We start from the raw sequence: 56,458 nt of genomic DNA, 5'->3' as shown, positions 1-56,458 counted from the left end.
CCTCCTTGCGTTCCGGGACGGTCGCGGGCGGTATCAGGCCCTGGACGAGTGCCTGCGCCGTCTCCTTCAGGACGCCGGTGGGCTCCCCGGTGGCGTCGGTCTCGATGACACCGCCCGCCGGGGACCCGGTGCCGCGGGTGATCCCGGCGACCTCCAGCGCCCTGGAGGTCGCCCAGACCATGTGGCCGGAGAAGTCGGTCAGGCAGACTGGGTGAGCGGGGGGCGGCCCCGTCCAGGTCGCCCTGGTGCGGGCGGCGGGCCGGATCGGCCAGGCACTCCGCCAGGTAGCCGACGTCCCACCCGAGCCCGGTGATCCACTCGCCGTCGGGCGTGCCCGCGGCGGCCCGCCGTACCGCGTCGGCGATGTCGGCTATGACCGCACGGCCGGGTGGCCGATGTCCAGCGCGAACGGGGGCCGGGTCAGCGCCCAGGCCGCGGCGTGCAGGTGGGAGTCGTTGACACCCGGCAGCACCGTGCGGCCGGCCAGGTCGATTACATGGGTGTCCGGCCCGGCCGGCGCGGTGATCTCGGCGTCGCTGCCCACCGCGAGGATCCGGCCGGCGGCGACGGCGACCGCCTGTGCGACGGTGAATCCGTCGTCGATGGTCAGCACGTCGCCGCCGGTCGGGATGAGGTCGGCTCGGCGACGGTCCGGCCGCCGCCGGAGCGTGTCAGGTACACCTCACCGGTCCCGTCCGCCCCAGACGGACAAGAAGGCGGTACGGGCCGGCGTGTGACGGATCGTCTCCGCGTCCGGACCTCGCGCATGGCTGGTCCAGACCTTGACAGGTCCAGACCAGCAGGGATTGAGTGACCGGCACGTCACATGGGCCCGCCGAGGTGCTCGGTGCGCCGCGCCGAAGGAGTGAGCAGCGCTGAAACGCATCAAGAGGTTCCTGACCGTACTGGGCGCCGTCGTCGCCACGGCCGCCTTCCTCCCCGCCGCCGTCGGAGTCGCCACCGCCGTGCCTGCCGCGGCGGCCGGGGACACGCCCGCCTGCGCGCCGCCGTGGAGCGCCACCACCGCCTACCCGTCCGGGGGCACCGTCTCCCACCACGGGCGCAACTGGAGCGCCAAGTGGTGGACGCAGAACGAGAATCCGGGCGCCACCGGCGTGTGGGCGGACCGGGGCGCCTGTGCCGGAGGGGTGTCGGACTTCGTCATCAGCGAGGCGCAGTTCGACGCGATCTTCCCGGAGCGCAACCCCTTCTACACGTACCAGGGGCTGATCGACGCGCTCCACGCCTACCCGCGCTTCGCCAACACGGGTACGCCGCAGACCCGGGCGCGGGAGGCCGCCGCCTTCCTGACGCACGCGGACTTCGAGTCGGTCGGGCTGCGGTACGTCAAGGAGATCAACGAGGCCAACTACTGGCGCAAGTGCGACGACAGCCAGCCCTACGGCTGCCCGGCGGGGCGGGAGGCGTACTACGGCCGCGGCCCGATCATGTTCAGCTGGAACTTCAACTACAAGGCCGCCGGTGACGCGCTCGGCCTGGACCTGCTGCACGACCCGTGGATGGTGGAGCGCGACCCGTCGGTGGCCTGGCAGACCGCCCTCTGGTACTGGAACACCCAGAACGGTCCCGGCACGATGACCTCCCACGAGGCGATGGTCGGCGGCGCGGGCTTCGGCCAGACCATCCGCTCCCTCAACGGCGCGCTGGAGTGCGACGGCGGGAACCCGGAGTCGGTGGCGTCGAGGATCGCCCGGTACGAGCGGATCACCGCGATGATCGGTACGGCACCGGGGTCCGGACTCACCTGCTGACGCAGGCCGCTCCCGGGTCCTCCCTGGCCGAAGCCGGTGGGGACGGTGAGCTCGGCGGTGATCTTTTCGGCAAGTTCGAGGCCCGCCTACGCTGAACGGCGGACGGCATCGCCCCAGTTGACAGCGTGGCGGGCACGTGGCCGGCACTCCGGCGGAGCGTCCTCGCACGGCGGCGGGACCTGGACAACCTTTGGTCTAGACCTTGACAGGTTCAGGCCACCTGGCTTTGAGTGTGGTGGCCCCCCCATGGCGGTGTCGCCCGTCGGCTACACCGCGCGCCGAAGGAGCTGATCGCGTGATCAAACGTGTCATGAGCCTGCTCGCCGCCCTCGTGGCGGCCGTCGCGACGTTCGTCTTCCTCCCCGCCGCCACGGCCGCCGCGGCCACCTGCGCGCCTGCCTGGAACGCCTCGTCCGTCTACACAGGCGGCGGATCCGCCTCGTACAACGGGCACAACTGGACCGCGAAGTGGTGGACGCAGAACGAGCGTCCGGGCACCTCGGATGTCTGGGCCGACCAGGGTGTCTGCGGATCGGACGGCGGCGGCAACCAGCCCGACCCCTCGGGTTTCGTCGTCAGCGAGTCACAGTTCAACCAGATGTTCCCGAACCGGAACTCCTTCTACACCTACAGCGGCCTCAAGGCGGCGCTGAGCGCCTACCCGGCCTTCGCCAACACCGGCAGCGACACGGTGAAGAAGCAGGAGGCGGCGGCGTTCCTCGCCAACGTCAGCCACGAGACCGGCGGTCTCGTCTACATCGTGGAGCAGAACACCGCCAACTACCCGCACTACTGCGACACCAGCAAGTCCTACGGCTGCCCGGCCGGCCAGGCCGCCTACTACGGCCGCGGCCCCATCCAGCTCAGCTGGAACTTCAACTACAAGGCCGCCGGTGACGCCCTCGGCATCGACCTGCTGGGCAACCCCTGGCAGGTGGAGCAGAACGCCGCCGTGGCCTGGAAGACCGGCCTGTGGTACTGGAACACGCAGACCGGCCCCGGCACCATGACGGCCCACAACGCCATGGTCAACGGCGCCGGTTTCGGTGAGACCATCCGCTCCATCAACGGCAGCCTGGAGTGCAACGGCGGCAACCCCGCCCAGGTCCAGAGCCGTATCAGCAAGTACCAGGCGTTCGTCCAGATCCTCGGCACCACGCCCGGCTCGAACCTGAGCTGCTGAGCTCGGACCCACCCCGAGGAGGAGGGGGCGTGCCCGGCGGCGGCCGGGTACGCCCCCGATTCGTTCCTCGTGGGCGGCACGCACCCGGCGCCGGGGCGGACGCCGGTGGCCGACGACAGCGACCGACTCCGACTCCGCCGCCCACACCAGCGCGGGACACGAAGTGTCAGTGGATCACTAGGTGAGCAACTGGCCGCCGTCCACCGGCAGGCTGGTTCCGGTGATGTGTGCGGCGGTGACACCATCGCCCTCCACCTGCAACTGTGAGCGGCGCCGACCGGCCCCTCATCGCCGCGCCGGTGCGCTTCTCCGCCAGTGCGTCGGCCCTGCGTCATGAAGCCGAGGTCACCGCACGGGCGCTGGCCGAAGCGGTCTGGCGGGCGGGCGGGGAACCCGTCACCCTCCACCCGTATGCCCCCGTCGGCCTCTGCGACCCGGTACTGACCGCCACCCGCATCGCCCGTTTCGACGGCGTCACGCTCCCTGGCGGCGGGGACCTCTCACCGCACCTCTGCGGGGCCGACGGGACCCACGAGGCGGTCTACGACGTGGACCACGAACAGGACGCCCTCGACCTGGATGGAGGTGGCCCGCCAGGCGTTCACGCTCGGGCTGCCTCCGCTGGCGGTCTGCCGCGGCCTCCAGGCCGTCAACACCGTCCGGGGCGGCACCCTGCACCAGGACATGGGCGGGCCGGGCCGGGAACACCGGCACGTCCGGCACACGGTGTCCCTCACGCCCGACTCCGCCGTCGCGGCCGTCACCGGGGCCGGGCGGATCCGGGCGTCCTGCTACCACCACCAGCACGTCGACCGGCTCGGCGCGGGACTCGTCGTCACCGCCCGCGCCGCCGACGGCACGGTCGAGGCCGTGGAGGCCACCGGAACCGGCGGCTGGTTCCTGGCCGTGCAGTGGCACCCCGAGGACACCGCGGCGACGGACCCGGCCCAACAGCGCCTGTTCGACGCCCTCGTGCTCGCCGCGCGCGCGAGACCCGGCCGGACCGGCGGCGGTTCACCCCGTGCCGGGTCTCCGACTCATCCCACACCCATACCACCCACAGCACGGCGAACGAGTCCGACCCCGTGATACGACGACGGCCGCGCGGCTCGTGAGGCGTACCGATCAAGCGCGCGCGTCCCTGCTGCGGCACGCGCCGGCAGGCGTGCCGCCCGTCGACGGGACGCGAAACGCCACCCCGCCCGGCACAGCCGAACAGGCCGCCCACCAGGAGGGCTGCTCCGCCCCCGCCTGCCACGGGCCGTCGGCGCGGTCATTCCCTTCCGGGGCGTCCCGTCCGGCTCCGGCCGCGCCTCATCCTCCGGGCGCCCCGCTGCGCAAGCCGGACATGACCAGGTCGAGGAGCCTGGCGGCACGGGGGCGCCAGTCCTGGCGGGGATCGAGTTGCCACAGGCCCGCTATGGCGAGCAGGAAGTCGTCGGCGGTGACTCCGGGGCGTATGGTGCCGGCGTCCTCGTTGGCGCGGAGCAGGAGTTCCGCCGCGTGGGCCACCGGTGTGGGGGAGGGCTTGGCGGGGCCGCCGGGCACGCTGGTGACCTGCCTTATCGCGTCGGCCAGTCCGGCCTTGGCCATGGCGAACTCGGCGAGCCGGTCCATCCAGGCGCGCAGGGCCTCCTCGGGTGGCCGGGTGGCGAGCAGGTGTGCGGCGCTGTCGGCGACCTGCCGCATCTCGTGGCGGTAGATCTCCAGGACGAGTGATTCGCGGTTGGGGAAGTTGCGGTAGAAGGTGCCCTGCCCGACACCGGCCTTCTTGGCGATCTGGCTCAGCGGGGTGTCGGCGCAGCGCGACAGTTCGGTGAGTGCCACTTCCAGGATGCGCTCGCGGTTGCGCTGTGCGTCCGAGCGCTGGGGTGGGTCCTGCCGCGGCACGCGTCCTCCTCACGGCGTGGCCGGATGACGTGGCCGAACCTCGCCCTTGCTAAGCGGACAGCTGTCCGTTACGTTTCCCACAACCGGACAGCTGTCCGGTCGCATCCACCATAGCGGCGGGGGCGGCTCCACGGGAGTCGGTCACTTCCCCCGGCTCCTGCACCCTGCACCTGCGTTTCGCGCCGCCCTCGCGGTGCCCACCGTACGGCGTCCCACCCGCGCCGCACCCGGCAGCCGGTCCTCCGTTCGTCCCGAACATGCGAAAGAAGCAGCTCATGGTCCCATCGACGTCCAGTGTCATCACTTTGGACATCAACGGAGAGAAGCACACACTGCCCGTCGACCACCGCACCACCCTGCTCGACGCCCTGCGCGAGCGCCTCGATCTCACCGGTACCAAGAAGGGCTGCGACCAGGGGCAGTGCGGGGCCTGTACGGTCCTGCTGGACGGACGCCGGTCCGTCGCCTGCCTGCAACTGGCCGTGGCGGCCGAGGGCCGGGAGATCACCACCATCGAAGGCGTGGCCGACGGCGAACGGCTGCACCCCGTGCAGCAGGCCTTCCTCGAACTGGACGGTTTCCAGTGCGGCTACTGCACCCCGGGCCAGATCTGCTCGGCGATCGGGATGCTCGGGGAACACGCGGCGGGCTGGCCGAGCGCCGTCACCGAGGACGTCCGCCCCGAAGCGGGGCCCCCGGCCCTGACCGCCGAGGAGATACGCGAGCGGCTGAGCGGGAACCTGTGCCGTTGCGCCGCGTACGTGTCCATCGTCGACGCGGTGGCCCGCGCCGCCGGCGCCCGGCCGGACGGGAAACACGTGCACCCCGCGACGGGTGCCGAGGAGGCCGTGGCATGAGGGAGTTCGCCTACGAGCGCGCGCACGACGTCGCCGGGGCCGTCGCCCTGCTCGGCTCCGACCCGGACACCCGCTACCTCGGTGGCGGCACCAATCTGGTCGATCTGATGAAGACCGGTGTCGAGAGGCCGGCGCGCCTCGTCGACATCCGCGGCCTCCCGCTGGCCGGGATCGCGACCACACCGGACGGCGGTCTGCGCATCGGCGCCACCGTCACCAACGGCGACCTGGCCGCCCACCCCGAGGTCCGGCGCCGCTACCCGGCGCTCGCCCAGGCGGTGCTGGCCGGTGCCTCCGGCCAGCTGCGCAACATGGCGACGGTCGGCGGAAACCTGCTCCAGCGCACCCGCTGCGGCTACTTCACCGACGTCACCCAGCCCTGCAACAAGCGGGTCCCCGGCAGCGGCTGCCCCGCGATCGAGGGGGAGCACCGCAACCACGCGATCCTGGGCGCTTCCGGCCACTGTGCGGCCGTACACCCCTCGGACATGGCCGTGGCCCTGACCGCCTTCGACGCCGTCGTCCGGTACGAGACGGCGAACGGACCGGGGGAGGTGCCGCTCGCCGACTTCTACCTGCCCGTCGGGGACACCCCGCACCGGGAGACCGCCCTGCCGCCGGGCGCGCTGATCACCGGCCTCACGCTGCCGCCCGCCCCGGTCGCCGCCCGCTCCCGCTACCGCAAGGTCCGCGAGCGCGCCTCCTACGCCTTCGCCATCGGCTCCCTCGCCGCCGCGCTCGACGTCCGTGACGGCGTCGTCCACGACGCGCGCCTGGCCCTCGGCGCCGTGGCCTCCCGCCCGTGGCGGGCGTCCGCGGCCGAGCGGGTCCTGACCGGCGCACCGGCCACCGCGGAGACCTACGCCGTTGCGGCGGACGCCGAGCTGGCGGCGGCACGGCCGCTGCCGCACAACGGCTACAAGGTGACCCTCGTCCGCAACCTGGTGGTGGCCGTCCTGACCGAACTCGCCGAGGAGAGCGCACGATGACCGCCGTCACCACCGGAGCACCCGCGCAGGCGCCTTCCCTCGGCACCGGCCACACCCGTGTCGAGGGCAGGGACAAGGTCACCGGAGCGGCCCGCTACGCCGGCGAAGTGCCCTTCGCCGGCCTGGCCCACGGCTGGCTGGTCCTGTCCACGGTCGCCCGCGGCCGCATCCGGACCCTCGACACCGAGGCCGTCCTCGCCATGCCGGGCGTCCTCGCCGTGCTCGACCACACCAACGCCCCGTGCCTGGAGACCGACTACACCGGCCTGCTGGGCATGCGCCCCGACCCGACCTGCACGGTCTTCCAGCACGACCGCGTGCCGCACCGGGGCTGGCCGGTGGCGCTGGTCGTCGCGGAGACCTCCGAGCAGGCCCGGGAGGCCGCCGAAGCGCTCGTCGTGCACTACGAACAGGAGCCGCACGAGGTCGAGTTCACCGGTGAGCGGCCCGACGCGTACCCGCTGGACGGCCACATGCCGGCCGTGACGGAGAAGGGCGACCTCGACGCCGCGCTCGCCTCCTCGCCCGTCGTCGTGGACGCCGAGTACACCACCCCCGAAGAGCACCACAACCCGATGGAACCCCACGCGGCGACCGCCCGCTGGAACGGCGAACAGCTCGAGGTGATCGACTCCAACCAGGGCGTCACCTGGGTCGCCGGTGAACTCGCCAACCTCTTCTCCCTCGACCCGGCCTCCGTGCGCGTGCGCTCCGAACACGTCGGCGGCGGCTTCGGCAGCAAGGGCGTCCGCGCCCACCAGGTCGCGGCCGTGATGGCCGCGACCGTTCTGCGCCGCCCGGTACGCGTCGTCCTGACCCGGCGCCAGATGTTCTCACTGACCGGCTACCGCAGCCCCACCGCCCAGCGCGTCCGGCTCGGCGCCGGCACCGACGGACGCCTGCGCGCCCTGGAGCACCGAGCCGTCAGCGCCACCTCCACGGTGTACGAGTTCGTCGAACCGAGCGCCGGGGTGGCGCGGGTGATGTACGACGCCGACGCCCACCACACCGCCAACCGTCTCGTACGGCTCGACGTGCCGACCCCGACGTTCATGCGCGCCCCGGGCGAGGCACCGGGGTCGTTCGCACTGGAGTCGGCGCTCGACGAACTCGCCGAGAAGTGCGGGCTGGACCCGGTGGAGCTGCGGCTGCGCAACGAACCCGACCGGGGCCCGGTGTCGGGCCTGCCGTTCGCCGGCCGCCATCTCGTCGCCTGCTTCCGGGAGGGCGCGCGCCGGTTCGGCTGGGCGGACCGGGACCCGCGTCCCGGAGTGCGCCGGGACGGCCGCTGGCTGCTCGGCACCGGTACGGCCGCGGCCTTCTTCCCGGCGGGCGCCGCGCCCTCCACCGCCGCCGCGACCGCGCACCCCGACGGCACCTTCACCGTGCGGATCTCCGCGGCCGACATCGGCACCGGCGCCCGTACCGCGCTCACCCTGGTCGCCGCCGACGCCCTCCAGGTGCCGCCGGAACGCGTCCGGGTGCGCATCGGGGACAGCGCCTTCGGCCCCGCGATGGTCGCCGGCGGTTCCATGGGCACCCGCTCGTGGTCCTGGGCCGTTCGTGAGGCGGCCGGTGAGCTGCGCGAACGGCTGGCGTTCGGCACCGGCATCCCGCCGGAGGGCATCACCGTACGCTCCGACACCACCGCGGCCGTCGCGGCGCTGCCGCCCGCCGAACGCCACTCCTTCGGCGCGCAGTTCGCGGAGGTCGCCGTGGACGTCGGCACCGGCGAGGTACGGGTGCGGCGCATGCTCGGCATCTTCTCCGCGGGCCGGATCGTCAACCCGCTCACCGCCCGCAACCAGTTGCTCGGCGGCATGGTGTGGGGCATCTCCATGGCCCTGCACGAGGAGGCCGTACGGGACCGCGCCTCGGGCGGCCACGTCGGCGCCGACCTCGCGGGCTACCACGTGGCCACCCACGCCGACGTGCCCCGGATCGAGGCGGACTGGCTCGATGACACGGACCCCGACGACCCGGTCGGCATCAAGGGCATCGGAGAGGTCGGCGTCGTCGGCGCCGCGGCGGCGATCGCCAACGCGGTCTGGCACGCGACCGGCGTGCGCCACCGCAACCTGCCCATCCGGCCCGACCGGGTCCTGTCGGCCGTCGCGGGAGCACCGGATGCTTGATCTGGCCGGCCCACTGTGCCACTGGATCGAGGAGGGCCGCGACTTCGCCGTCGCCACGGTGGTGGCGGTCGGCGGCAGCGCACCGCGCGGTCCCGGCGCGGCCCTGGCCGTCGACGGCGCGGGCACGGTCATCGGCTCGGTCTCCGGCGGCTGTGTGGAGGGCGCGGTGTACGACCTGTGCCGCGAGGCGCTGCGCACCGGCCAGAGCGTGCTCGAACGGTTCGGCTACAGCGACGAGGACGCCTTCGCCGTGGGCCTGACCTGCGGCGGGACGATCGAGGTGCTGGTCACCCCGGTGGCCGACGGGGCTCCCGCGCGGACCGTCCTCAGCGCGGCGCTGTCGGCCGCCGCGCAGGGCGGACCGGCGGCCCTCGCCCGGGTCGTCCGGGGCCCCGCCGAGCTGCTCGGCCGGGCCTTGCTGGTCCGCCGCGACGGCACCTTCGAGGGCGGTCTGGGCGGCCGTCCGGAGCTGGACCGGGCGGCGGCGGCCGAAGCCCGCACCCTGCTGGAGGCGGGCCGCACCGGCACGGTGGAGCTGTCGGCGAGGGAAGCGGGACGGGAGCCCCTCCGCAGGGAGTCCGAGGAGGGCGCGCACTGTCCCGGTGGCCTCACCCTGCTCGTCGAGTCGAACGTGCCGCCCCCGCGCATGATCGTCTTCGGCGCGGTGGACTTCGCGTCGGCGCTGGCCCGGGCCGGCAAGTTCCTCGGCTACCACGTCACCGTCTGCGACGCCCGGTCCGTCTTCGCCACCCAGGACCGGTTCCCGGACGCCGACGAGGTCGTCGTGGACTGGCCGCACCGCTACCTGCGGCGCACCGCGACCGACGCCCGTACGGTCCTGTGCGTGCTCACCCACGACGCGAAGTTCGACGTACCCCTGCTGAAGGTGGCCCTGCGGTTGCCGGTCGCGTTCGTCGGGGCGATGGGCTCGCGCCGCACCCACGAGGACCGCAACCGGCGTCTGCGGTCGGAAGGCGTCACCGAACGGGAGCTTGCCCGGCTCCGCTCACCGATCGGCCTCGATCTCGGCGCCCGCACACCGGAGGAGACCGCGCTGTCCATCACGGCGGAGATCGTCGCCGCGCGACGGGGCGGGACGGGGGCCCCACTGACCGGGACGAACACACCGATCCACCACGAGGACGGGGAGGACGGACAGCCGGCGGTCGCCTGACGGACGTGGGCCGCCGGGCAGGCGGCGGGGGCCACGGCGCGCCGGCGGTCGCGCGTCAGCGAGGAGCCGTACGGGCCAGGACGAGCACGCATGGTGCCGCCTGAGGGGTCGGAAGCGGTCGGGCAGAACTCCGATGTTCAAACGTCTGATGTTTGTATATGGTGCTCCCATGAAACGCATCAGCGCACCGCGTCGGACAGCCAGCCTCTCCGCACAGATCGTGGACAGTCTCCGCTCGCACATCGAGGCGGGAGGCTGGCCGGTCGGTACGCGGATCCCGCCCGAGCAGGCCCTCATCGAGGAACTGGGGGTCGGGCGCAGCACGCTGCGGGAGGCGATCGGTGCGCTGGTGCACCTCGGCCTGTTGGAGCCCCGGGCCGGCGACGGCACCTATGTCCGCTCCTCCAGCGAGCTCCAGTCGGTCATGGTGCGCCGGGCGAGTTCCGCGCAGCGCGACAACGTGCTGGAGCTGCGGACCGTACTGGAGGAGTACGCCTCCGGAGCCGCGGCCCTGCGCCGCAGCGAGAGTCAGCTGCGGCAGTTGCGGGAGCTGCTGGCCGACGCCGACGCGGCCTGCGCCGGTGAGGACACCTCCGCGGCCACGAACGTCGACGCGCTGTTCCACCGCGCCGTGGTCCGGGCGAGCGGGAACGACCTGCTGATCGAGGTGTACGACCACCTCGGTACGGCCCTCACCTCGTCCCTGGGCGGTCTGCGCTGGGACGCCGTCCACGCCGAGGAGCACGCCCGTCTGCACCGGCGGCTCGTCGACGCGATCGATGCCCGCGACCAGAGCGGCGCCCGCGAAGCGGCGGCCGCGATCGTCCAGCTCACCCGCGACCACGAGACCGGGACGCCACGAGCGGGGGAGGACCGGTGAGTTCGCGGTCGGCTCCGATGTCGCGTCAGCACTCCGCCCTCGTACCCCGGGCCCCCGAACCCGCCCGGCCCGCCGTCTCCGTCGCTCTCCTCATCGCGATCTGCCTCGTCGCGGCGAACCTGCGCACCACCCTCACCGGCGTCGGCGCGCTGCTGCCGGAGATCGAGCAGGGCAGCGGCCTGACAGCGAGCTGGGGCGGACTGCTGAGCACCCTCCCGCTGCTGACGTTCGCCGCCACGTCGCCCCTGGTCGCCCGGGCCTCCCGCCGGTTCGGCAGCGCTCGCCTGCTGGTGGCGGCGCTCGGCGCGCTGGCCGTCGGAACGGTCGTCCGCTCCCTTCCTTCCGTCGTCTGCCTGTTCGCCGGAACGGTGATCCTCTCCGCGGCCATCGCGTTCGGCAACGTGCTGCTGCCCGCCCTGATCAGGCAGAGCGTGCCCGCGCACCGGATCCAGGGCGTCAGCGCTCTCTACGTGACCGTCATGGGTCTCATGGCCGCGGTCTCCTCCGGAGTCTCCGCGCCCCTGGCCCACACCGTGCCGGGTTCCTGGCGCACCGCGCTGGCCTGGGGCGTCGCCTTCACCGTCGCGGCGTTGCTCGCCTGGCTGCCCCGGCTGCGGAGCGACGAGCCACCACCGCCCGCCGGCGCGGCCCACAGCCCGGTGCCCTGGCGGTCGCGGCTCGCCTGGCAGGTGACCTTCTTCATGGGCCTTCAGTCCCTGGCCTTCTACACCGCCGTCGCGTGGCTGCCCAGCATCCTGATCGACCGCGGCACCAGCAGCACCGCGGCCGGATGGACCCTGTTCTCCTACCAGGTGGTGTCCCTGGCGGCCAGCAGCCTCCTGCCGCTGCTCACCCGGGGCCGCCGCGACCAGCGCTGGACCGCGGCCGGGGCCTCGGTCCTCGTGGCGGGCGGCTTCACCGTACTGGTCACCGCCCCCGCGCTGTCCGTCCTGGCGTGCACCCTGCTCGGACTCGGCGGCGGCGCGTGCCTCGTCCTCGCGCTGACCTTCCAGAGCCAGCGCGCCGGCAGCTCCGGCGAAGCCGCCGCGCTGGCGGGAATGGCCCAGTCCATCGGCTACCTCGTGGCGGCGGCCGGCCCCCTCCTCCTCGGCATCCTGCACGACACCACACACAGCTGGACCCTTCCGCTCACCGTCCTGGCCGTCCTCGGCATCGCCACGGCAGTCGCCGGACACGGCGCCGGACAGGACCGCCACATAGCTCAGCCCTCCCGCTGACCCGGTCACCGAGCCCGACCGGCGACCCTTCCCACACGAACCGGCTTCCACGGCCGCGAAGGAGATCACCCATGTCCCGCTCCCGCCCCTTAACCGACGAGCTCGACGCACGTACCCACCGACGCAGCGCCCACCTCCACGCGACCGACGCCCAGTTCCGTGACACCGCACCCCTGGACGCCGTCACCGAGGCGATCCGGCGGCCCGGACTGCCGCTCGCCGCCCTGGTGGCCACGGTGATGGACGGGTACGCGGAGCGCCCCGCCCTGGGCGAGCGTGCCACGGAGCCGGTCACCGACCCGGAGACGGGCCGCACCACACTGCGCCTCCTGGAGCGGTTCGACACGCTCACCTACGGCGAACTGTGGCAGCGGGTCGGCGCGGTGGCCTCCGAGTGGCGGCACCACCCCGAACACGCCCTGGCACCGGGCGACTTCGTCGCCGTCCTCGGACCCACGAGCGCCGAGTACACCGTGGTGGACCTGGCGTGCGTCCGCTCCGGCGCGGTGTCCGTCCCGCTCCAGGCCGGTGCCACGGCGGAACACCTGGCACCCATCGTCCAGCAGAGCGGACCGCGCCTGCTCGCGGTGCACATCGACCACCTGGAGGCCGCGCTCCAGGTGGCGGCCGGCGCCTCCGCACTGCGCAGGATCATCGTCATGGGCCATCATCCCGAGGTCACCGCCCACCGTGAGCAACTGGACTCCGCACGCACCCGGCTCGCGGCCCAGGACCGGGACATGGCCCTGGACACGCTGGCGTCGGTCATCGGCCGGGGGAGTGCGCTGCCGCCGCTCCCGCAGGTCCCCGAGGGTGCGGCGGCCGACACGCTCAGCGCCCTGATCTACACCTCGGGCAGCACCGGCGCCCCCAAAGGCGCCCTGTACCCCGAGCGTCTGGTCAGGCAGTTCTGGATCGACTTCGTACCCGGCCAGGGAGACCGGCCCTCCATCGCCCTGAACTACCTGCCGCTGAGCCACATGATGGGCAGGGGCGTGCTGTTCGGCACGCTGGCCAAGGGGGGCCTCGCCTGCTTCGCGGCGTCCAGCGACCTGTCGACCCTCTTCGAAGACCTCTCCCTGGTCCGTCCCACCGAGTTGCTCATGGTTCCCCGCATCTCCGACATGCTCTTCCAGCACTACCGGGCCGAGGTGCGCCGCCGGGCCGGGACGGGCGGCGGTGCGGCCGGACCGGCGGAACAGGTCATGGAGGAACTGCGGGAGGAGGTCATGGGCGGCCGCCTCCTGTGGGCCGCCAGCGCCTCGGCCCCGCCGAGCGCCGAGACGACGGCGTTCGTCGAGGACTGCCTCCAGGTCCGGCTGCTCGACGCCTACGGATCGACGGAAGGCGGTATCGTCTCCCTCGACGGCCGGGTGCTGCGCCCGCCGGTGACCGACCACAGGCTGGCCGACGTACCCGAACTGGGATACTTCGCAACCGACTCGCCGTACCCGAGGGGCGAACTGCTCGTCAAGTCCGAGCGACTCGTGCCCGGTTACTTCCGGCGCCCCGATGCCACCGCCGAGGTCTTCGACGAGGACGGCTTCTACCGTACGGGCGACATCATGGCCCGCGTCGGCCCCGACGAACTCAGGTACGTCGACCGCCGCTCCAACGTCCTCAAGCTGTCCCAGGGCGAATTCGTCACCGTCTCCCGTCTGGAGGCCCTGTTCCACGGCAGCCCGGCCGTCCGGCAGATCTTCCTGTACGGCAACAGCACCCGCGCCCACCTGCTCGCGGTCGTCGTACCGACGCAGGACGCCCTCGACCGCGCCGCCGGGGACGCCGGGCGTCTCAGGACGATCCTGCGGCAGTCCGTGCGGGAACGCGCCGTCGAGGCGGGACTGAACTCCTACGAGGTCCCCCGGGCCCTCCTCGTCGAAACCGAGCCGTTCACACAGGAGAACGGGTTGCTCTCCGCAGTGCGCAAGCCGCTGCGTCCCGCCCTGACGAAGCGCTACGGCGCGCGTCTCGAAGCCCTGTACGCCGAGCTGGCCGACCGCGAGGCCGACGAACTGCGGGCACTGCGTGAGGCCGGCGCCGATCAGCCGGCGGCGACGACCGTACTGCGGGCCGCGCAAGCGCTTCTCGGACAGGAGGAAGGCGAGGTGGAGGCCGGCACACGCTTCGCCGAACTCGGCGGTGACAGCCTCACAGCGCTGTCGTTCTCCCAGGCGCTGAAGGAGATCTTCCACGTCGACGTCCCTGTCGACGTGATCATCAACCCGGTCAACTCGCTGCGCCAGGTGGCCGATCACATCGAGCGGACGCTCGCGTCGGAACACCGCCGGCCCACCGCGGCCAGTGTCCACGGCCCTGCCGCGACACGGCTGGACGCCGCCGACCTACGGCTGGAGGCGTTCCTCGACGCCCCCACCCTCGCTCGGGCGCAACGGGCGCCCGGCCCACTGCCCCAGGCCCGGACCGTCCTGCTGACCGGCGCCAACGGCTACCTGGGCCGCTTCCTGTGCCTGGAGTGGCTGGAACGCATGGCGGAGCGCGACGGCACGCTGGTGTGCGTGGTCCGCGGCTCCTCCGCGCAGACGGCCCGCGCACGGCTCGACGCGGCCTTCGACAGCGGCGACCAGGAACTCGTGGAACGGTACCGCGAGGTCGCCGCCCGGCACCTCGAAGTGATCCCCGGCGACATCGGGGAACCGAGCCTCGGGCTCGACGAGGAGACCTGGCGGCGACTTGCCGGCACCGTGGACCTGATCGTCCACCCGGCGGCACTGGTCAACCACGTCCTGCCCTACGACCAGCTGTTCGGACCCAACGTACGGGGAACGGCCGAACTGATCAGGCTCGCCGTCACCTCCCGGATCAAGCAGTTCACCTACCTGTCGACGGTCGCCGTCGCCTTCGGGAACGAGGCGGCGGCCGACGAATCGGCGGACATACGCACCGCCTGCGGGACACGCGACCTCGAAGGCGACTACGCCGACGGTTACGCCGCCAGCAAATGGGCCGGCGAGGTGCTGCTGCGCGAGGCGCACGAACGGCTCGGTCTGCCGGTCGCCGTATTCCGCTCGAACCTGATCCTCGCCCACCCGCGCTACCGCGGCCAGCTCAACATCCCGGACGTCTTCACCCGCCTCCTGCTGAGCCTGCTGGCCACAGGCATCACACCCGGCAGCTTCTACGCCCGGGGCGCCGGCGACGGCAGCGCGCACTACGACGCGCTTCCCGTGGACTTCACCGCACGGGCCGTCACCGCGCTGGGCGACGACGCACGGGAAGGCCACCGGACCTACCACGTGGTCAACCCGCACGAGGACGGCATCTCCCTCGACACGTGCGTCGACTGGCTGACGGCAGCCGGACACCCCCTCACCCGGGTTCAGGACCACGCCGAGTGGCTCGACCGCTTCGAGACCGCCCTGCGGGCCCTGCCCGACCGCCGGAAGCGGCACTCGCTGCTCCCTCTGCTGCACGCCTTCGCCAAGCCGGAGAAACCTGTGGCCGGCTCCGCCCTGTCGGGGGAGCGGTTCCGCGCGGCGGTACGGGCCGCGGCCCTCGGCGAGGACGACGACATCCCTCGTCTGTCACCCGCCCTGATCACCAAGTACGTGACGGACCTTCGGGCGCACCGCCTCCTGTGACGTCACCCCGCCGGCCGCCGAACCAGTGAGCAGGGGAAAGGGGTGGCCGGCTGCCGGCTGCTCTGGTGAGAATGGGCGGATGATCGCGTCTTCGCCCCGAGAACCTGTCGAGGCTCCCCGTATCGTCACCGATCTCGCGGCCGGACAGCCGGTGCGGGCCGTATGGAGGAACGAGCTCGGCGGGCTGACGTTCCAGGTCGGCTCGGGTGAGACGCGGCAGTTCGTGAAGTGGACGCCGGCCGGCAGCGGCATCGATCTCTCGGCCGAGGTGGCGCGTCTGCGGTGGGCGGCGAGGTTCACGGCGGTGCCGCGGGTGATCGGCGAGGGCGCCGACGAAGCGGGGAGCTGGATCATCACCCGTGGCCTGCCCGGACGCACGGCGGTGGACGACCACTGGAAGCGCGATCCCGGCACCGCCGTACGCGCGGTCGGCTCCGGCCTGCGGGCCTTCCATGACGCGCTGCCCGTCACGGACTGCCCGTTCGGCTGGTCGGCCGAAACGCGCCTGGAGCGTGCGCGGTCACGAGCAGCCGCGGACCCGGTCAGCCGGGCGGACTGGCCCGAGGACCTCCCACACTTCGGCACGGTCGAGCACGCGCTCGGCGCCCTCGCCGACATCCCGCCGGTCGACCGGCTCGTCGTCTGCCACGGCGACGCCTGCGCCCCCAACACCCTGGTCGCAGACGACGGTACGTGGAGCGGACACGTCGATCTCGGCACGCTCGGTGTCGCCGACCGTTGGGCGGACCTCGCCGTCGCCACCTGGAGTACGCGGTGGAACTACGGTCCAGGATGGGAGGAGCCGCTGCTCGAAGCCTACGGAGTCGAGCCGGACCCGGAACGCATCAGGTACTACCGACTGCTGTGGGAACTGGCGGACTGAGCACGCATCGGACAGCGGCGTGGTCAGAGCCGCCTGAGCCGGGGGCTGCACGCGAGCAATTCCGTGCCGCTGTCCCGCTTCGCGGCCGGCACAGGGTTGATCGACCAGGAGGCGCGGGGCAGCGGGCGCCGGGCCGGCAGAGTCAGCCGGCGGACACGCAGCGGCAGCGAAACGGCGGACCGGTCCCGGGCCGGAGCCGACAGCAACCGGGCCCGGCCTCCGGTCAGCCGCCGGTCCGCCACCGCCCGCTGATGCCGCCGCCGGTACATTCCCGGCCGTCACCCGCCGCCTGCGGTGTACACGCCTGGCCGGCCGGCGACGTGCCTCGACGGCTCCGGCCCGGCTGGTTCCAGCCGGGCCGGGTCTTCGACCTCACCCAGCCCCTGGACCAGGTGCCGTCGGTCCTCTGGGCGCCGACCATGTCGACACCGGCGAAGCCGGACAGGGTGCAGGTGCGGTTGCTCTTGTTCGTGAACCAGATGAACGCCTGCGTCTGGTGAGGGCGTGGCACCGCCTCTGCCCGAGCCGCCGGCGTGCACACGGGCGGCCTGCTCGCCGGGGCGCGGGGCGGCGGTCAGCCGATGTGCCAGGTGAAGGTACCGCCGTTGTGGGCGGCGACGGCGAACATCACGATCATGAGGACGATGTCGGCCACGCCGAGGCCGATGTCCCACTTCGCCATCGCGGAGCCGGTCCGCCGCATGGCCACGGCGCCGAAGATGATGGCCAGCGGCCCCAGGACGATCGGCAGGACGAACAGGCCGACGATGCCGCAGACCAGTCCCGCGATCGCCAGGCCGCTGGTCCGGCTCGTCTTGTGGGTGCTTGTGCTGTAGGACGACATCCGTATCTCCCCAACTGTCGTTACTGTTTTCTTACCTCTCCTTCGCTTCTCCTCTGGTTGCCCCCCACGGCCGGGTCATGCCTGACGGATGTGCACACAAGCCATCCGTCTCACAGCGGAGTTGGGCACCCGGTGCGGTCCTGTGCCTGGGCGCGCCGCGCCGGCCGGCGGGCCACGCCTCCGGCACCGCCCCGGTTCCCCATGCTGCCGCGGGTCGAGGGGTGCTCACACGCCCTTAGCAGTCGGCCGGGGGTGGGGAGGTCCGTCCGCCTGCGTGCCACCGCATCACGGCCGGGCGCCGGTGTAGCCCCGGGCACGGACGAGGTCGTGGGCCAGGAGGGTGAAGGCGCGGGCGGCGGCGGTCTCGTATCCGCCGTCGCGTCGCAGCAGGGTGACCGTGCGGGCGGGCAGGGCGGGTTCGAGGGGGACGGGGGTGAGCCGGGGGTGGTCGTGGGTGATGGCGTCGGGCAGCACGGTGGCGACCGGGGTGCGCCGGACGATCTCGACCAGGGCCTGGACGGAGTTGGCCTCCACCGCGATGCGCGGCTGCACACGATGCGCCGCGAAGTGCGCGTCGATATGACCCCGCGTCGCGAAGTCACCGCTGAGCAGTGCGAGTTGCAGCTCCGCCAGGTGCCCGACGGGGAGCGGCCGGGGCAGGTCGTCCTCGGTGGCACGCGCGCCGGTGACCAGGCTCAGGGTCTCCGTGAACAGGGTCGCGGCGCCGACGCCGGGCAGGTGGACGCCGGCGAAGGCGATGCCCAGGTCGACGTCGTCGGCGAGCAGGGCCGACTCGATGCGGTCCTGGGGCATCTCCCTGACGTTCACGGTGATGCCCGGGTGCCGGTCGTGCAGCTCCGCGACCAGGGGGCCCACCAGATAGGCGGTGAACGTGGGTGTCACGGCCAGCCGCAGGTGCCCCCGGGCGAGGTCCCGGACGTCCCGGACGGCGCGCTCGGCGGCCGCCAGGTCCCGCAGCGCGCGGCGGGCGTGGTGTGCGTACGTCTCGCCGGCGTCGGTGAGCCGGACCCGGCGGGCGGTGCGGTCGAGCAGTTGGGCCCCCACCGCCCGCTCCAGCTGCCTGACCTGCTGGGAAAGGGTCGGCTGGGAAACGCGTAGTTCCTCGGCGGCACGGGTGAAGCTGCCGTGTTCGGCGACGGCGAGCAGGTAGCGCAGATGACGTAGCTCCGGAGTCACGGATACCACTATAGGTGTGAGCAATAGGAAGCATGCCCAGGGCGTCTTGGACTCTATAGACGCAGTTCGTGCAGGGTGGACGTACCGAGCCCGACGGGCCGGGATCCACTGGAAGGGAGTGACCCATGCGCGACCTCGCCGAGGGCGTCAGGTGCTATCAGCGGGACGTCCACCCCGCCAGGGCGGAGCTGTTCGACCGGCTCGCCGGGCACCACGGGCCGCACACGCTGTTCATCGGCTGCTCCGACGCCCGGGTGGTCCCGGAGCTGATCACGTCGAGTGAGCCGGGCGAGCTGTTCGTCGTGCGGACGGCGGGCAACCTGGTGCCGGCCCACGCGCCGGGGCCCGACGCCGTGGCGGCCGGCGTCGAGTACGCGGTCGCCGTACTCGGCGTCTCCGACATCGTGGTGTGCGGGCACTCGGGCTGTGGCGCCATGACGGCCCTGGCCCGGGCGCAGGACCTCAGCGGTGTGCCGGCCGTCGCCGACTGGCTGCGGCACGCCGACGCATCGCTGGCCCGCACGGCGGCGTCCGGGGACGTCGCGGCCCTGGTGCGGCAGAACGTGCTCGCCCAGCTCGCGAATCTGGCCACCCATCCCTCGGTCGCCCGCGGGCTGGCCGAGCACACCCTCGCCCTGCACGGATGGGTCTACGACATCGCCACCGGCGGAGTCGAGACCGTCGGCGCCACGCCTGTGGCCACCTTTCGCGCCGCCTGACGCCGCGCAGGCCCCCGGCCCGCGCGCCCCACGACCCCGGCGCCTGCCGTGCAGCGGCGCGCCGGGTGCTCCCTCACCCTGGAACCCAGGAAGGAAACACTCCTCATGGTGCACGCACAGTACGACCCCGCCGCCCGGCAAGCCCTCGCCGTGACCGCGGTCGAGGCCAAGATCCGCAAGGACCTCAGCTGGCAGCGCATCGCGGACGCGGCCGGCCTGTCGGTGGCCTTCACCACCGCCGCCGTACTCGGCCAGCACGCCCTGCCCGAGCCGGCCGCGCGGGCCGTGGGCGAGCTGCTGGACCTGGACGCCGACGCGGTGACCCTGCTCCAGACGATCCCCACCCGGGGATCGATCCCCGGCGGCATCCCCACCGACCCGACCATCTACCGCTTCTACGAGATGCTCCAGGTGTACGGCACCACCCTCAAGGCGCTGGTGCACGAGCAGTTCGGCGACGGCATCATCTCCGCGATCAACTTCAGGCTGGACGTGAAGAAGGTCGCCGACCCCGAGGGCGGCGAGCGCGCGGTCATCACCCTGGACGGCAAGTACCTGCCCACCAAGCCCTTCTGACCCCTCTCGGCGTCCCCCGCCCGCCGGGGCGGGCCGGCGGTCCACCGCGCCGCCCCGCCCCGGCACCCGACCCCTCCACCGAAAGGCACGTGTGATGGACTTCGCGCAGCGCACCATCGACATCGCCCGCCGCAACGTCGACGAGGGCGGCCGCCCGTTCGCGACCGTCATCGTCAAGGACGGCGAGATCCTCGCCGAGAGCCCCAACCTGGTCGCGCAGACCGCCGATCCCACCGCCCACGCCGAGATCCTCGCCATTCGCGCGGCGTGCACCGCGCTGGGCACCGAACACCTGGTCGGGGCCACGATCTACGTCCTGGCCCAGCCCTGCCCGATGTGCCTGGGCGCGCTGTACTACTGCTCGCCGGACGAGGTCGTCTTCCTCACCACCCGCGACGCCTACGAACCGCACTATGTCGACGACCGCAAGTACTTCGAACTCGACACCTTCTACGGCGAGTTCGCCAAGGACTGGCGGGAGCGCCGGCTGCCGATGCGCCACGAACCCCGTGCGGCCGCGGTCGACGTCTACCGGCGCTGGCAGAAGCGCAACGGCGGCGAACGCCGGGTCACCGGCGCTCCCACCGCCGGCTGAGCGGGCGGCCATGGGACCCGCCGGAACGACCGCCTCCGGACTGCCCCATCCGTCGCGCGCCGTCGGACCGGCCGCCGCCGCGTTCGAGCCGGGGACGAGCCGTCCGGCTCGCCCCCGGCCGGGGCCGGCGGCCTGGTCCTGACGCGGGACCGCGACCGGGTGCGCGCCGGCCGCCGTCGCCGGATACCCGTCGTGGTCCGTGCCCGCGGGATGCGCCGACGGGCCGCCCGTCGGTCTGCTCCTGATGGCCGGTGACCGCCAGGACGCCGAACTCGGCGGGTGCTGCACACGCAGCCGGGAGAGCCGGGGAAAGCGGGCTGAATTTCGTCTTCTATCGCGAGGATCCGGTTCTCTCGTACATTATCGTTGCCCCCTCAATCAGTGCGCGAGCGGGGGGCCGCTGGGCCTTCGACGCCGACATCGCTCCGCTTTCCCCCTTCCTCCTCTCGGATCCGCACGGCGCCAGACCTGCCTGGCCACCACCCTGGAAGACCCTTTACCTCCCCTGGTTCCAGTCTTTCCGACATACCCCGGCACCGTGCACATCGCAACGAGAGCGCAATGACGTCATGGCGCCGTGAACATGAATGCACCAAACCTCTCCCAAGCGGGTTGACCGCCGATGCGCGGAAAGTGCTCAGTACAGGTGTTCGGAAAGCACTCAGTAGCGTGCGGAAAACGCACAGCAGGCCCCGGGAGGACCCATGACCGTCTCCGTCAACCGCACCGCCAAGGTCACCACGCTCACCTGGACCCGGACCGACGACCCACAGAGCCACATCGCCCAGGCCGTCGAGAGCGGACACCTGGAAGCCGCCCTGACCGTCCTCGGCCTGCGGGACTACCACGACCTGGCGAGCCTGCCCAAGGCCCAGCGCGCCAGGCTGCTGCGCCACACCGCCGCCCTCACCAACGAACTGACCCGACGCGTACGGCACCTGACCGTCGCCCACCGCCACCACGGCGCCTCCTGGGCGGAACTCGCCTTACTCCTGGTGAGCGACTCCGAGGCCCACGGCACCGCCCGCGGCACCTACGACGCGGGCCTTCGCCAGATGGGCCTCGCCGGCACCGACACCGGCACCGCCCACGCCTGACCTTCCTGGCGGAGCCGACCGGAACCTGATCGTCACGGCAGGAAGGCTGGGGCGTCATGCGCCTGAGCGTCGGGGAGGGCGTCTACAACGCGGTCGGCGTGCGGAGACGGCCGGGGTCCGTGTCGTACTGGCGGGCGTGCGGCCCGAGGTCGCCGGTGGTGATCTCGAAACGGGCGTCCGTGCAGGACATGGTGCGGCCGGCCGCGCAGCCGATGCCATCCCGGCCGTCGCTGCGCACGGTGGCTCTCCGGCCGCCTTCGGCAAGGAGGGCCGGCGCACGACGGCCGACGCGCTGCGCACACCGCTCGGCGTGTCCCGGCCCGGGCTGGTGAGCGAGCCGGCCGAGGCCGGTCAGGGAGCATCACCGGTCCAGTCCCAACGGCCCGGGTCACCGGGGCGCGGGTCGTACAGGGCCCGGCCGCCGGCGCCGAACCGCCCCAGCTCGGTGGAGAGCGCGACACCGGCCTCGTCCTGCGTCCGGCCGGTGATGTCGAGCAGCAGGCCGTCCAGCGGGCCGCCGACCAGTTCGGCGTAGCGCCGGCCGGGTCGCGGGCCGGGCTGATCGTGGTCGGCGCCGTAGACCCGGCGGCGTAGCAGCTGTTCCTCATCACGGTCCATCCGTTCAGCCTGGCAGCTGCCACTGACAACGAGGCCCGGTCGTGGCACCTGCGGAAGCGAGGGAGCCAGGTGCCGCCGGCCTTCCGCCCGGGCTCGGCCTGGTCCTGCCCCTGCCGCCGGTACCCGCCCCGGCCAGGCTTTGCCATACCTCGGCGACGGCCTGCGGTCGCAGTCCCCGCAGAGCCGGTCTGGATTTCCGGGCGGTGCCCCAGCCGACGCGCTCGACCGCCCGCCACCGTCCGCCGGTGAACGCGGCACCGCAGTCGGTGCGGACGGGACGGCAGGCGTACCGCTGGAACTGCCGCCGCCACGCCCCCGTCGCGTGCCGGATCGTGGCGCTCTTGCCCGTCGGCCGCTGCGGTCTCGGCGGTGATCGCCGGACACGGGGCGGGATACGTCCTGGCCGTCTCCTGCCGGACCGAAGTGCACACCCCTGCCGGCAAGTTCCGTGTCGACGTGCTGAGCGCGCAAGGTGCCCCGACGCGGTTGGCAGCAACGGTCCGCGTGCCCCGGCGCGAAAGGCTTGCGCCGATACGACCGGGCCGCCGTCGATCTGGTTGCCACCCACTCGGCGGGCATCTGCCGACTGCCGATCCGCCGCCACCGCGCCACCGGCACGGTGGCCCGCGCTACGACGAACTCGCCTGCCGATACGAGGCCACCATCCAGGCCACCTTGATACGCCCATACCTGTGAGCCCGACTGACCACATCTCGAGCAGACCGTAGTTCACCGACCCCAGAAGCAACCGAGCGAAGCCGGCGCGGCCCGAGAGGCCCCTCAGACCGCCGTCAGCGCCGCCAGGGCGCGGTCCATCGCGGCGTTGAACTCCTCCGGCGCCAGCGGCAGCCGGGACTTGACGTCCCGACTCCACCGGTCGGCGAGGACCTCGGCGGAGCCCGCCTCGACACCGTCGAGCGCCGCGTCGGCCACGTCCGACGGAGCGATCTTGTCCACGGGCCAGCCCGCGGCCATGTCGGTGTCGGCCAGGCCGAGGTGCACTGCTGTCACGAGCGTGCCCTGTTCGGCGAGCTCCAGGCGGACGCCGTTGGTCATGGCCCAGGCGGCGGCCTTGGTCAGGTGGTAGGCGTTGGAGCCCTTGGCCCCGAACCACGACATGGCGGAGAGGACGTTGACGATCGCACCCCCGCCGTTCCCGGCGAGCGCCGGCGCGAACGCACGGATCATTGCGAGGTGCCCGAACACGTTGGTCTCCAGCTCGTGCCGTACCGCGTCCAGCGAACCGGTCACCAGGTCGGTCCCCGTCTGGATCCCGGCATTGTTGATGAGCAGCGAGATGTCCGGGACGGCCTCGGCGGCGGCCTGCACGGAAGCGGAATCGGTGATATCGAGGGGCAGCACCTCGACCCCGTGCAGGTCCACGGTCTCCGGCCGGCGGGCCGTCGCGTAGACCTTGCGGGCGCCCCGTTCGAGCAGGCGCTGGGCGAAGGCGCGGCCCAGACCGCGGTTGGCTCCGGTGACAAGGGCGACTGAGTTGTTGATGTCCATGCCCGGTACGCTAAAACCTGACGCTGACGTCAGAGGCAAGTGCTGGCCATCAGGGCCTGGGGGAGGAATCACCATGACCGTCGGGCAGGCCGTGGGCGAGCGGCTGATGCGCATCGGCGAGGTGGCACGGGGTGCCGGCGTCTCGGTACGCGCCGTGCGCTACTACGAGCAGCAGGGGCTGCTCATCGCGGAGCGCAGCCCATCAGGCCAGCGCCTCTACCGGCAGGACGCCATCCCCCGGGTCCGTTTCTTCCAGCAGATGTTCGCCGCCGGTCTGACCAGCCGAAAGATCACGGAACTCCTCCCGTGCTGGGACTCCGGGCACACCGACGCCGAGCAACGAGCCATGCTGCGCACCGAGCGCGAGCGCCTCCAGGCCAAGGTCGAGGACCTGCAGGCCGCTCTGGACCGCCTCGACGAAGTCATCGCGATCACTGACACGCACCCGTAAGCGCGGTCGGCCGGACGTGGCACCAGCGATCTACGGCTGGAGTATCGAGCCACCCGTCGCCCCGCGGAGGGACCGCGCTGCGGACCACGCGACGGTAGCGCAGGCGATTCCGGCCCGGAGGAAAGCCGCCATGACGACATCACGCCTCCAAGGTCACGGGGCGCGGCGACGCGCGGGGCGAGCGCCGCGGGGCATCGGACGAGCCGGCACCGCGGGTACGCGGGCTCCTGGTCCAGAGCGCCGCCGTCGCGGCAGACACTGTGCCTCCCGCAGGTCGTGACGCTTGACACGGAGCGCGAGCCTCGGCGTCGTGTGGCGATGCGCCGAGGCATCGTGTTCCCTTCCCGGGCCCCCGTTGCGATGGAGTACAGGCCACGGTGTCGGAGGTTCCCTGACAAGGAGGTCGGTTTCGGCGGTCCCGCTCGGCGGGCCTACACGGTAGCGGGCAGGACGTGGTCGCCGGCCTTGTCCGTGCTCAGGCACAGCGAGCAGACGACCGCGTCATGGGTGGCGCAGGAGCTGAGGTCGGGGCGTTCGTAGGGCTGGTGGCAGACGTGGCAGTCGTAGGTGACCGCGCTCGGGTTGCCGTCGGCGTCGAGCATCGGCTCGTCGATGCCGTCGTCGGTGCGGCGCAGGTAGTACCGGCCCTTGGTGACGATGGCCATCAGCGGGGTGAGGACGAAGGCGATGACGGCGGCGGCGACGGGGGAGTAGGGCTGGAGGGTGTCGCCGAGGGCGTGGAAATACATGGCGATGGACAGACCGGAGGCGGCGACGAAGGCGACCACGCCGACCGGGTTGACGGCGTGCAGCATGCCGCGGCGGAACTCGGGCTGGAGCGGGGAGAGCTTCAGCAGGTACTTGTTGACGCCGATGTCGGTGGCGACGGTGACGACCCAGGCGATGGCGCAGTTGGAGTAGAAGCCGAGGATGTCGTTGAGGAAGCTGAACATGTCGGCTTCCATCAAGGCCAGCGCGAAGCCCAGGTTGACCAGGACGAAGACCATGCGGCCGGGATAGTGCCTGGTGATGCGGGTGAAGGAGTTGGTCCAGGCGAGCGAGCCGGAGTAGGCGTTCGTCACGTTGATCTTGATCTGGCTGATCACGACGAGGACGACGGCCAGCGGGAGCACCAGCCAGGACGGCATCATCGCGTCGAAGGCGCCCTTGAACTGCTGGATCGGCTCGGGCGCGACGTCCGGGCCGACCTTGGCGAGGATGTACACGGCGAGGAAGACGCCGATGGCCTGCTTGAGCGCGCCGAGTACCACCCAGCCGGGACCGGCCATGATGACCGCGGTCCACCAAGTGCGCTTGTTCGCCTCCGTCTTGGGCGGCATGAAGCGCAGATAGTCGATCTGCTCGCCGATCTGCGCGATGAGCGAGAGGCACACACCGGCGCCGAGCAGCACGGAGGCGGTGTCGACGCCGCCGTCGCCGTCGGTGCCGGCGTAGGCGAGGAAGCGGTCGACGGTGCCGGGGTCGGCGGAGATCAGGTAGACCAGCGGGCCGACCATGAGCAGCAGCCAGATCGGGGTCGTCCAGACCTGGAGCTTGCTGAGCGCCTTCATGCCGTAGATCACCAGGGGGATGACCATGAGCGTGGAGACCAGGTAGCCCAGCCACAGCGGGAGTCCGAGGCCCAGCTTGAGGCCCTGGGCCATGATCGAGCCTTCGAGGGCGAAGAAGATGAAGGTGAAGCTGGCGAAGATGACGCTGGTGAGGACCGAGCCGTAGTAGCCGAAGCCGGAGCCGCGGGTGATCAGGTCGAGGTCGATGTTGTAGCGGGCGCCGTAGTAGGCGAGGGGGAAGCCGGTGATGAAGATGACCACGGCGGCGACGGCGATCGCGACGAGGGCGTTGCCGGTGCCGTGGGCGAGGCCGATGCCGGCGCCGATGGAGAAGTCGGCCATGTAGGCGATGCCGCCGAGTGCCGTGGTGGCCACGACCATCGGGGTCCAGCGGCGGTAACTGCGGGGTGCGAAACGGAGGGTGTAGTCCTCCAGCGTCTCCTTGACCGCTTGGTCGGCGGCGGGCTCCGCTGCTTCTGGCGTCGTCTGCGGTGACTCGGTGGTAGTCATGCCACGTCTCCCGGTGGGGCTGGGTGCGGGTGCGGTGATGCAGTGGGAGCCCCGCGTGGCGTCACTGGCAGAACGGGGAAGCCTACGGGCCGTCAGAAGCTGTCTCCGGCAGCTCCGCATACGACGGTGATCCCACGGCCCGTCACGCTAGGAAGTGGTTGTTACCACCGATTCCCCTTGACGTGAACCCGATGTTTCCGTAGGTCCGGATCTTCAGAGCGGCAGAGCGCGTGCCGGGTGGCGGGGGCTGAGGAAGACCGCGCGGTGGCGAAGCCGGTGGTCCCGGCTCCGGCGAAGGCGAGCGGCGCGGTGAACCCGGGGCGGTGGACGTTGTCCACCAACCGGCCCACGAACTCGACTGTCCGCTCCTCGTCCTCGTTCCAGGGTGGGGCGCAGGAGGCTTCGGTGTATACGGAGTGCAGGGCGTCGGCGTGCTTCAGCAGGTCCTTGCCGCGGAGGAGGCGGATGTCTGTTGCCGGCAGGCGGTACCGGCCAGCGCGCTTGCCGCCGGTTGCGCGGTGGCGCCCCCACATGGGTGCCGACAGGGTGATTGACCCGCTGAGTGGCGCCGGTTCGATTCCGGGGCGGCCGAGGAGGCGGTCCTCCAGCGGCAGACCCCGGGGTCGGCCCGTGTGGATCAGATCCGCCCCTTCACATCGCCCGTCTGCACCACCTGTGCCTCACCGGACAGGTCTCGGCCTGCTCATGAGGAGATACCTGGTGCGACCTATGCAGCGGGCAGCCACTGGTAGATCCTTTGTAGCCGTGACCCCTCTGACAAACCTGCTGCGATCCACCGCGGCACACGCGCTGATCGGCCCCGCGCGCGTTGCCGACCCGAACGCCGGCTCCCGCGTTCAGCTCACCCTCCCCTGGGAGGTCGCACAGTGACCGCGAGTGTGTCCCCGACAGCCAACACCGAGATCCACGTTCTCCTGTCCTGTCTGAACGCTCAGCGCCGCCATGTCCTCGGCATACTCGACGGGCTGGACCCGGAAGCACTGCGACGGCCCGTGCTGCCGTCCCGATGGAACTGCCTGGGGCTGGTTCAGCACCTCGCGCTCGACGTCGAACGGTTCTGGTTCCGTGCCGTCATCACCGGCGATCCCGTGGTCATCGAAGCCCTCGACGACATCGACGACGCCTGGCAGGTGGCCCCTGACGTGCCGCATACCGAGGTACTCGACCGATACCGCACGGAGGCGGACCTCGCCAACACCGCCGTCGCCACTGCGACCGCGGACACCCCTCTGGCCTGGTGGCCCCACCACCTCTTCGGCGAACCGCACTTGCACACCGTACGGGACGTCCTGCTGCACGTCATCACCGAGACCGCGTGCCACGCCGGACACCTCGACGCCGCACGAGAACTCATCGACGGCCGACGATGGATGGTACTGACCTGAAACCGACCGCGGACCCAAGAAAGGGACGAGCCACCTACGGGACGACCTTTGGCGCCGTCACGCCGGTCAGCGGCAGTTGAGTGTCGTCGCTGATGCACAGCGCGTGCTCGCGCAGGACCAGGCTGCCCAGTTCACCCACGACCTGCCCGGTCCGGGGCGGAGGGCCTCGTCCAGCCCCCGCTGGGCTGCGTCGATCCGGTCCTGGCACGCCCTTTCGGCCGTGGCGAGCCGTACCCGGACGCCGGTCGGCTCCGCCCGGCTCTGGACCGCGCGCCACAGCAGACGCCGCCGTGCCCGAGCCGGTTCCCGACGCTCGGCCGCATAGGCACGGCCGAAGGCGGGGCCCTCCCGGATAACGATCCCTTGCGCCAGGCGACGGCCAGGCCACGGCTACGAAGCCGTCGTATGCGAAGCCCTTCAGCAGATCGCAGCTGTATCGAAACTTTCGAGAAAGTTCCGGCGTTCCGGACCCCGCGAGCCGGGAGGGCGCCCCGTCCGTTCGTGGCCCCACCCCTGATCTGGCCGTAGACCGCACCCTCGGTCGAGTCGTCGAAAGTTTCGGACAACTGGCGGACACTTTTTCTGTAACTTGTATTGACGATCCACCGTCAAAAGCTCAATCATCCCTGTCTGAACAACCGGCCGAAGTTCGGCATGCCGAACCGCTCGGCCGCCTGGGCAAGCACCCGCGCCACCCCCTCACGTCCCGGTGAGGTCGGTGCCATGACCGGACGACGCGCCCCCGCGCTTCCGTCCTTCCGTGATCCCTACCCTGGAGGCACAGTCATGGGCTCGTACGCCCTTCCCAGACTCGTCAACCGCCGGAAGATCCGCGGCCTGTTGCTGACGCTGGTGGCCGGCGTCCTCGCCATGGTCGCCGCGCTGGTCGCGCCGCCGTCCGCACACGCCGCCGAGAGCACACTCGGCGCCGCGGCGGCACAGAGCGGCCGCTACTTCGGCACCGCCATCGCCTCGGGCAGGCTGAACGACTCGGCGTACACGACGATCGCCAACCGTGAGTTCAACATGGTGACCGCCGAGAACGAGATGAAGATCGACGCCACCGAGCCGCAGCGCGGCCAGTTCAACTTCACCGCCGCCGACCGCGTCTACAACTGGGCCGTACAGAACGGCAAGCGGGTACGCGGCCACACCCTGGCCTGGTACTCCCAGCAGCCGAGCTGGATGCAGAGCCTCAGCGGCAGCACGCTGCGCCAGGCGATGATCGACCACATCAACGGCGTGATGGCCCACTACAAGGGCAAGATCGCCCAGTGGGACGTCGTCAACGAGGCGTTCGCCGACGGCAACTCGGGCGCCCGGCGCGACTCCAATCTGCAGCGCACCGGCAACGACTGGATCGAGGTCGCCTTCCGCACCGCCCGCGCCGCCGACCCGGCCGCCAAACTCTGCTACAACGACTACAACATCGAGAACTGGACCTGGGCCAAGACCCAGGCCGTGTACGCGATGGTCCGGGACTTCAAGCAGCGCGGCGTGCCGATCGACTGCGTCGGCTTCCAGTCGCACTTCAACAGCGGCAGCCCGTACAACAGCAACTTCCGCACCACCCTGCAGAGCTTCGCCGCCCTCGGCGTCGACGTGGCCATCACCGAACTCGACATCCAGGGCGCCTCGGCCTCGACCTACGCCAGCGTGACCAACGACTGCCTGGCCGTCACGCGCTGCCTCGGCATCACCGTCTGGGGCGTGCGCGACAGCGACTCCTGGCGGTCCAGTGACACGCCGCTGCTGTTCAACAACGACGGCAGCAAGAAGCCCGCTTACACCGCCGTCCTCAACGCCCTCAACGCCGGCACCGGCACCGACCCCGGGAACCCGGGGGACCCCTCGGACTCCGGGCCGCTCAAGGGCGTCGCCTCGGGCCGGTGCGTGGACGTGCCCAACTCCAGCACCACCGACGGCACCCAGGTCCAGCTGTGGGACTGCCACAACGGCACCAACCAGCAGTGGGCGTACACCGACGCCGGTGAGTTCCGGATCTACGGCGACAAGTGCCTGGACGCCGCCGGCACCGGCAACGGCGCCAAGGTCCAGATCTACACCTGCTGGGGCGCCGACAACCAGAAATGGCGCCTGAACTCCGACGGAAGCGTCGTCGGTGTCCAGTCCGGCCTCTGCCTCGACGCCGTCGGGGCCGGCACCGCCAACGGCACCCTGCTCCAGCTCTACACCTGCTCCAACAGCGGCAACCAGCGCTGGACCCGCACCTGACGAGACCCTCCACGAACGAAAGGGTGCATCGATGACGACCTACGGTGCGGCTCCTCCCGCCCCACCGGGAAGGCATCGCTGGTAGTCCCGGACCGCCGCCCTGCCGGCGGCGGTTGCGGTTGATCAGCCGGACGCGGCCCCGTCGGCCAGCGGCAAGGCGGTGGAGGTGCAGGGCGCCTCCACCGCCGACGGCGGCAACGTCGTCCAGTGCGGCGACTGTTCCGGCGCCAACCAGCAGTGGCAGCCGGTCGAGTTGTCTTCGCCTTCCACTGGCGCGGCGGAACCGCCGTCGACGTGGCCCCGGGCGGCGCGAGCGGGACCGCCTGGTCCTGCTACGGCCAACAGCAACAATCCGGGCCGTCCCGGTCGTCTCCGGCGGACAGATCAGCGGATACGACGGAGGCGCCCAGCCCATCGCCTACTTCGGCATCCACGGCGTCAGCGAGAACGCCCCTGATGCCGGCCGCCGGCACGTCACCGCCGTGCGTCCGCGGGCCCCGCCCGGGGTACGACCGTCCCGGGCCCAATCAGACGGGTGCCGGCCGGGACTGGTCGCCCGTGGGTTCCAGGCGGACGACGATGCCCTTCGACGTGGGCTGGTTACTCATGTCGGCGACGCTGTCGAGCGGCACCAGGACGTTCGTCTCCGGGTAGTAGGCGGCGGCCGAACCCTTGGCCGCCGGGTAGGACACGACCTCGAAGTTCTCCGCCCGGCGCTCGCTGCCGTCCTCCCAGACGCTCACCAGGTCCACCCGGTCGCCCTGGACGAGGCCGAGTTCGGACAGGTCGGCCGGGTTGACCAGGATGACGTGGCGGCTGCCGTGGATGCCGCGGTAGCGGTCGTTGTTGGTGTACGGGACGGTGTTCCACTGGTCGTGCGAGCGCAGGGTCTGCAGCAGCAGGTGCCCCTGGGGGGCCAGGGGGACCACCCGGTCGTTGCAGGTGAACCGGGCCTTGCCGGTCTCGGTCCGGAACACGCCCTCGTTGACCGGGTTGGGCAGCTGGAAGCCTCCCGGACGGGTCACCCGGGCGTTGAAGTCGTGGAAGCCCGGCACGATCCGGGAGATGCTGTCGCGGATGGTGTTGTAGTCGCCCTCGAACCTGGCCCAGGGGATGTCCCCCACGCCGTCGACGGTCAGCCGGGCGAGCCGGCACAGGATGGCGACCTCGCTCAGCAGCATGCGCGAGGCCGGTGCGAGCCGCCCCTGGGACGTGTGCACCTCGCTCATGGAGTTCTCGACGGTGACGAACTGCTCGCCGTCGGCCTGGATGTCACGCTCGGTGCGCCCCAGCGTCGGCAGGATCAGGGCCGTGTCGCCGCAGACGGTGTGCGAGCGGTTGAGCTTGGTGGAGATGTGGGCGGTCAGCCGGCACGAACGCATCGCCTTCTCGGTGACCTCGCTGTCGGGCGCCGCGCGCACGAAGTTCCCGGCCAGGGCGAGGAAGACCTTGACGCGGCCCTCCAGCATCGCCTTGATCGAGTTCACCGAGTCCAGGCCGTGCGGGCGCGGCGGGTCGAAGCCGAACTCCTTCTGCAGGGCGTCCAGGAAGACGTCCGGCATCTGCTCCCAGATGCCCATGGTGCGGTCGCCCTGGACGTTGCTGTGGCCGCGCACCGGGCAGGCGCCCGTGCCCGCGCGCCCCAGGTTGCCGCGCAGCATCAGGAAGTTGACGATCTCCCGGATGGTGGGCACGCCGTGCTTGTGCTGGGTGATGCCCATCGCCCAGCACACGATGACGCGTTCGCTGCGCAGGACCTCGTCGCGGACCTTCTCGATCTCCTGACGGGTCAGTCCCGTCGCCGCGTGCACGTCGTCCCAGTCGACGGTGCGTGCGTGCCGGGCGAAGTCCTCGAAACCGGAGGTGTGGGCGCTGATGAAGTCGTGGTCCAGGACGGTGCCGGGACGCGCGTCCTCCGCCTCCAGCAGCAGCCGGTTCAGTGCCTGGAACAGGGCGAGGTCCCCGCCCGGTTTGATGTGCAGGAAGCGGTCGGCGATCTGGGTGCCCCGCCCCACGACCCCGCGCGGCTTCTGCGGGTTCTTGAAGCGCCGCAGCCCCGCCTCCGGCAACGGGTTGACCGCCACGATGCGGCCGCCGTTGCGCTTGGCCTCCTCCAGGGCCGAGAGCTGCCGCGGGTGGTTGCTGCCCGGGTTCTGTCCCACCAGGAAGATCAGGTCCGCGTGGTGGAGGTCGTCGAGACTCACGGTGCCCTTGCCGACGCCGAGCGTCTCGTTCAGGGCGAAGCCGCTGGACTCGTGGCACATGTTGCTGCAGTCGGGCAGGTTGTTGGTGCCGAGGGCCCGGGCGAAGAGCTGGAAGACGAAAGCGGCTTCGTTGCTGGCCCGGCCGGAGGTGTAGAAGACCGCCTCGTCGGGCGAGTCCAGTCCTGTGAGTTCCTGCGCGAGGACGCCCAGGGCGTCGTTCCAGCCGATGGGCTCGTAGTGGTCCGATCCGGGCCGTTTGATCATCGGCTCGGTGAGCCGGCCCTGCTGGTTGAGCCACATGTCGGAACGGGCGGCCAGGTCGGACACGCTGTGTTCCCGGAAGAAGTCGGCCGTGATCCGGCGCGTCGTGGCCTCGTCGTTGATGTGCTTGGCCCCGTTCTCGCAGTACTCGTTGCGATGGCGCCGGCCCGGGGCGGGGTCGGCCCACGCGCAGCCGGGGCAGTCGGTCCCGCCGACCTGGTTCATGGTGAGCAGGTCGACCCCGGTCTTGCGCGGGGAGGTCTGCTCCAGGGAGTACTCCAGCGCGTGCACGACGGCGGGGACCCCGGCCGCCCACTTCTTCGGCGGTGTCACGGAGAGGGAGGTCTCCGGCTCCTGACCGGGCGGGTTCTGCATCGCTTGGCCTTTCTCTTGCCGTGTGCGGGCGGGCGGGTCAGCCGACGGGCCACTGGGCGACACGGCTCCTGGGCGGTTCCGGGGTGTCGTGCTGGACGCGGCCGTTGCGGATGGTGCCGCGCCAGGCGCCGCCCTCCTGGCCGAGCCCTTCGATGAAGTGCTGGAAGTCGACCAGTTCGGCGCGCACCAGCCGGGCGGTCAGTCCCCTGATCCCGGGGGAGCGGGTGAGGATCTTCGCGGCCCCGTGCGGTCGCAGGAGCATCCGGACCGTGATCGCGGTGCCGCCGGACCCCGTGGGCCTGAACTCGGCCTCGCCCTCGTGCGTGGGGTGCTGCTCAAGGCCACGCCAGGCCAGATAGGCGTCGGGGTCCTGCTCCACGATCTCGACCAGGAAACGGTGGCGCAGCAGGCCGTAGCCGATGGTCCACGCGGTGACGGTGGGCCTGATCTGCTCGACGTCACGCACCACGGCCGAGAAGCGCGGGAACGTCTTGAACTGCGTCCACTGGTTGTAGGCCGTCCGGACCGGCACCGCGACCTCGACCGTCTCCTCGACGTGCCACTCACGCAGCGGACGGCGGCGGGTGACACCGTCGCCGTCGGTGCGCCCGTCGTCCTCTTCGTGCGCCATCGTGGTCCTTCTTCCGGTGAGCAAGCCGGGCGTCCGGGCACCCGTCCGCCCCTCATGGGTCAGGGCACCACTTCCGGTTCCCCGATCCCGGGTTTTGAGTCACCCGACCGCACCGGCGTCCCTGCGCGCGGATCCGACCGCGAAAGGAGCGCCGGACCCGAGGCACCGAAAGGAGCGCCGCTCACGGGCTTCTCCCGTTGCCCGGCGGGCACCTCCAGCTTCACCCCTGGACAGGGCCGCCCGCCACTCACCGCTCCCCGGCAGGCGGCCGCGCCCCGGGGCACCGGTCCGCCCCGCCGGCCTGGGGACGTACCCCGGCGGCGTCAGCGGTCCTGGGAGCGTACGACAGGCTCGGCGCGCGTGCATCCGGCGTGGACCGAGGTCGCCGTGCAGGCGAGATGGATCTTGCTGCTCAGGCCACCTCGGTCGCGTCCGGGTCCGGGGCTGCGGAGCCCCCTCCTCCCGCCCCGGACGACCGTCGAATCGACCGATAGGTGTTCAGGCCGTCGCCGTGAAGCCGTGCCGGGCTGCCAGGCGTTTCAGGGAGGCGATGCCGGGGATGCCGTCGGCGGCGTCGCCGGTGTAGGCGCCGCCGGCCTTGCTGCGCTGCCAGGCCGCGTACGCGGAGACCGTCTTGGAGCCGAAGGAGCCATCGGCGTACCCGCGCGGGAGGAGACCCTCGGCGACGAGGGCGTTCTCGACGGTGCGGACCTCGGCCGGGTAGGTGGTGTGCCCGTCCCGGGCCGGCACGTCCTTCTTCGCGGCGGCGACCAGGTGGGCGACGCTGACCTTCGGCCTGGCCGGCTTCGGCGGGATGGGACGGGCCTGGTACAGCACCTTGGCGGTGTCGATCGCCCCCGGATCGCCGTGGTCGTTGCCCGGGACGTCGACATGCCCGAAGTGGCCGCCCTCCGACCGCCAGACGGACCGCGAGCGGGACTTGCCCGGCCCCGGGTACGCCGCGGGACGTCCCGCCGGGAACACGTCCGGCACGCCCCAGGAGCGGACGGCGGCCAGGATCCTCTGCCAGCCCGGCTTCTTCGCCGGATCCCAGCCGGTGGTCCACGGGGTGCGGGCGCGCCCGAGGACCTCGATCTGGACGCAGACCCTGCCCTCGCGATTGGTCCGCCGGGCGCCGTCGTTGCGCAGGGCCCGGGCGCTCAGGTGCAGCGGTCCGAACTGGCCCACCCGGTCGGTCACCGGGCAGTAGATCAGCTGCGGCTCGGAGGCCACACGGATCAGGTACGACCCGGCGCTCTCCAGATATCTGCCCCCGGCCGGGCACTCCGTGGTGTGGTGCACGACCCGGGGCGGATTGCCGGGAGTGTCCATCGCCCCGCCGATGACGCCGTCGCCGAGCCGGATCGCGCCGGAGATCCATCGGGTGCCGGCGCGCCCGCGCACACGCTCGCCGGCCATGGACGGGTCGTCGGTGGTGGGGTGGCCGCCCACGGTACGGGGCTTCTGGTCCGGGTCGCGCATGACGAACGGCTCGGCGTCCACCGGCTCGTACCAGTCGAGGTCGCCGTCCTCGCGCAGCACGAAGACCGAGCCGGGGCGCCGCGGGTGCCGGGCGGCGGAGCACGGTGCGGTCTCGACGGCGGCTATGGCGAGTGCCTCGTCGACGTGCGCCTGGCTCACCTCGCCGCAGTAGGTGACGGACTGGTCGGGGTGGACGACGGCAGCGTGGAAGGCGGTCATGGCGCTCCTCGTGAGGCGTGGAGTGTGTGGAGTGTGCGTGTGCGCGGTGTGCGGAGGGCGTCGAGGTGTCCGTGCGGCACATGGCGGCAGGGCAGGTCGGGGGAGGGGGGAGGAGGCCGCCGCCCGGTCCGTTCCTCGGTGGGGTCGCGTGGCCGCGGCACGATGCGCTCGGGGACGGCGTGGGCCTCGTGGTGCCGGAGGGGCGTCGGAGGCCGAGGGCGCACACCGCCTGGCCGTACGGGCGGAACGGAGGCGTCCGCCCGTACGGGACGGCCGGGAGGCCCCGGGGGCTAGCCGCTGTAGGGATCCGGCCGTGACTGCTCGCCGTGCTCGCCGCGCAGCGGCACGAGGTCACGCAGCGAAGTAGAGGGTTCCAGCCCCAATTCCTCCCGCAGGATGCGGCGGCAGAGTTCGAATTGGCGCAGTGCCGCACCCCTGTTGCCGGCCGCTAAATGCGCCTTCATAAGTACCTGATGGGCACTTTCCCGTAACGGTTCGGTACGTACGGCGGCCAGTCCCGCGGCGACGGCTTCGCCGTAGCGACGGGCCGACGTCAGCCGCTCGGTCATCGCTTCCAGGGCGTAAAGCCGGAGCTGACGGTATTGCTCCTGCTCGATCATCATCCAGTCGTTATCCGGCCATTCCGGCAGGAGATCCGCCGACAGGTCCGTCAGCGTCTGCAGAGTGAGGATGTCGTCGCACGGGCATGACCTGTCGAGCAGCCGGTGTGCGCGAGTCATCGCCTCGTGCAGGTCGACGACGATGTGCTGGGAGAGGGCCAGTTCGCGCGCGGTCGCGTCGATGACGGGGTGACCCGTGCGCGCCGCTCGCCACAGAGACGATCTCAGGTTCGCGTTGGCGCGCGACGCCGTGACATCCGGCCAGAGAATTCCGGCCACGTAGGTACGGGATCGCGGCATCCCCTGCAGAGCCAGGAATGCGAGGAGCCGTTGAGTGCTGGAACAAACCGGAATACGTGCTTGATCGACCACGAGTGTGAAGCCCTTGAGCAGCCTCAAGGTAATAAAGTGTGATTGTCCGTTCATCGACGCCCCCCGGTACCGATGTCGGCGGGTGATCTTCGTTCGGCTCGTCGGCTTGTCATAGCCATATTACGGGCGAGTTATGGCCGCCGGGTCGAGAATTAGCAGGACGGCGTCACCGCAGGATCAACGGAACGTCGCCGGAACGTCACCGTTCCCGTTCCAGCAGCTCATCGAGCCAGGTCCGCAGTGCCAGGAAGACGTCGGCGGTCTGGTCCGCCGCCGTGGGCGGCTGCTGCTCCCCGTCGACGATCCGGATGATGCGCGCGCGGAAGCCGTCCGACCTGTCGCCTTCCACCCACACCCGCAGGATGAGGACGCCGGACCGCTGTGAAGGGGTCTCCATGGGAGACCGAGTGTTCCCCACGAGTGTCACCCCGACGTCGTCCGTCCGTGTCCGGCGGCGTTACGGCACCCGGCGAGGACGCGCGGGTGACGCCGGTGCGACGGGCGAGTCGCGGACGGATCACGGGGGAGTCCCCATCGTTGCGGCAGACAGGGGCGCCACGTCCGGGCCAAGGGGGGTGTTCGCATGGGTGACTTCGGTGTGATCGCCGATGTCTCGTCGGTCGTCGTCGGCTCGCTGACGCGGGCCCTGCGCGGGTTGAGCCGGGTGGAACCGCCGATCGCGGAACTGAACGACCTGTCCGAGACGGTGCAGACACCGCCCCCCAAACTCACGGTGTTCCTCTACGAGATCGCCGAGGACCCCACCTCGCGCAACCGCCCGCCGGTGCGCTCCCAGCCGCCCGAACCGCCGGCCACCCGCAAACCGCCGATGGCGCTGCTGCTGCGGTACCTGATCACTCCCTGGGGCGGCGACCAGGCGACCCAGCACCGGATGCTCGGACGCGCTCTGCAGACCTTCTACGACGACGCGATCCTGGACGGCCCGCAGCTCACCGGTGGCCTGGCCGGCAGCGTCGACTCGCTGCACCTCACCCTGACACCGCTGACCCTCGACCAGAAGTCCTGGGTCTGGTACGCGATCCAGAAGCCGTACCGGCTCTCACTGAACTACGAGGTCCGCGTCGTCAACCTGGACTCCGCCGTCCAGACGGCGGTGCGGCCAGTGCGGAGCCGGACCCTGGAGGGGCCGGCGACGCCATGAGCGCCTTCCTGCCCCTCGCCCGGTCGACGCTCTACAGCCCCGTCTGGCTGGTGCCGTTCGACGACCACGCACGGCGGGTGCGTGCCGCGGGCGTGGACGTGCGCCTCGAACGGCTCGACGACGCCGACGGCTGGCTGCCGCTGGACGACCGGGCGGTGCGCACACCCAGCGGATCCCTCGCCTTTCCGGGGCTCGGCAGGCGGGCGGAGCCGTGGACGGCCCGGCCGGAGCGCCACCGGGCCCTCTTCGCGGCCGCCGGCTACCAGCCGCTGTACCCGGCCGACGGCCACCCGTTCTCGGCCGGCCTCGTCGGCGTCGAGTTCCTGGTCCACCCGTATGACGACACCCACCCGCCCGCCGCGGAGGTCTCGCCGCGGCTGGTCCGGCTGCTGCCGTCGGTCTCCTTTCCCTACCCGCCCGCAACGCGCACGGTCCACGGCGTCGTCGTCGACGCTGCCGGCGGGGCGCCGGTCGCGAACGCGCTCGTCGAGGCCCGGGGGCGCACCGGCCAGGACCTGACACCGTGGCACGAACGCACGCTCTCCGACGCCCGGGGAGCCTTCCGGCTCGCCCTGCGCTGGGAGGGCGAGAGAGCCGTCGAGCACGCGGTCGAGGAGACATTCCGCCTGGAGGCCGTCGAGCGGCCGGGCCGGACCGGGTCGCTCCTCGTACATCTGCCCCAGGGCGCGGAGCGGCAGCACGTCATCGAGATCCGTGAGCAGTGAGGAGCCCATTCCATGGCCGAGTATCTGAGCCCCGGGGTCTACATCGAGGAGATCGACGCGGGGCCGCGGCCGATCGCGGGGGTGAGCACCAGCACCGCCGGGATGGTCGGGGTCACCGCTCGCGGGCCGTACACCGGCAAGCCCAAACTCGTCACGAACTTCCTGGAGTTCCAGAACACCTTCGGCGGCTTCCTGCCCGAGCCGGAGGCGTCCGTGCGGGACGCGTGGGCGAACAACCCCTCGGAAGGCGGCCGTTGGTGGTTGTTCCCGCTGGCCGTCAAGGGATTCTTCGACAACGGCGGCCAGCGCCTCTACATCAAGCGGGTCGTCGGCGCCGGGGCGAAGCCCGCCTCGGGCGTCCTCCGGCAGGGCCTGGTGAGCCCGCTCGTCACCGATGCCGCGCGCGGCGCGACCAGCCTGCAACTGGGCCACCTGGTCGGCTTCACCGGCGTCGGACAGCAGATCCAGGTCTTCCGCGGCGACGACCAGCAGGCCGTCCACACCACCACGGTCTCCGGCTACGACATGTCCAGGCGCCGGATCACACTGAGCGCCCCTCTGCCCGCCGAGGTCAGGACGGCCCGGGGCGACTACGTCCAGGTCGGGGAGCGCGGTACCGAGCAGACACTGCGGCTGTCAGCCAACAGCCCCGGGACATGGGGATCGGGCGTCCAGGTCCGGGTCCAGCCACTGGTCGGCGCGGCGCTGCCGGTCCTGCCCGACCCGCAGGAGGGCACGCTGTTCGTCACCCGGCTCGTCGCGGACGCGGCCGCCGACAGCGGGGCGGTCGAGGTGGCCGCGGCGCCCGGGCTCGACCCGGACGACCTGCCCGCCGACGTCTGGGCCCAGATCGGCTCCGAACGGTACCAGGCCGTGGTCGGCCGGCCCGCGGACGGCAAGGTCACCCTGACCCTCCCGGCGGGCACCGGTCACCCGGCGTGGGAGGCCGGCCTCACCGTGCGCCGGGTGCGCCGGGGCAGCCTGGAGGCGGGGCCGGCCCTCAGGATCGGTGGTGCGAGCAGGCTGTACGAGGGAGCGGTCGTCCAACTCGACGACGGCACCACCCTGACCGCCGTGACCGTCCGGACGGTCACCGGCGACGCCGTCACCTTCGACCGCGACGTACCGGGGACGTTCTTCGAGACCGACCGGATCCATCTGGTCGAGGCCGAGGTCAGCACCCGGTTCACCGACCCGGGCGGCGCCACCGTCACCGAGACCTTCCCGGGGCTCCGGCTCACCGGCGACACCCCGTCGAACCTGGTGACCGCCCTGGCCGTCCGGTCGCGACTGGTGCGGGCCACCGCGCTGCCGGGCCTGTCCACCGACCCCGCGAAGTTCCCGGTGCCCGCGACCGGCTCCTGGCTGTCCCTGGCGGACGGCGACGACGCGTACGAGTCCCTGAGCCCCGCCGACTTCGTCGGCGCCGACGGCGGCAGCGGACGGCGCACGGGAATCGTCGCGCTGGAGGACATCGACGAGGTCGCGGTCTGCGCGGTGCCCGGCATGTGGTCCGGCACGGTCGCATCGAGCCTGGTCACGCACTGCGAACTGCTCAAGGACCGGTTCGCGATCCTCGACCCGCGCGACGGCCTCGACCTCGAGGGGATCCAGGCGTTCCGCGAGCCGTTCGACACCAAGTACGCGGCGCTGTACTACCCGTGGCTGGTCACCCGCGACCCGTCCGCCAACCGCGATGTCGAGGTGCCGCCGTCGGGCCACATGGCCGGCATCTACGCCCGGGTGGACGTGGAGCGGGGCGTGCACAAGGCACCCGCCAACGTGGTCGTCCGGGGCATCCGGCAGACCGACGGTTTCGCCCAGGACATCACCAGGCGCCACCAGGACCTGCTGAACCCCAAGGGGATCAACGCGCTGCGGTTCTTCCCGGGCCTGGGCCACCGGGTGTGGGGCGCGCGCACGCTCTCCTCGGACACCTCGTGGAAGTACGTCAACGTCCGGCGGCTCTTCCTCTTCCTGGAGGAGTCGATCGACGAGGGCACCCAGTGGGTGGTCTTCGAGCCCAACGACGAGTCGCTGTGGGCCCTGGTCCGCCAGACCGTCACCAACTTCCTCAGCACGGTGTGGCGCAGCGGCGCGCTCGCCGGGACCACCGCCGACGAGGCGTTCTTCGTCGCGTGTGACCGCACCACGATGACCGAGGACGACCTGGCCAACGGCCGTCTCATCTGCGTCGTCGGCGTCGCGCCGGTCTTCCCCGCCGAGTTCGTGATCTTCCGGATCCAGCAGAAGACCCGCGAGACCCAGCTCGCCTGAGCATCCGACCGAGGACCGAGGAGGGGCCACCATGCCGCCTGTGACCAGGGACGATCCATACGCGTCCTACAACTTCCAGATCATCGTGACCAACGTCAGCGACGACGGCGTCGCGGTGAGCGGGTCCTTCACCGAGGCCAGCGGCCTGGAACTGGAGATCCCGCCGATCGAGTACCGCAACGGGAGCGAGGACATCACCGTCCGCAAGATCCCGGGGCTCAAGAAGTACACCAACCTCACCTTCAAGCGCGGCATCACCGGCCATGCCGGCTTCTGGAACTGGGTGGTCGAGGCGCTCAACGGCAAGGTGCGGCGCACCTCCGGCTCGATCGTGCTCCTCGACGAGAACCGCCAGGAGGCCATGCGCTGGAACTTCGACCGCGGCTGGCCGACCAAGTACACCGGTCCGACCCTGAGCGCCACCAAGAACGAGATCGCCATGGAGACCCTCGTCCTCGCGGTCGAGAAGCTGGAGATCGACGCCTGACATGGCCAGTGAAGCGCTTCCCGGCGTGTCCCTGACGCTCGCGCCGCGCGGGTCCGGGGCGGAGCCGCTGCGCACCGACGTGGCGGCGTTCCTCGGCCGGTTCGGCCGGGGACCGGTCGGTGCGCCGGTGCGGGTGGAGAGCTGGAACGACGTCATGGGTGCCTTCGGACCCCCCGCGAGCCCGCCGGGCGGGGCGGCCCCGCGGGACGGCGCCTTCGCCACCCCGTACGCGCTGCGCGGCTTCTTCGAGAACGGCGGCCGCACGGCCTGGGTGCTGCGCGTGTCGGGGCCGGCCACCACGGCCCGGACCCGGTGGACGGTCGGTCCGCTGAGCGGGTTCCCCGCCACGCGCTACCGGGTGGCGGCCACCAGCCCGGGCGCCTGGGCCAACGGCGCGCGACTCGCCATCCGCTACCAGGCCAGCACGGTCGCCGGACCGCCGACGGTGAGCGTACGGGTCACCGTGCCGGGCGAGTCACCCGAGGTGTTCCCCGGCCTGCCGCTCCTCGAGGCGGTGGACCGGCTGTCCGCCTCCCGCTTCGTCCGGCTGCTCCCGGACGGACCCCCGCCCCCGCCCGGCCGGCCCGGTCCGATCTCGACGTCCTGGGACCTGACACTCACCGGCGGCACCGAGTCCCCGCCGACCCGCGCCGAGTACGAGGACGCCGTGGCCGTACAGGCCGAACTCGCGGAACCGGCGCTGGTGGCGCTGCCGGACCTCGGCACCGACCTGTCCGGAACCGCACACACCGACGTGGTGCTCGAACTGCTGCGAAGCGTGGCCCCGTTGCACGACCGGCTGGCCGTCCTGGACGTACCGCGCCGGCTGTCCTCGGTGGACGAGGTGGTGGACTGGGTGGGATCGCTCACGGCGACGGGCGACGACCGGCTCCTCGACTGCGCGGCCGTCTACCACCCGGCGCTGCGCGTCCCCGACCGGCACGGGCTGCGCACCGTCCCCGCCTCCGGGCACGTCCTGGGCGTCATCGCCCGCCTGGACGGCGAGCGCGGAGCGCACCACACGCCGGCCAACGCCGTGATCCTGGAGGCGGTCGACCTGGCGGACGACTTCCCCGAGCCGCAGCAGGCCCGGCTGTTCGACGCGGGCGTCGACCTGGTGCGGTGCACCCGCGGGCGGGGTCTGACGGTGTGGGGCGGACGCACCCTGTCCGCCGACGCCCGCAGCCGCTACGTCGCCCACCGCCGCCTCGTGCACCTCCTGGTGCGCGCCGTCCGCCGGGTGGCGGGCCCGCTGGTGTTCGACGTCAACTCCCCGGAGCTGCGGCTGACGCTGGTGCGGGCCGTCACCTCGGTGCTGCTGTCCGCCTTCCGGGCCGGGGCGCTCGCCGGGGCGCGGCCCGAGCAGGCGTTCCGGGTGGTGTGCGACGGCACCGACAACCCGCCCGGACAGGACCCGGGAGAACTCGTCTGCGAGATCGAGGCCGCCCCGGCCGTCCCCATGGAGTTCATCCGGCTGCGTCTGGTGCTCGGCCAGGACCGAGGCCTGGAGGTGATCGAGGCATGATGCAGGATCCGCTACCGAAGTACCGGTTCCTGGTCACCCTGGACCCCGGCGATGCCTACCTGCCCCCCGCGCAGGCGCTGCTGCTGCCGCTGGTCGCGTCCGGCGCCTTCCAGGAAGTCACGGGTCTCGGCGCGCAGTTGGAGGTGACGAGCTATGCGGAGGGCGGGCGCAACGACTCGGTGCACCAGCTTCCGCTGCGCCACTCGTGGAACCGGATCACCCTCAAGCGGGGCGTGGTACGCGACGCGGGCCTGTGGGCCTGGTACCAGGCCGGGCTCGGCGACTCGCTGGGCGCCCGCCGCGACGGCGCGGTGATCGTCCTCGGCCCGGACGGGGTGCCCGGCGCGGCTTGGGCGTTCCACGGCGGTCTCGCCGCCAAGTGGACCGGCCCGGATCTGCACGCGGAGCAGAACGCGGTCGCCGTCGAGTCGCTGGAGATCGCCCACGAAGGACTGGTCAAGGTCCTGCCGGACGCCGCGGCGAGCGGCTTGTCACAACTGAACCCAGGGAGGTGACCGTCGTGCCGAAGGTGACCATTCACCAGCTCGAAGTCCGGTTCCAGGTGGACGGCGACGACGGCGCCGTGTTCACCCGCCTGTTCAACCAGCACATCCAGGCCTGGTCGAAGCTGTACGAGGACGCCTGCGCCCGCGCCGCCCACACCGCGGCCGAACGCCGCTTCGGTGACGGGGAGGGCCAGTCATGAGCGTGACACCCGTGTCCTTCGCCCGGCAGGGCGCGGCCCAGGCCCGGCTGGAGATCGTCCGGCCGGTGATCGCCGACGAGCGGCGGCGGCGGATCCCGCTGCGGTTCAACCCCACCGACTACAAGCTGAGCAAGAGCAACACCTTCGCCGAGATCACCATCCCGGGCCTGGAGACCCCTCCGCTGCAGTACGTGCGCGGCGGCACGGAGACCCTCACCGTCCAGGCGCTCGTCGACACCTCCGACACCCTGGAGAACGTACGCAGGACCTATGTCGACGCCCTGCGCAACCTGCTGCGGCCGGACAGTCGCGAACACGCCCCGCCCGTCGTGCGGTTCGTGTGGGACGAGGAGGTCTTCACCGGCGTCGTGGAGAAGCTGGACGTCAGCTACCAGATGTTCCGTCCGGACGGCGTACCGCTGCGGGCGGTGCTGGACCTCTCGCTCAAGGAGTACCGCACCGCCGCCGTGCAGGTCGCCGCCACGCCGCGCTCCTCGCCCACGGTGGAGAAGAGCTATGTGGTGCGCCGCGGCGACACACTCAGCTCCATCTCCCACGCGCTGTACCGGCGGCCCGACGCCTGGCGGGAGCTGGCGCGCGCCAACGGCATCACCGACCCCCGGGACCTGCGGCCGGGCCGGGTGCTGACCGTGCCCCGGCTGCCGTGAGGAGCGCGCGATGAGCACCCCCACCCCCGAGGCCGCCTCGCCCGACCGGTACGCGCCCGAGTTCGACGTGCGCATCGAGGGCCTGGAGATGGACCCGTCCACCAAGAACGACATCATCGACATCAAGGTGAACCGGGACATCGACGAGATGTCCGGCTTCGACCTGACCCTCAACAACTGGGACGACGCCGGCCTGCGGTTCAAGCACAGCGACTCGCCGGCCTTCCGGCTCGGCGGCCGGGTCTCGGTGCGGCTCGGCTACGCCGACCAGCTGCTCACCGTCGCCACCGGGACCATCTCCACGCTCAGCCCGAAGTTCACCGACAGCGCCTCGCCCACCGTGCAGGTCAGCGGAGTGGACGGGCTGCTGCGGCTCAAGGACCGCAAGCCCACCGAGAACGAGACCAAGATCTACCGCAACCAGCCCGACTGGCGGATCGCCGAGCAGATCGCCCAGCGCAACCACCTGCGGGCCGAGGTCACCCGGGAGGGACCCACCCACGACCTGGTGGTGCAGAAGAACCAGGACGACGCGACGTTCCTCCTGGAGCGGGCCAAGCGGCTGGACTTCGACTGCTACATCCTGCCGGACCCCACAACGGGCGAGGACACGCTCTACTTCATCAGACCGACCGACGGCCGCGACGGACGCCCCGTCCGGGTGTACCGGCTGGCCTACGCGCCCGGGCTGACCACCGACTCCACCGCCCAGCCCGAGGGGCTGATCCCCAACCTGCTGGAGTTCACCCCGACGCTGACCGTCTCCCAGCAGGTCAGCAAGGTCACCGTGCGCGGCTGGGACCCCCGCACCAAACAGCCCATCGCGTTCACCGCGACCGCGGACAACCTGCCGGCCGGACAGAACAGCGCCGACGGGCAGAGCGGGCCGCAGGTCGCCGAGTCCACCCTCCAGGGCCGCCAGGACGTCCTGGTCGACGCGCCGGTCGGCAGCGACCAGGAGGCCCGGGAACTGGCGATCAGCCTGCTGCGGGAGCGGGCGTACGAGTTCATCACCGCCACCGGCAAGGTGGCGGGCCTGCCCGAACTGCGGCCCGGCGACAACCTGGAGATCCACGGCCTCGGGCGCCGCTTCTCCGGCATGTACTTCGTCAAACGCGTCGAGCACACGCTCAACACCAGTGGGTTCTTCACCCAGTTCACCGGACGGCGCATTTACCAGGGGGACCAGTGAGCATCAGGACCACACCGCGGGCCCGCAGCACCGACAAGCGGTACTACGGCGTCGCCTCGGCGATCGTCGTGGAGAACGACGGCGACGACGAGGCCCGGGTCAAGGTGAGGTTCCCCTGGTTCGACGACGTCACGGTCACCGACTGGATCCGCGTCAGCCAGCTCTACGCGGGCAACGGCTACGGCACGGTGTTCGTGCCCGAGAAGGGCGACGAGGTCCTGGTGGCCTTCGTACACGGGGACATGCGGTACCCGATCGTGCTCGGCGGCCTCTACAACGGCGAGGACAAGCCGCCGGCCGCCCGCGTCCAGGGCCGCGACCAGAAGACGATCCGGACCAGCCACGGGCACGAGGTGCTCTTCGACGACGCGGCGGACAAGGCCGCCGTGCGGATCACCTCGGCCGCCGGGCACGTGGTGGAGCTGGACGACCAGGGCAAGGCGATCCGGATCACCGCCGCCGAGGGCGGCAGCGTGACCGTGACCGCGCAGGGGGAGGTCACGCTCAAGGCGCCCAAGGTGACCGTCGACTCGCCCTCCATCGACCTCGGCGGCGGCGCCACCGAGCCCCTGGTGCTGGGCAACGCGCTGCTCCAGGCGTTCAACACCCACACCCACCCGTCCGCCGCCGGGCCCACCGGCCCGCCGGCCCCGCCGCTCACCCCCGCCGTACTGGCCAAGAAGGCGAGGACGGCATGAGCGAGTCATTCCTCGGCACCGGCTGGCGCTTCCCGATCCTGCCCGACGCCTCCGGCCGCCTCGGGTACGCCGTCGGCGAGGAGAGCATCGAGCACTGCCTGAGGGCACTGCTGCTCACCGGCACCGGCGAGCGGGTCATGCGGCCCGGACTCGGCACCCGCGCCCATGAGCTGGTGTTCGCGCCCGGCGGTGTGCAGAACCTGCGCGACCTGGAGAACTCGATCGCCGCCGCCGTCCGCGACCACGAACCGAGGGTGGAGCTGGACGAGGTCCGCGCCGAGGCCGACCCGGCCGACGAGGGGCGGATCACCGTCTCGGTCGTCTACCGCATCCGGCGCAGCAACACCAAGGCGAACCTGGTGTTCCCGTTCTACGCCGGGCTCACCGGCTCCGCCGGTACCCCGGGAGGGACGCCATGACCCTGCCCGCGCCCAAGCTGGACGACCTCACCTGGGCCGACATGATGGCGGCCATCCGCCGCCGCGTCCCCGCCGAGTCGGACGGCAACTGGACACTCCACGCGCCCGTCGACCCCGGTGTCACCCTGCTCGAACTCTTCGCCTACCTCCTCGAACAGCGGCTGTACTGGCTCGACCAGGTGCCCGACGCACTCGTGGTCGCCGTACTGCGCCTGCTCGGCCTGGACCCCCCGCACCCCGCCCGGCCCGCCGCCACCGTGCTGGGCGTCGCGGCCCGGCAGGCGGGCACCGCCGTCCCGGCCGTCCCCGCCGGGACCGAACTCACCCGCGACCCGGCGGGGCAGATCGTCTTCACCCTCGACGACGACGTGGCCGTCTTCCCGCTCGCCGAGGACGGCGAGGTCACCGTATGGACCGGCCGGGACCGCACGGCGGACCTGCGCGCCCGCCGCGGCGTCCCGCTGCTCGCGGCCGACGGGGCCCCCGCCGAGGCCCGGTTCACCCTGCCGCTCACCGGGGCGCACCTCGCGCCCGGCCCGCTCAGCCTGCTGTTCGAGCTGGACGCGCCCGCCGCGTCCGCGCCGGCCTGGCTGCCCGGGGCAGTCGCCGACGTACCGCCGCCCGCCGAGCTGACCTGGTCCTGGTACCGGCCCGGGACCGACGCCCGCGGTCCGTTCGAGAGCGTCGAGGACGGCACGGCCGGACTCAGGCGGTCCGGGATCGTGCGCCTCCACCCGCCCGCGGGCTGGACCACCCAGGACAGCGGGATCGTGGTGTCCACCCCGGCCGCCACCCACGCCGCCCCGCCGCGCCTGCTCCGGCTCGCCGTCAACGCGTCCGCCGCGCACCACCGCCGGCGGCGCACCGCGAGCGGCGACGAGCTCCGGGAGCAGACCGACGCCTGGCTCAAGCTGCCCGGGCAGCACCTCGCGCTGCCCGAGGCCGCCGAGCGCCTGCTGGAGGCGAGCCTGCGGCTCGGGGGACAGCGGTGGCGGGCCGTGCCCGACCTCACCTTCGGCGGGCCCGCCGACCGGGTCTTCGTACTGGACCGGACCGAGGGCGCGCTGGTGTTCGGCGACGGACTCACCGGCCGCATCCCCCACCCGTACCAGGAAGCGAGTGTCGAGTACGCGATCGGCGGCGGCCGGGACGGCAACGGCGGCATGACCGCGAACTGGGTACCGGCCGGGGACACGCCGGCGGCGATCACGGCCGCCAATCTGGTGCGCGCCGAGGGCGGCGCCGACGCGGAGACCGTCGCCGAGGCGCGGCAGCGCGCGGCCGCCTCCCTCGGCGAGGTGACCCGCGCGGTCACCGTGGACGACTTCACCACCCTGGCCCGCGCCACCCCGGGCGTCGCCGTCGCCCGCGCCCACGCCTCCCTGGGCGAGCACCCCGGCTTCCCCTGCACCCCGGTGCCCGGCGCCGTGACCGTGCACCTCGTCCCGGCGGTGCCGCGCGAGGACCCCGCCCGCGAGGACTTCGTGGCCGCGCCGCGGCCCGACCCGGGCATGCTGTGCGCCGTCGCCGCCCACCTGGAGCAGGGGCGGCTGCTCACCGCCGAGGTCTTCGTCCGCGCGCCCCGCTACCGCGACGTGGTGCTGCGGGCCGACCTGTCGGGCGACCCCGCCGACCGCGCCCGGGTGTCGGCCCGGCTCACCGAGGCGCTGCGCCGCTTCCTCGACCCGCTGGTCGGAGGCGACGACCAGGACGGCTGGCCGTTCGGACAGCCCCTGCGCCCCTCGGCGCTGCTGCGGGCCGCGCACCGCGCGCTGGGGGACCTCGCGGACGTCTTCGCCGTGGCGATCGGCCTGGACGGGGCCGACCCGGACGAGGACTGCCGGGAAGTGCCGCTCGGGCCCGGCGAACTACCCGTCCTGCGGGCGGTCCGCACGCGGATCGTGCCCGCCGCCGAACCGGGGGAGGGACTGGCATGACCGGCGACGTGTGGTGGGAGAAGGCCGCGCGGGAGCAGGAGGGACGGGTCGTGCCCGGCCCCGGGCCCACCGGCGTCCAGCCCGAGCTGACCGACGCCACCCGCGAGGCGGTCCGGGCCGCGGTACGCGGCCGAATCGCGGGCTACACCCCGGACTGGACCGACCCCGACCGGCAGGACGCCGGAGTCGCGCTCGTCCGCCTCTTCGGCACCCAGGCCGAGCCCGTGCTCACGCGCGTCAACCGGCTGCCCGAGAAGGTGCTGGCCGAACACCTGGCGGAGGCCGGGGTGCGGCGGCGCCCGGCCGGGGCGGCGACGGCCCTGCTGGAATTCACCGTGCACCCCCCGGACGGCACCTCCGTCCTGGTACCCGCCGGATTCCAGAGCGCGGCGTCCGGCCCCACCGGGCAGGTGGTGTACGAGACCGACCAGGACCTCCACGCCACCCCGGCCACCCTCGCCGCCCTCACCGTGCAGGAGGGCGGAACGCTGGAGACCCTGCCGCTGGGACCGGCCGGACCCAGCCGCTCCTTCGCGCCGTTCGGCCGGGACCCGGAGCCCGGCAACGGCCTGTGGATCGGGCTCGCCGGGACGGCCGCCCCCTACCCGCGGCTCTCGCTGGGCTTCGTGGTCCTCGCCGCCCCGCCCGCGCCCGCCGGCTCCGGCGGCCCGGAACCCCTGTCGCCCGCGCCCCTGCTGCGCTGGGACGTGCTCGACGGCACCCGGCTGGTCCCCGCCGAGCTAATGCGCGACTCGACGGCCGGGTTCCGGGCGAGCGGGACCGTCGAACTGCGGGTGCCGCGCTCATGGGCGCCGGGCAGCCCGCCCGGCACCCGGCCGAGGCCCCCGCTGCGCTGGCTGCGGCTGCGGATCGCGCACGGCGCCTTCGGCGGGCCCGCGCCGGTGCTGTCGGGGCTGCGGCTGAACATGGTCGCCGCCACGGCCGCCCGCACCATCAGGGACGAGCCGCTGCAGCCGATCGAGGACGCCGGGGCCGGCGGCCGGCGCCGTATGAGGCTCAGCCAACTGCCCGTCCTGACCGGCTCCTTGGTCATCGAGGTCGACGACGATCCCGGCGCCGACCTGTTCGGCACCACGGCCGGCGCGGCCTCCCGCTGGCGGGAGGTGGAGAGCCTGGCCGGCCACGGCGCCGACGACCGGGTCTTCACCGTCGACCACGAGAGCGGCGAGGTGACCTTCGGCGACGGAGTGCACGGCGCGGCCGTACCGCCCGGATTCCGCAACGTCCGCGCCGTGCGCTACCGCGTGGGCGGCGGCAGCGCCGGAGCCGTGCGCGCGGGCGCAATCGGCTCGGTGGTGACCGCCCTGCCGTACGTCATCGGCGTCAACAACCCCTTCCCGGCCTCCGGCGGCACGGATGCCGAGCCCGACGCCGACGCGGTCCGCCGGGGGGTGGGCGAACTGCGGGCCCGGGGCCGGGCCGTGGCCCCGGCCGACTACGGCCTGCTGGCCACCCGCGCGCCCGGCGCTTCGGTGGCCCGCGCCCACGGCGTGCCCGGCCTGCACCCCGACTACGCCGGGGTGCCGATCCCCGGCGTCGTGGGGGTCCTCGTCGTGCCGCCGGGCGACGACGGCGGAGAGCCGCCCGTGCCCACCGCCGCGACGCTGCGGGCCGTCGCCGGCTACCTGACCCGCGAGGCCGCCCCCGCCGGGGTCACCGTGGTCGCCGCGCCCGTGGCCTACCGCCGGGTCGCCGTCGAGTCATGGGTCGCCCTCGACCCGGACCTCGACCGCGCCGCGGTCCTGACCAGGGCGGGCGACGCGGTGCGCGGCTATCTGGACCCCCTGCGCGGCGGGGAGGACGGCGCGGGCTGGCCGTTCGGCGGCGTGCTGCGGCACACCGCGCTGGTCCGCCGCCTCCTCGCGGTCGACGGGGTGCTGGCCGTCGCCCGGCTCTCGCTCACCGTCGACGGAGTGCGGCTGCCGCCCTGCACCGACCACGCGCCCGGGCCGCACGACCTCGTCTGGCCGGAGCGCCCGCTGCTGATCCCGGTAGGAGACCGGCCATGACGTGCGCACCGCACCCCGCGACCTTCCGCCTCCTGGACGGGTACACCGGCTGGGACGAGACCCCCGCCGGAAGCGAGCCGGACACCGGCGGCATCGTCCGGTTCGGCGAACCGGCCGGACTCCGGCTCGCCTACCGCGGCGGCGCGCCGGAGGGACCCACCAGGCAACAGCTCCTGCCGTGGTTTCCCGACCCGCGCCTGGCCCCGGCCTGCGGTCCATGCGGCTGGTACCTGCTGGTCCCCGGCGAGCGGCGGCTGCTCCGCCGCGACCCGTGCGGCGGCGCCTTCGGCCCGGTATGGCCGCCCGGGTGCGAACCGGACCCGCTGCGCGGGCCGGTCTCCGTCGCCGCGCGCGGACACCGCCTCGTCGTGGTGGAGTCCCACCGGGTGCTCGTGTGGCGCCGCGACGGCGCCCAGCTCGCCGGGGTGATCCGGGTGCCCGGGCCCGTCCTCGCCGCGCCGGGGCCCGGCGACGACGTGCTCCTCGCCACCCGGGGCAGCACGGACCTGCGCCGGTTCGACTCGGCCGGCGGACGCAGAGGGGTACTGCGTACCGGGGTGCGGGGCGAGATCGTCGGCCTGCGCGTCGGGGACGACCGGACGGTCTGGCTGCTCACCGACGACGGCGTCCGGGTGCGGATCCACCGGGGCGGGCACGGCCGGCCCTTCCGGACCGTCACCGCGGACGAACTGGCCGGGGCGCTTTCGCCGTCCACGCTCACCTCGGCGGACGAGGACGGGTTCTGCCTGGAGGAGAAGGGCCCCGACGGGCCCGCGGCCCACTGCCACACCTGGCAGGGCCTGCCCCGAGACCCCCTGCCGCCGCGCACCGACACCTACCTGACCAGCGGCTCGTACCTCACGACCCTGATCGACAGCGGGCAGTCGCGCTGCCGCTGGCACCGGGTGCGCGTCGACGCCGAGGTGCCCTCCGGGACCTCGGTCTCCGTCGCGATCGTGGTGACGGAGGACGGCCGCTACGAGCAGAGCGACTGGCAGGCATCGGCCCCCGGGGCCACGGACTTCCTGGTCGACCAGCCGCCCGGCCGCTTCCTGCGGCTGCGGCTGCGCCTGACGGGCGACGGCGGCGCGACCCCGGTCGTGCACCGGATCCGGCTGGACTTCCCCCGGGTCACCAGCGCCGACCTGCTGCCGCCCGCCTTCCGCCAGGACCCCGCGGCCGACGACTTCACCGAGCGCTTCCTGTCGCTGTTCGACGCCACGCTCGCCGATGTGGACCGGGTCGTCGAGCGGTATCCGGCGCTCCTCGACCCGGCCGGCGTACCGGACCGGGTGCTGCCGTGGCTCGCCGGACTGCTCGGTCTGTCCTTCGAGGCGGGCTGGGACGCGCCGACCCGGCGCGCGCTGCTCGCCGCGGTCCCCGAGCTGTACCGGCGCCGGGGCACGCCCTGGGCGCTGCGGGAAGCGGTGCGCATCGTGTTCGGGGTGGTCCCGGTCGTCGACGAGCTGGCCGGGGACCGCCGTTGGGCGCACCTGCGCGCGGCCGTCGGGTGCCCGCCGGGGCAGAGTCAAGGGCTCGGCAGCGTACGGCTGTTCGGCCGCTCGGCAAGCCGCTTCCGGATCGGCGGCTCGGAACTCGGTGCCGCGCCGCTGCGCGCGTTCGGGACGCCCGACAGCGATCCGCTGACCGCGCACGCGCACCGGTTCCGGGTGCTGCTGCCCGCCGGATCGGCGGACGTGCGGGCGCTGCGACGGCTGGTGGAGCGCCAGGCGCCCGCGCACACGGTGGGTGCGGTACGGACGGGGGGCGCCGGCTTCGTGGTCGGCTCCCGGTCCACGGTCGGCGTGGACACCGCGTTCGTCCCGCTGCCGCCGCCCGTGCTCGGCGGTGCCGGCCCGCTGCGGCTGAACCGCGACGCGGTGCTCAGGCCGGGACCCGCAGGATCGCGCCGAGGGGTGGGCGTGGGAGTCGTCTCCGCCGTCGGTGTGCATACGCGAATGTCGTGAGAGGACGGACGATGACGGAGCCAGAGACACCAGGGACACCAGGGGCGGGGGAGTTCGAGGCGCCGCCGCTGCGCAGGCTGCGGTACTTCCACGGCCAGATGCTGGGTGCCCGGGACTTCCAGCGCGAACAGGACTACTACCGCGAGAGACTGAAGCTGCGCATGCGCGGCCTCCTCGGCTACGGCGTGGTCTGCGGCCTGTTCGTGGAGCCGGTTCCGGGGCACGACGACTGTCCGCCCGGCCATGACGGGCACCCGGTGGCCGACGGGCCGGCCGCGCCGGAGGAACCCGCCGACGAGCACACGGAGGCGGAGTACGCCCGGCACCGGGCCAGGGTGCGGATCACCCCCGGCCTCGCCGTGGACAGCGACGGCAACGAGGTGGTGGTGCGCGGCGGCTGCGACATCGACTTGTGGAAGGCGCTGCCTCCCGGTGAACGGGACACCGGCACGGTCTGGGTCGGCATCCGCTACGCCGAGCGGCCCGTCGAGCCCACCCGCGCCGTCTACAACGACGCCTGCGCGGACACCTCCGACTGCGAGTTCGGCTGGACGGAGGAGTGCCACAAGGTGGTCGTCACCGGCTGCGCGCCGCCGGTGGACGAGCGCTGCGACACCTGCTGCTCGCACGGCGCGCACACCACGCTCTGGCTGGCCAGGATCGACCGCGTCGACTGGCGCCGGCCGGTGCGCCGGGACCAGATCCACCTGAACGTGCGCCGCCCGTTCGGCCGCCATGTGCCCACGGTCATCACCGGTGTCAACTGGATCCACGGACACACGTACACCATCGACGAGGCCAAGGCACTCCTCGGCACCCAGGACGAGGACGGCGGGCTCGTGGTGCGGTTCTCCGCGGGGGTGCGCACCGACTCCTTGCAGCCGGGCGTCGTGGAGATCCAGGTCATCGAGGGCGGCAGCGGACGCAACGCCTCCACCTGGTACATGGGCGGCACCTTCACCGAACCCGACGCCGAGTGCGGCGAGTTCACCCGGGAGTTCCGTTATCGCCAGACCACGCGCGAGATGCTGCAGGACGGCGACCGCGTGCTGATCACCGTCCGCGCGGCGTTCCTCCTCGACCGCTGCCGCCGCCCGGTCGACGGCACCCACGTCGGTGGACGCGTACCGGCCATCGACGCCGCCCCGGACACGCCGGCGGCGGCCCGCGGGGGCCGCGACCTCCCGCCGTCCGGCATCGGTCCCTGGACGTCCGGAACCGGGGCGGGCGGGGACGTCTTCGAGAGCTGGTTCTTCGTCAAGGAGCGCTGATCATGCGAACAGACTGCGCATGCGGCTGTGGTGGTGACGTCACCCGGTCCTCCGCCTTCGTACGGCCGCGCTTCTTCGCGGGCCAGCTGCTGACCGAGGACGACCTCGGTCTGCTGGTCGACTACACGACCGCGAAGGGCAGGCTGCACAACCGATCGCTGTACGGACCGGGGGTGATCTGCGGCCTCGGCGTGACCTGCGCCCCGTGCGGCGGCGGCACCGTCACCGTCCACCCCGGACACGCACTGGACTGCGCGGGCAACGACATCGTGGTTCCCTGCACCGAACAGGTCGACGTGGGCGCCCTGGTACGCGAACAGCGCGTCAACGCCCTCGGCGTGGACTGCGGGGAGAACTGCGACGACGAGGGCGACCGCCGCTACGGCCTCTACGTGCGCTACCAGGAGACGCCCGTCGAACCGGTGGCGCCCTACGCCACCGAGGAGCCCTGCCCGTCGCCGGGCTGTGTGCCCTCCCGGATCCAGGAGGGGTTCCGCTTCGTCGTGAGGTACGACGACTTCGAGGACCACCGCCACAACCCCGGCACCCGGTTGCTCGCGCGCATCGGCGACCTGGCCCGGGCCGACCGCGCCCGCACCCGGGACCGGCGCCTGGAGTACTACACCGACACCCTGTCCACCGCCTCGGCCGGCACCGGCCGGACGTTCCGCTTCGACGCGGCCGACGCCCAGCGGTACGCCGCGTCCCTGGCCTGGCTGCGGCAGCACGCGGGCGGTGAGGGGCCGCCGCCGGCGCCGGCCGCCCGCGAGATGACCGAGCACGTCCGCGCGCTCGCCGCCGGCGTGGCCCGCTACGACACCTACGACGCCGCCGGACAGGAGCGGCTCACGGCGCAGTACCCGGACCTCGCCATCGTCCAGGAGGCCCGCGGCGTCCTGGGCGCGGCCTGCGAGCGGCTCCGCGGAGCCGACTCGGAAGCGGCCTGGCCGGACCCGCTGCACCGCGCCCTCGCCGGTGCGGTCGTCACCGAGACCGCGGCCCGGGTGGTGCCCGAGGGGGGCGACCCGGACGCCCCGCTGGAGGTGCGCATGGTGGCCCGGGGGACACCGCTGAGCCATGCGCTGCGGGTGGCGTTCCGCGCGGACCTCGGCCTGATCAGGGGGTGGCTGCTGGCCCGGCTGGACCAGGTGGGCGAGACCGGCGACGGCCGGCTGCGCACGGAGGTCGCCGCCGTCGACGTACCGCCGCTGCTGCCGGCCCCGCCGCCGGACAGCACGGAGAAGGCGGCCATCGCCGAGGTGCAGCGGATCGCCGAGGCGGCGGCGGCACTCACGGCCGCGCTGCGGCGCTTCCTGACCGACGCGGCGTGCGCCACCCTCGGCCCGCCGTGCGGCGACTGCACCGACACCGACGTGCTCCTCGCCGAGCTGGAGCTGGACGGCTGCGACGTCGTACGGGTGTGCTCCGGGACCCGCGAGCAGGTGCTGCCGGGGGGAGGGGCGTACGGCGAGTGGCTGCCCAAGCTCTACCGGCTGCGCGAACTGGCCGAGCGGGTCTGCCGCGCGCCCCTGCCGCGCGCCGAGAAGCCGGCGTTCCCGCCGCAGGGCGACATCGTGCGCCCCTACGCGGCAGGGCTGCTCGGTGACTGGCCGCGCAGCGGGGACCTGGAGGAGATGCTCTCCCTGCTGCTCACCCCGGCACCCGGCGAGACACCGCCCAAGGCGCTGCACGAACAGGTCTACACCACTCCCGGCGAAGTGACCGACAGCATCCGGGAGTTGTCCATACTCCGCACCCAAGTGGCGGAACTCACGGCGTCCCTGGAGGGGCTCCGCGCCCAACTGGGCACCGCGCGGAGCGAGGTCGGCCGGCTGAGTGAGCGGGTCCCGGACGACCTCGGGGACCGCCTCGCGCACCTGGAGGGGAGTGCCGACGAGCCCTCCGGCGAGTCCACCGGCCCGGAGGGGCCCGCCAAGCCGCCGGCCCGGCGCACCCGCCCCTCCCGTAGCCCGAAGTCCGGGGAGACGCCGTGACGGGCCCGCTGCGCCCCGCCTTCCACGAGGGCCAGGTGCTGGCCGCCGCGGACCTGTCGGCCACGGTGGAGTACGCGCGCGGCACGTCCGGCCGGCACGCGCGCCATCTGCACGACTGGGGCATCGCCGAGGGACTCGGCCTGGTCACCGGGGGCCGCACCGACCCGCTCACCCACGCCCGCTACGTCGAGGTGAGCGTGGCGCCGGGCATCGCCGTCGACGGCACCGGCCGCGAAGTGGTCCTCACCGAGCCGGTCGTGCTGCGCGAGAGCGACTTCGAGGAGGTCAACGGGACCGACCAGCCGACGGACGAGCCCTATCCGGTCTTCCTCACCACGGCCGACCGGGAACCCGCCCGGGCACCCGGGCCCGTCGGGTGCGCCGGCGGCGCGCCCGAGGCGCGCGTGGAGGAGTCGTACCAGATCCTCTTCGGGCGCCTCGGTGACGAGCGGCTGGCCGACGAGCAGCGCCCGCCCGCGATCGGCGCCCCGCCGGCCGCCCCGCCCGTCCGCTGGCTCGTCCTGCTCGGCTACGTCCGCTGGACGGACGGCCACTTCAGCGGGGTGGAGGCCAGGGCGCGCGGCGTCGGGGTGCGCTTCGCCGGGGTACGCGCGGACACGGTCTCGGCCGCGTCGGGCGCGCTGACCCTGCGCACCGGCCCGACCGCCCAGGAGGGCAAGCCCGCGCTCGTCCTGTCCGGGGGAGACCAGCCGAGCCTGGTCTTCGGCCTCTACCGGGGCAGCGGTACGGTCGCCCCGCTGATGACCCTCGCGGCCAACGGCAACCTCACCATCGAGGGCAGCTTCAGCGGCCGGATGCCGGTCGGCAGCACCCTGGTGACGTCCGGGACGGCCACCGACGGGATGCTGCTCCCGCTGCCGTCCGGCATCGCCCCGGAGCAGATCGCCGACGGCCGGGTCGTGATCCATGTGCACCTCACCCCGCGCATACCGCCGACGGCCACCAGGACCACGCTGGTCACCGCGGTGGAGGCCGCCGTGGACGGCGACCGCCGGGTCAGGTGCCGGACACGGTCGGCCGATGTCGCGCTGGCCAAGGTCGTCGAACGGCCCGGGGCCGTCGACTTCCTCGTCCTGGCGACGATCGTGGCAACGAACGGAGGCGGCTGACGATGGCTCTCACCGTGGTGTACACGGCCGGCACCGGCCATGTGGTGGGCGCGCTGGCCCTGACCGGCGCCGCCGCCCCGGCCGATGTGGCCGCGCTCGTCGGACGCGCGCTGCCGATGCGCGTGTTTCTCGACGACGGCAGCGTCGCCGCCCTGCCGCTGGACGCCAGGGACCT

52 protein-coding genes and 1 pseudogene (2 of these 53 only partly in view) are annotated in these 56,458 nt (G+C 72.6%); 38 read left to right on the top strand and 15 right to left on the bottom strand.

Annotated elements, in window-relative coordinates; translation table 11 throughout:
• Together ACH4OA_RS30785 and ACH4OA_RS30780 are read right to left on the bottom strand one after the other, a co-directional pair.
• Positions 1-265, bottom strand: the 5' portion of a protein-coding gene (locus tag ACH4OA_RS30785) for an amidohydrolase family protein (protein ID WP_397972594.1). The gene continues 242 nt to the left of window position 1, outside the view; the window shows 265 of its 507 coding nt (coding positions 1-265); the start codon lies at positions 263-265; its stop codon lies off the left edge, out of view.
• Positions 266-370: 105 nt separating this feature from the next.
• Positions 371-613, bottom strand: coding sequence for a hypothetical protein (locus tag ACH4OA_RS30780; RefSeq protein ID WP_397942632.1), 243 nt, complete (start codon positions 611-613; stop codon positions 371-373).
• Positions 614-875: 262 nt separating this feature from the next.
• Between ACH4OA_RS30780 and ACH4OA_RS30775 the strand changes: the two genes are divergently transcribed.
• The 3 genes and pseudogenes from ACH4OA_RS30775 (at position 876) to ACH4OA_RS30765 (ending at position 4,044) form a co-directional block, all read left to right on the top strand.
• The gene (locus tag ACH4OA_RS30775) at positions 876-1,772 is read left to right on the top strand and encodes a glycoside hydrolase family 19 protein (RefSeq protein ID WP_397942790.1); all 897 of its coding nucleotides are present in this window, start codon (positions 876-878) and stop codon (positions 1,770-1,772) included.
• Positions 1,773-2,067: 295 nt separating this feature from the next.
• Positions 2,068-2,955, top strand: coding sequence for a glycoside hydrolase family 19 protein (locus ACH4OA_RS30770; protein WP_397942634.1), 888 nt, complete (start codon positions 2,068-2,070; stop codon positions 2,953-2,955).
• A gap of 263 nt (positions 2,956-3,218) precedes the next feature.
• Positions 3,219-4,044: pseudogene (locus ACH4OA_RS30765) on the top strand (gamma-glutamyl-gamma-aminobutyrate hydrolase family protein).
• 225 nt (positions 4,045-4,269) lie between these two features.
• Here the strand turns inward: ACH4OA_RS30765 and ACH4OA_RS30760 are convergent.
• Positions 4,270-4,845 carry a TetR/AcrR family transcriptional regulator gene (locus tag ACH4OA_RS30760; RefSeq protein ID WP_397942638.1) on the bottom strand — a complete coding sequence of 192 codons (576 nt, stop codon included), beginning with the start codon at positions 4,843-4,845 and terminating at the stop codon, positions 4,270-4,272.
• A gap of 275 nt (positions 4,846-5,120) precedes the next feature.
• Here ACH4OA_RS30760 and ACH4OA_RS30755 point away from each other — a divergent pair, with 275 nt between their 5' ends.
• The 8 genes from ACH4OA_RS30755 to ACH4OA_RS30720 all read left to right on the top strand — a co-directional run bounded on the left by ACH4OA_RS30755 (position 5,121) and on the right by ACH4OA_RS30720 (position 16,603).
• A complete protein-coding gene (locus tag ACH4OA_RS30755) occupies positions 5,121-5,702 on the top strand; it encodes a (2Fe-2S)-binding protein (RefSeq protein WP_397972548.1) in 582 nt (193 codons plus the stop codon).
• Positions 5,699-6,691 carry an FAD binding domain-containing protein gene (locus tag ACH4OA_RS30750; RefSeq protein ID WP_397972545.1) on the top strand — a complete coding sequence of 331 codons (993 nt, stop codon included), beginning with the start codon at positions 5,699-5,701 and terminating at the stop codon, positions 6,689-6,691. The genes ACH4OA_RS30755 and ACH4OA_RS30750 overlap by 4 nt, the downstream gene beginning before the upstream one ends.
• Positions 6,688-8,826 carry a xanthine dehydrogenase family protein molybdopterin-binding subunit gene (locus ACH4OA_RS30745; protein ID WP_397972543.1) on the top strand — a complete coding sequence of 713 codons (2,139 nt, stop codon included), beginning with the start codon at positions 6,688-6,690 and terminating at the stop codon, positions 8,824-8,826. Before ACH4OA_RS30750 ends, ACH4OA_RS30745 begins: the two co-directional genes overlap by 4 nt.
• Entirely contained in the window at positions 8,819-10,000 is a 1,182-nt protein-coding gene (locus ACH4OA_RS30740; protein ID WP_397972540.1) for an XdhC family protein, read from the top strand. Before ACH4OA_RS30745 ends, ACH4OA_RS30740 begins: the two co-directional genes overlap by 8 nt.
• Before the next feature lie 169 nt (positions 10,001-10,169).
• A complete protein-coding gene (locus tag ACH4OA_RS30735) occupies positions 10,170-10,880 on the top strand; it encodes a FadR/GntR family transcriptional regulator (protein WP_397942648.1) in 711 nt (236 codons plus the stop codon).
• A 17-nt stretch (positions 10,881-10,897) separates the two neighbouring features.
• Positions 10,898-12,118: a CynX/NimT family MFS transporter gene (locus ACH4OA_RS30730; protein ID WP_397972538.1), complete on the top strand. Its 1,221-nt coding sequence runs from the start codon at positions 10,898-10,900 to the stop codon at positions 12,116-12,118.
• A 71-nt stretch (positions 12,119-12,189) separates the two neighbouring features.
• Positions 12,190-15,720 carry a carboxylic acid reductase gene (car, locus tag ACH4OA_RS30725; RefSeq protein ID WP_397972535.1) on the top strand — a complete coding sequence of 1,177 codons (3,531 nt, stop codon included), beginning with the start codon at positions 12,190-12,192 and terminating at the stop codon, positions 15,718-15,720.
• A gap of 79 nt (positions 15,721-15,799) precedes the next feature.
• Positions 15,800-16,603 (top strand): aminoglycoside 3'-phosphotransferase, encoded by an 804-nt coding sequence (locus ACH4OA_RS30720; RefSeq protein WP_397942654.1) that lies wholly within the window; start codon positions 15,800-15,802, stop codon positions 16,601-16,603.
• 223 nt (positions 16,604-16,826) lie between these two features.
• Here ACH4OA_RS30720 and ACH4OA_RS30715 read toward each other — a convergent pair whose 3' ends face one another.
• The 3 genes from ACH4OA_RS30715 to cynR all read right to left on the bottom strand — a co-directional run bounded on the left by ACH4OA_RS30715 (position 16,827) and on the right by cynR (position 18,644).
• Positions 16,827-17,114, bottom strand: a complete 288-nt coding sequence (locus ACH4OA_RS30715; protein ID WP_397972533.1) for a DUF4232 domain-containing protein — start codon at positions 17,112-17,114, stop codon at positions 16,827-16,829.
• Positions 17,115-17,177: 63 nt separating this feature from the next.
• On the bottom strand, positions 17,178-17,447 hold the full coding sequence (locus tag ACH4OA_RS30710; RefSeq protein ID WP_397942658.1) for a DUF4190 domain-containing protein: 270 nt from the start codon (positions 17,445-17,447) through the stop codon (positions 17,178-17,180).
• A gap of 285 nt (positions 17,448-17,732) precedes the next feature.
• Positions 17,733-18,644: a transcriptional regulator CynR gene (gene cynR, locus ACH4OA_RS30705; RefSeq protein WP_397948690.1), complete on the bottom strand. Its 912-nt coding sequence runs from the start codon at positions 18,642-18,644 to the stop codon at positions 17,733-17,735.
• A gap of 125 nt (positions 18,645-18,769) precedes the next feature.
• Here cynR and ACH4OA_RS30700 point away from each other — a divergent pair, with 125 nt between their 5' ends.
• The 4 genes from ACH4OA_RS30700 (at position 18,770) to ACH4OA_RS30685 (ending at position 21,631) form a co-directional block, all read left to right on the top strand.
• A complete protein-coding gene (locus ACH4OA_RS30700; RefSeq protein ID WP_397942662.1) occupies positions 18,770-19,363 on the top strand; it encodes a carbonic anhydrase in 594 nt (197 codons plus the stop codon).
• 105 nt (positions 19,364-19,468) lie between these two features.
• Positions 19,469-19,939: a cyanase gene (gene cynS, locus ACH4OA_RS30695; RefSeq protein ID WP_397942664.1), complete on the top strand. Its 471-nt coding sequence runs from the start codon at positions 19,469-19,471 to the stop codon at positions 19,937-19,939.
• A gap of 94 nt (positions 19,940-20,033) precedes the next feature.
• On the top strand, positions 20,034-20,534 hold the full coding sequence (locus ACH4OA_RS30690) for a nucleoside deaminase (RefSeq protein WP_397972530.1): 501 nt from the start codon (positions 20,034-20,036) through the stop codon (positions 20,532-20,534).
• Between the two features lie 704 nt (positions 20,535-21,238).
• Complete coding sequence (locus tag ACH4OA_RS30685; protein WP_397942668.1) at positions 21,239-21,631, top strand: hypothetical protein; 393 nt, start codon at positions 21,239-21,241, stop codon at positions 21,629-21,631.
• Positions 21,632-21,713: 82 nt separating this feature from the next.
• Here ACH4OA_RS30685 and ACH4OA_RS30680 read toward each other — a convergent pair whose 3' ends face one another.
• The 3 genes from ACH4OA_RS30680 to ACH4OA_RS30670 form a co-directional block, all read right to left on the bottom strand.
• Positions 21,714-21,869, bottom strand: coding sequence for a hypothetical protein (locus ACH4OA_RS30680; RefSeq protein ID WP_397972528.1), 156 nt, complete (start codon positions 21,867-21,869; stop codon positions 21,714-21,716).
• Positions 21,870-21,982: 113 nt separating this feature from the next.
• Positions 21,983-22,249, bottom strand: a complete 267-nt coding sequence (locus ACH4OA_RS30675) for a hypothetical protein (protein ID WP_397942670.1) — start codon at positions 22,247-22,249, stop codon at positions 21,983-21,985.
• 780 nt (positions 22,250-23,029) lie between these two features.
• On the bottom strand, positions 23,030-23,758 hold the full coding sequence (locus tag ACH4OA_RS30670; RefSeq protein ID WP_397972525.1) for an SDR family oxidoreductase: 729 nt from the start codon (positions 23,756-23,758) through the stop codon (positions 23,030-23,032).
• 73 nt (positions 23,759-23,831) lie between these two features.
• Here ACH4OA_RS30670 and ACH4OA_RS30665 point away from each other — a divergent pair, with 73 nt between their 5' ends.
• On the top strand, positions 23,832-24,209 hold the full coding sequence (locus tag ACH4OA_RS30665) for a MerR family transcriptional regulator (RefSeq protein ID WP_397972523.1): 378 nt from the start codon (positions 23,832-23,834) through the stop codon (positions 24,207-24,209).
• Between the two features lie 431 nt (positions 24,210-24,640).
• Here the strand turns inward: ACH4OA_RS30665 and ACH4OA_RS30660 are convergent, their stop codons facing one another.
• Entirely contained in the window at positions 24,641-26,290 is a 1,650-nt protein-coding gene (locus tag ACH4OA_RS30660; protein WP_397972520.1) for a purine-cytosine permease family protein, read from the bottom strand.
• A 765-nt stretch (positions 26,291-27,055) separates the two neighbouring features.
• On the opposite strand from ACH4OA_RS30660, the gene ACH4OA_RS30655 reads away from it, so the two are divergent.
• The 4 genes from ACH4OA_RS30655 to ACH4OA_RS30640 all read left to right on the top strand — a co-directional run bounded on the left by ACH4OA_RS30655 (position 27,056) and on the right by ACH4OA_RS30640 (position 30,388).
• Entirely contained in the window at positions 27,056-27,181 is a 126-nt protein-coding gene (locus tag ACH4OA_RS30655) for a hypothetical protein (protein WP_397972517.1), read from the top strand.
• Between the two features lie 8 nt (positions 27,182-27,189).
• Positions 27,190-27,696 carry a DUF664 domain-containing protein gene (locus ACH4OA_RS30650; RefSeq protein WP_397948699.1) on the top strand — a complete coding sequence of 169 codons (507 nt, stop codon included), beginning with the start codon at positions 27,190-27,192 and terminating at the stop codon, positions 27,694-27,696.
• Between the two features lie 786 nt (positions 27,697-28,482).
• The gene (locus tag ACH4OA_RS30645) at positions 28,483-29,931 is read left to right on the top strand and encodes an endo-1,4-beta-xylanase (RefSeq protein ID WP_397972516.1); all 1,449 of its coding nucleotides are present in this window, start codon (positions 28,483-28,485) and stop codon (positions 29,929-29,931) included.
• Positions 29,932-30,091: 160 nt separating this feature from the next.
• Positions 30,092-30,388: a hypothetical protein gene (locus ACH4OA_RS30640; RefSeq protein WP_397972512.1), complete on the top strand. Its 297-nt coding sequence runs from the start codon at positions 30,092-30,094 to the stop codon at positions 30,386-30,388.
• A 70-nt stretch (positions 30,389-30,458) separates the two neighbouring features.
• On the opposite strand, the gene ACH4OA_RS30635 is transcribed toward ACH4OA_RS30640, so the two are convergent.
• The 5 genes from ACH4OA_RS30635 to ACH4OA_RS30615 form a co-directional block, all read right to left on the bottom strand.
• Entirely contained in the window at positions 30,459-32,771 is a 2,313-nt protein-coding gene (locus ACH4OA_RS30635) for an FdhF/YdeP family oxidoreductase (RefSeq protein WP_397972509.1), read from the bottom strand.
• Between the two features lie 37 nt (positions 32,772-32,808).
• A complete protein-coding gene (locus tag ACH4OA_RS30630) occupies positions 32,809-33,402 on the bottom strand; it encodes an SRPBCC family protein (RefSeq protein ID WP_397972506.1) in 594 nt (197 codons plus the stop codon).
• Between the two features lie 498 nt (positions 33,403-33,900).
• Positions 33,901-35,103, bottom strand: a complete 1,203-nt coding sequence (locus ACH4OA_RS30625; protein ID WP_397972503.1) for a peptidoglycan-binding protein — start codon at positions 35,101-35,103, stop codon at positions 33,901-33,903.
• Positions 35,104-35,393: 290 nt separating this feature from the next.
• Entirely contained in the window at positions 35,394-36,122 is a 729-nt protein-coding gene (locus tag ACH4OA_RS30620) for a BTAD domain-containing putative transcriptional regulator (RefSeq protein WP_397972501.1), read from the bottom strand.
• A 172-nt stretch (positions 36,123-36,294) separates the two neighbouring features.
• Complete coding sequence (locus ACH4OA_RS30615; RefSeq protein WP_397942692.1) at positions 36,295-36,492, bottom strand: hypothetical protein; 198 nt, start codon at positions 36,490-36,492, stop codon at positions 36,295-36,297.
• Positions 36,493-36,678: 186 nt separating this feature from the next.
• Here ACH4OA_RS30615 and ACH4OA_RS30610 point away from each other — a divergent pair, with 186 nt between their 5' ends.
• The 18 genes in view from ACH4OA_RS30610 to ACH4OA_RS30525 are tightly spaced (at most 31 nt apart) and all read left to right on the top strand, a layout consistent with a single transcriptional unit that may run on beyond the window.
• On the top strand, positions 36,679-37,257 hold the full coding sequence (locus ACH4OA_RS30610) for a DUF4255 domain-containing protein (RefSeq protein ID WP_397942694.1): 579 nt from the start codon (positions 36,679-36,681) through the stop codon (positions 37,255-37,257).
• Entirely contained in the window at positions 37,254-37,982 is a 729-nt protein-coding gene (locus ACH4OA_RS30605) for a carboxypeptidase-like regulatory domain-containing protein (protein ID WP_397972498.1), read from the top strand. The genes ACH4OA_RS30610 and ACH4OA_RS30605 overlap by 4 nt, the downstream gene beginning before the upstream one ends.
• A 12-nt stretch (positions 37,983-37,994) precedes the next feature.
• Positions 37,995-40,259 (top strand): phage tail sheath family protein, encoded by a 2,265-nt coding sequence (locus ACH4OA_RS30600; RefSeq protein WP_397972495.1) that lies wholly within the window; start codon positions 37,995-37,997, stop codon positions 40,257-40,259.
• Positions 40,260-40,290: 31 nt separating this feature from the next.
• Entirely contained in the window at positions 40,291-40,746 is a 456-nt protein-coding gene (locus ACH4OA_RS30595; RefSeq protein ID WP_365876955.1) for a phage tail protein, read from the top strand.
• A gap of 1 nt (position 40,747) precedes the next feature.
• Entirely contained in the window at positions 40,748-42,271 is a 1,524-nt protein-coding gene (locus ACH4OA_RS30590; RefSeq protein ID WP_397972493.1) for a phage tail sheath family protein, read from the top strand.
• Positions 42,268-42,786, top strand: coding sequence for a phage tail protein (locus tag ACH4OA_RS30585; RefSeq protein WP_397948712.1), 519 nt, complete (start codon positions 42,268-42,270; stop codon positions 42,784-42,786). The genes ACH4OA_RS30590 and ACH4OA_RS30585 overlap by 4 nt, the downstream gene beginning before the upstream one ends.
• The gene (locus ACH4OA_RS30580) at positions 42,783-42,977 is read left to right on the top strand and encodes a putative phage tail protein (protein WP_397948714.1); all 195 of its coding nucleotides are present in this window, start codon (positions 42,783-42,785) and stop codon (positions 42,975-42,977) included. The genes ACH4OA_RS30585 and ACH4OA_RS30580 overlap by 4 nt, the downstream gene beginning before the upstream one ends.
• Positions 42,974-43,645: a LysM peptidoglycan-binding domain-containing protein gene (locus ACH4OA_RS30575; protein WP_397942706.1), complete on the top strand. Its 672-nt coding sequence runs from the start codon at positions 42,974-42,976 to the stop codon at positions 43,643-43,645. Before ACH4OA_RS30580 ends, ACH4OA_RS30575 begins: the two co-directional genes overlap by 4 nt.
• A 10-nt stretch (positions 43,646-43,655) precedes the next feature.
• Positions 43,656-44,837 (top strand): phage late control D family protein, encoded by a 1,182-nt coding sequence (locus tag ACH4OA_RS30570; protein ID WP_397942707.1) that lies wholly within the window; start codon positions 43,656-43,658, stop codon positions 44,835-44,837.
• The gene (locus ACH4OA_RS30565) at positions 44,834-45,535 is read left to right on the top strand and encodes a phage baseplate assembly protein V (RefSeq protein ID WP_397942708.1); all 702 of its coding nucleotides are present in this window, start codon (positions 44,834-44,836) and stop codon (positions 45,533-45,535) included. Before ACH4OA_RS30570 ends, ACH4OA_RS30565 begins: the two co-directional genes overlap by 4 nt.
• The gene (locus ACH4OA_RS30560; protein WP_397942710.1) at positions 45,532-45,954 is read left to right on the top strand and encodes a GPW/gp25 family protein; all 423 of its coding nucleotides are present in this window, start codon (positions 45,532-45,534) and stop codon (positions 45,952-45,954) included. The genes ACH4OA_RS30565 and ACH4OA_RS30560 overlap by 4 nt, the downstream gene beginning before the upstream one ends.
• Positions 45,951-47,891: a putative baseplate assembly protein gene (locus ACH4OA_RS30555; RefSeq protein ID WP_397972490.1), complete on the top strand. Its 1,941-nt coding sequence runs from the start codon at positions 45,951-45,953 to the stop codon at positions 47,889-47,891. Before ACH4OA_RS30560 ends, ACH4OA_RS30555 begins: the two co-directional genes overlap by 4 nt.
• Positions 47,888-49,921 carry a putative baseplate assembly protein gene (locus ACH4OA_RS30550; protein WP_397972489.1) on the top strand — a complete coding sequence of 678 codons (2,034 nt, stop codon included), beginning with the start codon at positions 47,888-47,890 and terminating at the stop codon, positions 49,919-49,921. The genes ACH4OA_RS30555 and ACH4OA_RS30550 overlap by 4 nt, the downstream gene beginning before the upstream one ends.
• The gene (locus tag ACH4OA_RS30545) at positions 49,918-51,888 is read left to right on the top strand and encodes a phage tail protein (protein WP_397972486.1); all 1,971 of its coding nucleotides are present in this window, start codon (positions 49,918-49,920) and stop codon (positions 51,886-51,888) included. Before ACH4OA_RS30550 ends, ACH4OA_RS30545 begins: the two co-directional genes overlap by 4 nt.
• An 11-nt stretch (positions 51,889-51,899) precedes the next feature.
• The gene (locus tag ACH4OA_RS30540; protein ID WP_397972484.1) at positions 51,900-53,159 is read left to right on the top strand and encodes a hypothetical protein; all 1,260 of its coding nucleotides are present in this window, start codon (positions 51,900-51,902) and stop codon (positions 53,157-53,159) included.
• Between the two features lie 2 nt (positions 53,160-53,161).
• Positions 53,162-55,153 (top strand): hypothetical protein, encoded by a 1,992-nt coding sequence (locus ACH4OA_RS30535; RefSeq protein WP_397972481.1) that lies wholly within the window; start codon positions 53,162-53,164, stop codon positions 55,151-55,153.
• A complete protein-coding gene (locus ACH4OA_RS30530; RefSeq protein ID WP_397972479.1) occupies positions 55,150-56,283 on the top strand; it encodes a hypothetical protein in 1,134 nt (377 codons plus the stop codon). The genes ACH4OA_RS30535 and ACH4OA_RS30530 overlap by 4 nt, the downstream gene beginning before the upstream one ends.
• Positions 56,284-56,285: 2 nt before the next feature.
• Positions 56,286-56,458, top strand: partial view of a hypothetical protein gene (locus ACH4OA_RS30525; RefSeq protein WP_397972476.1) — the start only. It continues 364 nt past the right edge of the window; only the first 173 of its 537 coding nucleotides appear in the window; its start codon is at positions 56,286-56,288; its stop codon lies off the right edge, out of view.

Source organism: Streptomyces sp. NPDC017095 (assembly GCF_044332325.1).
Lineage (GTDB): Bacteria > Actinomycetota > Actinomycetes > Streptomycetales > Streptomycetaceae > Streptomyces.
Note: the sequence above shows the minus strand (reverse complement) of the source record. Positions and strands in the feature narration are given on the sequence as shown.

What these genes read in the sequence shown, in the direction of transcription:
- ACH4OA_RS30585 (WP_397948712.1), top strand. Translation starts at nt 42,268, where the DNA reads ATGATGCAGGATCCGCTACCGAAGTACCGGTTCCTGGTCACCCTGGAC.
- ACH4OA_RS30635 (WP_397972509.1), bottom strand. Translation starts at nt 32,771, where the DNA reads ATGCAGAACCCGCCCGGTCAGGAGCCGGAGACCTCCCTCTCCGTGACA.
- ACH4OA_RS30570 (WP_397942707.1), top strand. Translation starts at nt 43,656, where the DNA reads ATGAGCACCCCCACCCCCGAGGCCGCCTCGCCCGACCGGTACGCGCCC.
- ACH4OA_RS30720 (WP_397942654.1), top strand. Translation starts at nt 15,800, where the DNA reads ATGATCGCGTCTTCGCCCCGAGAACCTGTCGAGGCTCCCCGTATCGTC.
- ACH4OA_RS30615 (WP_397942692.1), bottom strand. Translation starts at nt 36,492, where the DNA reads ATGGAGACCCCTTCACAGCGGTCCGGCGTCCTCATCCTGCGGGTGTGG.
- ACH4OA_RS30735 (WP_397942648.1), top strand. Translation starts at nt 10,170, where the DNA reads ATGAAACGCATCAGCGCACCGCGTCGGACAGCCAGCCTCTCCGCACAG.
- ACH4OA_RS30645 (WP_397972516.1), top strand. Translation starts at nt 28,483, where the DNA reads ATGGGCTCGTACGCCCTTCCCAGACTCGTCAACCGCCGGAAGATCCGC.
- ACH4OA_RS30600 (WP_397972495.1), top strand. Translation starts at nt 37,995, where the DNA reads ATGGCCGAGTATCTGAGCCCCGGGGTCTACATCGAGGAGATCGACGCG.
- ACH4OA_RS30740 (WP_397972540.1), top strand. Translation starts at nt 8,819, where the DNA reads ATGCTTGATCTGGCCGGCCCACTGTGCCACTGGATCGAGGAGGGCCGC.
- ACH4OA_RS30595 (WP_365876955.1), top strand. Translation starts at nt 40,291, where the DNA reads ATGCCGCCTGTGACCAGGGACGATCCATACGCGTCCTACAACTTCCAG.
- ACH4OA_RS30710 (WP_397942658.1), bottom strand. Translation starts at nt 17,447, where the DNA reads ATGTCGTCCTACAGCACAAGCACCCACAAGACGAGCCGGACCAGCGGC.
- ACH4OA_RS30560 (WP_397942710.1), top strand. Translation starts at nt 45,532, where the DNA reads ATGAGCGAGTCATTCCTCGGCACCGGCTGGCGCTTCCCGATCCTGCCC.
- ACH4OA_RS30750 (WP_397972545.1), top strand. Translation starts at nt 5,699, where the DNA reads ATGAGGGAGTTCGCCTACGAGCGCGCGCACGACGTCGCCGGGGCCGTC.
- ACH4OA_RS30610 (WP_397942694.1), top strand. Translation starts at nt 36,679, where the DNA reads ATGGGTGACTTCGGTGTGATCGCCGATGTCTCGTCGGTCGTCGTCGGC.
- ACH4OA_RS30535 (WP_397972481.1), top strand. Translation starts at nt 53,162, where the DNA reads ATGCGAACAGACTGCGCATGCGGCTGTGGTGGTGACGTCACCCGGTCC.
- ACH4OA_RS30730 (WP_397972538.1), top strand. Translation starts at nt 10,898, where the DNA reads ATGTCGCGTCAGCACTCCGCCCTCGTACCCCGGGCCCCCGAACCCGCC.
- ACH4OA_RS30745 (WP_397972543.1), top strand. Translation starts at nt 6,688, where the DNA reads ATGACCGCCGTCACCACCGGAGCACCCGCGCAGGCGCCTTCCCTCGGC.
- ACH4OA_RS30700 (WP_397942662.1), top strand. Translation starts at nt 18,770, where the DNA reads ATGCGCGACCTCGCCGAGGGCGTCAGGTGCTATCAGCGGGACGTCCAC.
- ACH4OA_RS30605 (WP_397972498.1), top strand. Translation starts at nt 37,254, where the DNA reads ATGAGCGCCTTCCTGCCCCTCGCCCGGTCGACGCTCTACAGCCCCGTC.
- ACH4OA_RS30660 (WP_397972520.1), bottom strand. Translation starts at nt 26,290, where the DNA reads ATGACTACCACCGAGTCACCGCAGACGACGCCAGAAGCAGCGGAGCCC.
- cynS (WP_397942664.1), top strand. Translation starts at nt 19,469, where the DNA reads ATGGTGCACGCACAGTACGACCCCGCCGCCCGGCAAGCCCTCGCCGTG.
- ACH4OA_RS30630 (WP_397972506.1), bottom strand. Translation starts at nt 33,402, where the DNA reads ATGGCGCACGAAGAGGACGACGGGCGCACCGACGGCGACGGTGTCACC.
- ACH4OA_RS30555 (WP_397972490.1), top strand. Translation starts at nt 45,951, where the DNA reads ATGACCCTGCCCGCGCCCAAGCTGGACGACCTCACCTGGGCCGACATG.
- ACH4OA_RS30625 (WP_397972503.1), bottom strand. Translation starts at nt 35,103, where the DNA reads ATGACCGCCTTCCACGCTGCCGTCGTCCACCCCGACCAGTCCGTCACC.
- ACH4OA_RS30550 (WP_397972489.1), top strand. Translation starts at nt 47,888, where the DNA reads ATGACCGGCGACGTGTGGTGGGAGAAGGCCGCGCGGGAGCAGGAGGGA.
- ACH4OA_RS30675 (WP_397942670.1), bottom strand. Translation starts at nt 22,249, where the DNA reads ATGGACCGTGATGAGGAACAGCTGCTACGCCGCCGGGTCTACGGCGCC.
- ACH4OA_RS30670 (WP_397972525.1), bottom strand. Translation starts at nt 23,758, where the DNA reads ATGGACATCAACAACTCAGTCGCCCTTGTCACCGGAGCCAACCGCGGT.
- ACH4OA_RS30685 (WP_397942668.1), top strand. Translation starts at nt 21,239, where the DNA reads ATGACCGTCTCCGTCAACCGCACCGCCAAGGTCACCACGCTCACCTGG.
- ACH4OA_RS30540 (WP_397972484.1), top strand. Translation starts at nt 51,900, where the DNA reads ATGACGGAGCCAGAGACACCAGGGACACCAGGGGCGGGGGAGTTCGAG.
- ACH4OA_RS30590 (WP_397972493.1), top strand. Translation starts at nt 40,748, where the DNA reads ATGGCCAGTGAAGCGCTTCCCGGCGTGTCCCTGACGCTCGCGCCGCGC.
- ACH4OA_RS30545 (WP_397972486.1), top strand. Translation starts at nt 49,918, where the DNA reads ATGACGTGCGCACCGCACCCCGCGACCTTCCGCCTCCTGGACGGGTAC.
- ACH4OA_RS30575 (WP_397942706.1), top strand. Translation starts at nt 42,974, where the DNA reads ATGAGCGTGACACCCGTGTCCTTCGCCCGGCAGGGCGCGGCCCAGGCC.
- ACH4OA_RS30665 (WP_397972523.1), top strand. Translation starts at nt 23,832, where the DNA reads ATGACCGTCGGGCAGGCCGTGGGCGAGCGGCTGATGCGCATCGGCGAG.
- ACH4OA_RS30690 (WP_397972530.1), top strand. Translation starts at nt 20,034, where the DNA reads ATGGACTTCGCGCAGCGCACCATCGACATCGCCCGCCGCAACGTCGAC.
- car (WP_397972535.1), top strand. Translation starts at nt 12,190, where the DNA reads ATGTCCCGCTCCCGCCCCTTAACCGACGAGCTCGACGCACGTACCCAC.
- ACH4OA_RS30755 (WP_397972548.1), top strand. Translation starts at nt 5,121, where the DNA reads ATGGTCCCATCGACGTCCAGTGTCATCACTTTGGACATCAACGGAGAG.